At 68.5% G+C, this 56,600-nt stretch carries 52 protein-coding genes, 1 tRNA gene and 7 pseudogenes (1 of these 60 only partly in view); 26 read left to right on the forward strand and 34 right to left on the reverse strand.

Annotated features, from left to right (window positions below):
• Positions 1-231: 231 nt before the first annotated feature.
• The 3 genes from OG303_RS50120 to OG303_RS50130 all read left to right on the forward strand — a co-directional run bounded on the left by OG303_RS50120 (position 232) and on the right by OG303_RS50130 (position 2,285).
• Entirely contained in the window at positions 232-654 is a 423-nt protein-coding gene (locus tag OG303_RS50120; RefSeq protein WP_405876917.1) for an Hsp20/alpha crystallin family protein, read from the forward strand.
• Between the two features lie 152 nt (positions 655-806).
• Entirely contained in the window at positions 807-1,199 is a 393-nt protein-coding gene (locus OG303_RS50125; protein ID WP_405876919.1) for a DUF2267 domain-containing protein, read from the forward strand.
• Between the two features lie 528 nt (positions 1,200-1,727).
• A complete protein-coding gene (locus OG303_RS50130; protein WP_405876921.1) occupies positions 1,728-2,285 on the forward strand; it encodes a DoxX family protein in 558 nt (185 codons plus the stop codon).
• Positions 2,286-2,659: 374 nt separating this feature from the next.
• On the opposite strand, the gene OG303_RS50135 is transcribed toward OG303_RS50130, so the two are convergent.
• Positions 2,660-2,977, reverse strand: coding sequence for a hypothetical protein (locus OG303_RS50135; RefSeq protein ID WP_405876923.1), 318 nt, complete (start codon positions 2,975-2,977; stop codon positions 2,660-2,662).
• Positions 2,978-3,033: 56 nt separating this feature from the next.
• On the opposite strand from OG303_RS50135, the gene OG303_RS50140 reads away from it, so the two are divergent.
• Positions 3,034-3,276 carry a hypothetical protein gene (locus OG303_RS50140; RefSeq protein WP_405876925.1) on the forward strand — a complete coding sequence of 81 codons (243 nt, stop codon included), beginning with the start codon at positions 3,034-3,036 and terminating at the stop codon, positions 3,274-3,276.
• A 109-nt stretch (positions 3,277-3,385) separates the two neighbouring features.
• Here the strand turns inward: OG303_RS50140 and OG303_RS50145 are convergent, their stop codons facing one another.
• Both OG303_RS50145 and OG303_RS50150 read right to left on the reverse strand, forming a co-directional pair.
• A complete protein-coding gene (locus OG303_RS50145) occupies positions 3,386-3,646 on the reverse strand; it encodes a hypothetical protein (RefSeq protein ID WP_405876927.1) in 261 nt (86 codons plus the stop codon).
• 39 nt (positions 3,647-3,685) lie between these two features.
• Complete coding sequence (locus OG303_RS50150) at positions 3,686-4,159, reverse strand: RICIN domain-containing protein (RefSeq protein WP_405876929.1); 474 nt, start codon at positions 4,157-4,159, stop codon at positions 3,686-3,688.
• A 42-nt stretch (positions 4,160-4,201) separates the two neighbouring features.
• Between OG303_RS50150 and OG303_RS50155 the strand changes: the two are divergent.
• Positions 4,202-4,558: pseudogene (locus tag OG303_RS50155) on the forward strand (transposase); the annotation flags it as partial.
• 149 nt (positions 4,559-4,707) lie between these two features.
• On the opposite strand, the gene OG303_RS50160 reads toward OG303_RS50155, so the two are convergent.
• Positions 4,708-5,655 (reverse strand): LysR family transcriptional regulator, encoded by a 948-nt coding sequence (locus tag OG303_RS50160; protein WP_405876931.1) that lies wholly within the window; start codon positions 5,653-5,655, stop codon positions 4,708-4,710.
• A 135-nt stretch (positions 5,656-5,790) separates the two neighbouring features.
• On the opposite strand from OG303_RS50160, the gene OG303_RS50165 reads away from it, so the two are divergent.
• Together OG303_RS50165 and OG303_RS50170 are read left to right on the forward strand one after the other, a co-directional pair.
• Positions 5,791-7,080, forward strand: a complete 1,290-nt coding sequence (locus tag OG303_RS50165) for an MFS transporter (RefSeq protein ID WP_405876933.1) — start codon at positions 5,791-5,793, stop codon at positions 7,078-7,080.
• A 125-nt stretch (positions 7,081-7,205) separates the two neighbouring features.
• The gene (locus tag OG303_RS50170; RefSeq protein ID WP_405876935.1) at positions 7,206-7,445 is read left to right on the forward strand and encodes a helix-turn-helix domain-containing protein; all 240 of its coding nucleotides are present in this window, start codon (positions 7,206-7,208) and stop codon (positions 7,443-7,445) included.
• 76 nt (positions 7,446-7,521) lie between these two features.
• Here the strand turns inward: OG303_RS50170 and OG303_RS50175 are convergent, their stop codons facing one another.
• Complete coding sequence (locus OG303_RS50175) at positions 7,522-7,740, reverse strand: hypothetical protein (protein WP_405876937.1); 219 nt, start codon at positions 7,738-7,740, stop codon at positions 7,522-7,524.
• 243 nt (positions 7,741-7,983) lie between these two features.
• Complete coding sequence (tnpA, locus tag OG303_RS50180) at positions 7,984-8,412, reverse strand: IS200/IS605 family transposase (protein ID WP_405876939.1); 429 nt, start codon at positions 8,410-8,412, stop codon at positions 7,984-7,986.
• 50 nt (positions 8,413-8,462) lie between these two features.
• On the opposite strand from tnpA, the pseudogene OG303_RS50185 reads away from it, so the two are divergent.
• Positions 8,463-9,676, forward strand: a pseudogene (locus OG303_RS50185) (RNA-guided endonuclease InsQ/TnpB family protein).
• Positions 9,677-10,239: 563 nt separating this feature from the next.
• Here OG303_RS50185 and OG303_RS50190 read toward each other — a convergent pair.
• On the reverse strand, positions 10,240-10,644 hold the full coding sequence (locus OG303_RS50190) for a type II toxin-antitoxin system PemK/MazF family toxin (RefSeq protein WP_405876941.1): 405 nt from the start codon (positions 10,642-10,644) through the stop codon (positions 10,240-10,242).
• Positions 10,645-10,753: 109 nt separating this feature from the next.
• Between OG303_RS50190 and OG303_RS50195 the strand changes: the two are divergent.
• Positions 10,754-10,894: pseudogene (locus tag OG303_RS50195) on the forward strand (IS701 family transposase); the annotation flags it as partial.
• Here the strand turns inward: OG303_RS50195 and OG303_RS50200 are convergent.
• The 6 genes and pseudogenes from OG303_RS50200 to OG303_RS50225 form a co-directional block, all read right to left on the reverse strand.
• Positions 10,890-11,040, reverse strand: a pseudogene (locus OG303_RS50200) (winged helix-turn-helix domain-containing protein); the annotation flags it as partial. The pseudogenes OG303_RS50195 and OG303_RS50200 overlap by 5 nt on opposite strands.
• Positions 11,029-11,178, reverse strand: a pseudogene (locus OG303_RS50205) (histidine kinase); the annotation flags it as partial. The pseudogenes OG303_RS50200 and OG303_RS50205, both read right to left, overlap by 12 nt.
• A 7-nt stretch (positions 11,179-11,185) precedes the next feature.
• Positions 11,186-11,503, reverse strand: coding sequence for a PadR family transcriptional regulator (locus OG303_RS50210; RefSeq protein WP_405876943.1), 318 nt, complete (start codon positions 11,501-11,503; stop codon positions 11,186-11,188).
• A 910-nt stretch (positions 11,504-12,413) separates the two neighbouring features.
• Complete coding sequence (locus OG303_RS50215) at positions 12,414-12,656, reverse strand: hypothetical protein (RefSeq protein WP_405876945.1); 243 nt, start codon at positions 12,654-12,656, stop codon at positions 12,414-12,416.
• 108 nt (positions 12,657-12,764) lie between these two features.
• Positions 12,765-13,088 carry a hypothetical protein gene (locus OG303_RS50220; protein WP_405876947.1) on the reverse strand — a complete coding sequence of 108 codons (324 nt, stop codon included), beginning with the start codon at positions 13,086-13,088 and terminating at the stop codon, positions 12,765-12,767.
• 237 nt (positions 13,089-13,325) lie between these two features.
• On the reverse strand, positions 13,326-16,517 hold the full coding sequence (locus tag OG303_RS50225; protein WP_405876949.1) for a patatin-like protein: 3,192 nt from the start codon (positions 16,515-16,517) through the stop codon (positions 13,326-13,328).
• A 227-nt stretch (positions 16,518-16,744) separates the two neighbouring features.
• Between OG303_RS50225 and OG303_RS50230 the strand changes: the two genes are divergently transcribed.
• The 5 genes from OG303_RS50230 (at position 16,745) to OG303_RS50250 (ending at position 20,631) form a co-directional block, all read left to right on the forward strand.
• Positions 16,745-17,389 carry a LysE family translocator gene (locus OG303_RS50230; RefSeq protein ID WP_405877879.1) on the forward strand — a complete coding sequence of 215 codons (645 nt, stop codon included), beginning with the start codon at positions 16,745-16,747 and terminating at the stop codon, positions 17,387-17,389.
• 68 nt (positions 17,390-17,457) lie between these two features.
• Positions 17,458-17,835, forward strand: coding sequence for an NUDIX hydrolase (locus tag OG303_RS50235; protein WP_405876951.1), 378 nt, complete (start codon positions 17,458-17,460; stop codon positions 17,833-17,835).
• Positions 17,836-18,587: 752 nt separating this feature from the next.
• Positions 18,588-18,854, forward strand: coding sequence for an inner-membrane translocator (locus OG303_RS50240; RefSeq protein WP_405876953.1), 267 nt, complete (start codon positions 18,588-18,590; stop codon positions 18,852-18,854).
• Positions 18,855-19,643: 789 nt separating this feature from the next.
• Positions 19,644-20,051: a hypothetical protein gene (locus OG303_RS50245; protein WP_405876955.1), complete on the forward strand. Its 408-nt coding sequence runs from the start codon at positions 19,644-19,646 to the stop codon at positions 20,049-20,051.
• Between the two features lie 506 nt (positions 20,052-20,557).
• Positions 20,558-20,631, forward strand: a tRNA-Met gene (locus OG303_RS50250).
• Here OG303_RS50250 and OG303_RS50255 read toward each other — a convergent pair.
• Positions 20,613-20,996, reverse strand: a complete 384-nt coding sequence (locus tag OG303_RS50255; RefSeq protein ID WP_405876957.1) for a hypothetical protein — start codon at positions 20,994-20,996, stop codon at positions 20,613-20,615. The genes OG303_RS50250 and OG303_RS50255 overlap by 19 nt on opposite strands.
• 223 nt (positions 20,997-21,219) lie before the next feature.
• Between OG303_RS50255 and OG303_RS50260 the strand changes: the two genes are divergently transcribed.
• Positions 21,220-23,268 carry an NACHT domain-containing protein gene (locus OG303_RS50260; protein WP_405876959.1) on the forward strand — a complete coding sequence of 683 codons (2,049 nt, stop codon included), beginning with the start codon at positions 21,220-21,222 and terminating at the stop codon, positions 23,266-23,268.
• 278 nt (positions 23,269-23,546) lie between these two features.
• On the opposite strand, the gene OG303_RS50265 is transcribed toward OG303_RS50260, so the two are convergent.
• Positions 23,547-24,557, reverse strand: a complete 1,011-nt coding sequence (locus OG303_RS50265) for a hypothetical protein (protein WP_405876961.1) — start codon at positions 24,555-24,557, stop codon at positions 23,547-23,549.
• Positions 24,558-25,005: 448 nt separating this feature from the next.
• On the opposite strand from OG303_RS50265, the gene OG303_RS50270 reads away from it, so the two are divergent.
• Positions 25,006-25,311, forward strand: coding sequence for a hypothetical protein (locus tag OG303_RS50270; protein ID WP_405876963.1), 306 nt, complete (start codon positions 25,006-25,008; stop codon positions 25,309-25,311).
• 476 nt (positions 25,312-25,787) lie between these two features.
• On the opposite strand, the gene OG303_RS50275 is transcribed toward OG303_RS50270, so the two are convergent.
• A complete protein-coding gene (locus OG303_RS50275; RefSeq protein WP_405876965.1) occupies positions 25,788-26,327 on the reverse strand; it encodes a GNAT family N-acetyltransferase in 540 nt (179 codons plus the stop codon).
• A complete protein-coding gene (locus OG303_RS50280) occupies positions 26,324-27,607 on the reverse strand; it encodes an XRE family transcriptional regulator (protein WP_405876967.1) in 1,284 nt (427 codons plus the stop codon). The genes OG303_RS50275 and OG303_RS50280 overlap by 4 nt, the downstream gene beginning before the upstream one ends.
• A gap of 241 nt (positions 27,608-27,848) precedes the next feature.
• On the opposite strand from OG303_RS50280, the gene OG303_RS50285 reads away from it, so the two are divergent.
• The 7 genes from OG303_RS50285 (at position 27,849) to OG303_RS50315 (ending at position 36,851) form a co-directional block, all read left to right on the forward strand.
• On the forward strand, positions 27,849-28,295 hold the full coding sequence (locus tag OG303_RS50285; protein WP_405876969.1) for an ATP-binding protein: 447 nt from the start codon (positions 27,849-27,851) through the stop codon (positions 28,293-28,295).
• Positions 28,296-28,524: 229 nt separating this feature from the next.
• Positions 28,525-28,713 (forward strand): hypothetical protein, encoded by a 189-nt coding sequence (locus OG303_RS50290; protein ID WP_405876971.1) that lies wholly within the window; start codon positions 28,525-28,527, stop codon positions 28,711-28,713.
• Positions 28,714-28,903: 190 nt separating this feature from the next.
• A complete protein-coding gene (locus OG303_RS50295; RefSeq protein WP_016825826.1) occupies positions 28,904-29,083 on the forward strand; it encodes an FxLD family lanthipeptide in 180 nt (59 codons plus the stop codon).
• A gap of 217 nt (positions 29,084-29,300) precedes the next feature.
• Positions 29,301-32,255, forward strand: coding sequence for a lantibiotic dehydratase (locus tag OG303_RS50300; RefSeq protein WP_405876973.1), 2,955 nt, complete (start codon positions 29,301-29,303; stop codon positions 32,253-32,255).
• Positions 32,252-33,526 (forward strand): lanthionine synthetase C family protein, encoded by a 1,275-nt coding sequence (locus tag OG303_RS50305; RefSeq protein WP_405876975.1) that lies wholly within the window; start codon positions 32,252-32,254, stop codon positions 33,524-33,526. Before OG303_RS50300 ends, OG303_RS50305 begins: the two co-directional genes overlap by 4 nt.
• A 21-nt stretch (positions 33,527-33,547) precedes the next feature.
• Positions 33,548-35,629, forward strand: coding sequence for a methyltransferase, FxLD system (fxlM, locus tag OG303_RS50310; RefSeq protein WP_405876977.1), 2,082 nt, complete (start codon positions 33,548-33,550; stop codon positions 35,627-35,629).
• 88 nt (positions 35,630-35,717) lie between these two features.
• Positions 35,718-36,851, forward strand: coding sequence for a hypothetical protein (locus OG303_RS50315; RefSeq protein WP_405876979.1), 1,134 nt, complete (start codon positions 35,718-35,720; stop codon positions 36,849-36,851).
• A 95-nt stretch (positions 36,852-36,946) separates the two neighbouring features.
• Here OG303_RS50315 and OG303_RS50320 read toward each other — a convergent pair whose 3' ends face one another.
• The 9 genes and pseudogenes from OG303_RS50320 to OG303_RS50360 form a co-directional block, all read right to left on the reverse strand.
• On the reverse strand, positions 36,947-37,093 hold the full coding sequence (locus OG303_RS50320; protein ID WP_405876981.1) for a hypothetical protein: 147 nt from the start codon (positions 37,091-37,093) through the stop codon (positions 36,947-36,949).
• Positions 37,094-37,625: 532 nt separating this feature from the next.
• Positions 37,626-39,155 (reverse strand): Hsp70 family protein, encoded by a 1,530-nt coding sequence (locus tag OG303_RS50325; RefSeq protein ID WP_405877881.1) that lies wholly within the window; start codon positions 39,153-39,155, stop codon positions 37,626-37,628.
• Positions 39,156-39,542: 387 nt separating this feature from the next.
• A pseudogene (locus OG303_RS50330) lies at positions 39,543-40,133 on the reverse strand (caspase domain-containing protein); the annotation flags it as partial.
• Positions 40,120-40,509: a hypothetical protein gene (locus tag OG303_RS50335; protein ID WP_405876983.1), complete on the reverse strand. Its 390-nt coding sequence runs from the start codon at positions 40,507-40,509 to the stop codon at positions 40,120-40,122. The gene OG303_RS50335 and the pseudogene OG303_RS50330, both read right to left, overlap by 14 nt.
• Positions 40,510-40,851: 342 nt before the next feature.
• A complete protein-coding gene (locus OG303_RS50340) occupies positions 40,852-41,013 on the reverse strand; it encodes a hypothetical protein (protein WP_405876985.1) in 162 nt (53 codons plus the stop codon).
• Between the two features lie 7 nt (positions 41,014-41,020).
• On the reverse strand, positions 41,021-41,821 hold the full coding sequence (locus OG303_RS50345; protein WP_405876987.1) for an IS5 family transposase: 801 nt from the start codon (positions 41,819-41,821) through the stop codon (positions 41,021-41,023).
• Between the two features lie 1,423 nt (positions 41,822-43,244).
• Positions 43,245-44,531, reverse strand: a complete 1,287-nt coding sequence (locus tag OG303_RS50350; RefSeq protein ID WP_405876989.1) for an MFS transporter — start codon at positions 44,529-44,531, stop codon at positions 43,245-43,247.
• Positions 44,528-45,064 (reverse strand): ArsR/SmtB family transcription factor, encoded by a 537-nt coding sequence (locus OG303_RS50355; protein WP_405876991.1) that lies wholly within the window; start codon positions 45,062-45,064, stop codon positions 44,528-44,530. The genes OG303_RS50350 and OG303_RS50355 overlap by 4 nt, the downstream gene beginning before the upstream one ends.
• Before the next feature lie 490 nt (positions 45,065-45,554).
• Entirely contained in the window at positions 45,555-46,013 is a 459-nt protein-coding gene (locus OG303_RS50360; RefSeq protein ID WP_405876993.1) for an Lrp/AsnC family transcriptional regulator, read from the reverse strand.
• A 77-nt stretch (positions 46,014-46,090) separates the two neighbouring features.
• Here OG303_RS50360 and OG303_RS50365 point away from each other — a divergent pair, with 77 nt between their 5' ends.
• From OG303_RS50365 to OG303_RS50375, 3 genes are all read left to right on the forward strand, one after another.
• Positions 46,091-47,272, forward strand: a complete 1,182-nt coding sequence (locus tag OG303_RS50365; RefSeq protein ID WP_405876995.1) for a Glu/Leu/Phe/Val dehydrogenase dimerization domain-containing protein — start codon at positions 46,091-46,093, stop codon at positions 47,270-47,272.
• Positions 47,269-47,622 carry a VOC family protein gene (locus OG303_RS50370; protein WP_405876997.1) on the forward strand — a complete coding sequence of 118 codons (354 nt, stop codon included), beginning with the start codon at positions 47,269-47,271 and terminating at the stop codon, positions 47,620-47,622. Before OG303_RS50365 ends, OG303_RS50370 begins: the two co-directional genes overlap by 4 nt.
• Positions 47,623-47,763: 141 nt before the next feature.
• Entirely contained in the window at positions 47,764-49,209 is a 1,446-nt protein-coding gene (locus OG303_RS50375; protein ID WP_405876999.1) for an NF041680 family putative transposase, read from the forward strand.
• Positions 49,210-49,217: 8 nt separating this feature from the next.
• On the opposite strand, the gene OG303_RS50380 is transcribed toward OG303_RS50375, so the two are convergent.
• From OG303_RS50380 to OG303_RS50415, 8 genes and pseudogenes are all read right to left on the reverse strand, one after another.
• Positions 49,218-49,391 carry a hypothetical protein gene (locus tag OG303_RS50380; protein ID WP_405877001.1) on the reverse strand — a complete coding sequence of 58 codons (174 nt, stop codon included), beginning with the start codon at positions 49,389-49,391 and terminating at the stop codon, positions 49,218-49,220.
• 288 nt (positions 49,392-49,679) lie between these two features.
• Entirely contained in the window at positions 49,680-50,177 is a 498-nt protein-coding gene (locus tag OG303_RS50385; RefSeq protein ID WP_405877003.1) for a DUF6415 family natural product biosynthesis protein, read from the reverse strand.
• A 408-nt stretch (positions 50,178-50,585) separates the two neighbouring features.
• Positions 50,586-51,773, reverse strand: coding sequence for a helix-turn-helix domain-containing protein (locus tag OG303_RS50390; RefSeq protein ID WP_405877005.1), 1,188 nt, complete (start codon positions 51,771-51,773; stop codon positions 50,586-50,588).
• 102 nt (positions 51,774-51,875) lie between these two features.
• A complete protein-coding gene (locus OG303_RS50395) occupies positions 51,876-52,517 on the reverse strand; it encodes an HAD family hydrolase (protein ID WP_405877007.1) in 642 nt (213 codons plus the stop codon).
• A 317-nt stretch (positions 52,518-52,834) separates the two neighbouring features.
• Positions 52,835-53,479 (reverse strand): adenylate kinase, encoded by a 645-nt coding sequence (locus tag OG303_RS50400; protein WP_405877009.1) that lies wholly within the window; start codon positions 53,477-53,479, stop codon positions 52,835-52,837.
• A 1,153-nt stretch (positions 53,480-54,632) separates the two neighbouring features.
• Positions 54,633-55,245: pseudogene (locus tag OG303_RS50405) on the reverse strand (DUF2637 domain-containing protein); the annotation flags it as partial.
• 106 nt (positions 55,246-55,351) lie between these two features.
• Positions 55,352-56,593, reverse strand: coding sequence for a hypothetical protein (locus OG303_RS50410; RefSeq protein WP_405863445.1), 1,242 nt, complete (start codon positions 56,591-56,593; stop codon positions 55,352-55,354).
• Positions 56,566-56,600 carry the final stretch of a P-loop NTPase fold protein gene (locus tag OG303_RS50415; protein WP_405863443.1) on the reverse strand. It continues 1,015 nt past the right edge of the window, so 35 of the gene's 1,050 nt are visible here — the last part of the coding sequence; its start codon lies off the right edge, out of view — the gene reads right to left on this strand; it ends in the stop codon at positions 56,566-56,568. Before OG303_RS50415 ends, OG303_RS50410 begins: the two co-directional genes overlap by 28 nt.

Below are 56,600 nucleotides of genomic sequence, written 5' to 3' on the forward strand. Positions count from 1 at the left end.
ACCGTCCCGGCCAGCCTGCGCCGGTTCGTCGACGGCGCCGACCGCGTTCTTACGGCCGCTGCCGCCGGACCTCCACGCCGTCACAGTATCCAGGGCGGCGGCACGGCAAGCCGCCCCTGAACTGGGCTTTCAGGGAAATGTGAGCCCGCACTTGTCAAGTTTTCTTCTCTGAGCTATATGAATGGTGTACGGGCATCGCAGACCGGATCCGTCGAAAGGAGATGACCAGTGATGCTCATGCGCACCGACCCGTTCCGTGAACTGGATCGACTCACCCAGCAGGCGCTCGGTACTAGGTCCTGGACCACCGCCATGCCGATGGAGGCATACCGCGCGGATGACGAATTCGTGGTCCACTTCGACATCCCGGGTGTCGACCCCGAGACCATCGACCTCGACGTCGACCGGAACGTCCTCACCGTCCGCGCCGACCGCCGCTCGCCGGCACCCGATGGTGCACAGTTGACCGCGGCCGAGCGCCCGACCGGGACGTGCAGCCGCCAGCTGTTCCTCGGCGACAGCCTCGACACCGAGCGGATCGACGCCTCGTACGACGCCGGGGTCCTCACGCTCCGCATCCCGGTGGCCGAGCAGGCCAAGCCGCGGAAGATCCAGATCTCGGGCGGCGAGCCTCCGAAGCAGATCGGCGCCTGAACCGGGCTGCACCCGGCTCCCGGCAGGAACCCTCGCTTTGCACTGCCGGGGGCCGGCAGCCGGCCCATCTCGTCCACACACCGTCTGACATCTTCGCCGGCGCCATTCGCCCGGAGCTCGGCGAACAGAACGAAAGGGAAGGGATACCAGAGATGCGATGGAGCGAACTCGTGGAGGAAGTGCGCGAGCGCGGGGAGTACCCCACCACCAAGGAGGCCGAGCGGATCACAAAGATCGTGCTCTCCACACTGGGCGGGCACCTGACCGGTCCAGCGAAGGACGATCTGGTCAAGCGGCTGCCTGTCGAGGCCGCCACGGTCATTACCGAGCAGGTACCCGTCATCAAGCCGCTGACCGGTACGCAGTTCGTCGACAGTGTGGCGGCCCGGATCGATGGAGCCACTCCCACGACTGCTCGCTGGGACGTCAGCTCGGTCCTGAGCGCGGTGGCGGACGCTGCGGGTGACGAGCTCACGGAGCGCATCATCCGTCTACTCCCGCCCGGATACGCCCTGCTGTTCGGCCGGGTCCAGCTTGCGGCCTGATCGCCCGCCGCCCAGCCCCTCCGAACTGCGGAAACTGCCCGCACGTGAGGAGTGCTGGTGCAGAGCAAGGACCAGTGGATGTGGGTGACCTGGCCTGCCACCGCCCCACGGGGCGCATCATCCCCACGAGCCTTGCGGTTGTACATTTCCTCGTCCTTGAGATGGACATTCCTCTCCGAGAGGGGTGATGGCGATGTTCCTGTCCATAGCGTCATCGGCCCTCAAGAGGTGCTGGCAAGCCCTGTTGAGGTGCAGGCAGATCCTCGACTGGTGGAGGGACGCCTTCGAGAGGTCCGGGAAGGTCCGGACCACATTGGATGACCTGATCACGGACGTGATCCTGCGGCCCCTGCGAGGAAGCCCCGCCCCAGTCAGCACAGTTGGCTCCGCGGGAGCGGCACCAAACGCCGACACCAGAGCCACGCATGTCCGGACCGGCGCAGGTCTGAGGACCTGACAGGCCCGACGTGCGTGACGTTCGCATCCCGCAATCAGGGAATCATTGGACGAGGCGAAGGAGGGGAAAGGATGGCTGTCGGACTCTTCCTTATCCGTGTCATCGTCGGAATGCTGCTCATCGGCCACGCCGCCCAGAAGCTCTTCGGCTGGTTCGGCGGGCACGGGCTCGCCGGCACGGGCACCTTCTTTGACAGCATCGGATACCGGCCAGGACGTCGCATGGCTCTGCTGGCCGGCCTCGCCGAGCTGACCGGTGGCCTGCTACTGACGCTGGGCCTGCTGACCCCGCTCGCCGCCGCCATCATCGTCGGCACGATGATCGCCGCGGCCACCACGCACATGCGAAACGGCCTGTGGGTGCAGAACGGCGGCTACGAGACCCCGCTGCTCTACGCGGTCACGGCGCTCGGAGTCGCGTTCACCGGACCCAGCGGCGTATCGCTCGACCGTCTGTTCGGGCTGAACTGGCCGTGGCCGTATGGCCTCTACGCCGCGGCGCTCGGCCTGCTCGCAGCCCTGCCGTTCGTCATGATGCGCCGACGGCGGCTGGCGAAGGAGCCGGATCAGCCGCAGCGGAACGATGTGCGGCATCCGAAGCAGCGGCTGAAGATCCGTATTCCAGTCTGACCACGACCGGGCCCCGGTGCCGTTGGAGCGCGGACGCCCCGGCACCGGGGCCTGAGTCGCGCCGGAGTTCGCCGTGTGCGTGGCCTGTGAGACTCTCCCGTACCTTCTCCTTGACGGTCCGCGGGTGTCGCGGGCTCGCGGTTGATGGTGAAGCTGCCGACGAGCCTTTCCCGCAACGGGCGGGGAGGAGGCCGGCGAAGGCTGGTACCTCATAAGAGTGGCCGGCGACGAGCACGTCGAAGTTCCGGTACCGGAACAACTTCCGGACCTCGGTGACCAGTCGCCGGTAGTGTCGTTTGCTGAGCTCGTCGGCGTTGTTGGGGATCCGGTACTCGGCCAGCCCCGCGGCGTAGTTGGGCTTACGCAGGGTCTGGTCACGGCCGCCTCTGGCTCCGGGCCTGGTCGAGGTGGTACTCCGAGACCTGGCCGCACTCCTTGCCCATCATGACCGCACAGGTGCGGCAGTACTCGTCGAGCACGCTCAGCATCGGACGCCCGTAGGGATCGGCGTCCTCGACGCGTCCGCGGGTATGCCTCGGCAGTTGCACTTCCTCGTAGACATGGTTGTCGCTGCAGGAGAAGACGGCGGCGGCACCCGGTTCACGCAGTTCCTCCCCCAGGGGACTCCTCGATCCTAGCGATGTTTCGCGGAGCGAGAGGCGTGCGGCGCGATCGAGGCAGCTGTCCTCCACGAGCGGGCCGGATACAACTGGAGGGCCGTGGCCGTTCCGTCGCGAACGTCACCGACGTGGACATCGCCGTCGTGGTCGGCATCCCACCGCAGCGGCTGGAGGTCGTCCTGGCTGACCGTTCCTCGATCCGTTCCGGCAGCGCCCGACTCATTCCCCTGCTTGCCTGCGTCGACCCCGACCTCGACAGCACCCACCGACGCATCAGCCCTCTCCCCAACCCGTTCAGCGTCCCCGGCCTCGCCGGCTACCGCCTCGTCGCCACGGCCATGCGCCTGCGGTTCGAACTGCCGCCGGGCTGACCGGAACCATGACCGTAGGCGGACGAAGTCGATCTGCGCCCATGCCAGCTCATCCCTGGCGGAAACGGCAAATGAGACGTGTGACACGGCAGTTGGGCCAGCCAAGTGATTACCGTGCCTCGGTGTTGGGCGAGGTGAGGTTGGGTGGGTAGCCCTTGGCGCGGAGCCAGGTGTCGAGGGCGAGGGCGACGATGTCGCCGTGGGGCACATCGTGGTCGGCGTTGTAGCGGCGGATGCGTTTTTGGAGCTGAAGCACATCAGGGACGGCGTAGTTGAGCTGTCCGCGCTGGGTGCGGCGATTGCTGATGATCTCCAGCGTGATCGGGTGAGGTGTGAATGGGTTTTCGGCGGGCTGGGACTGCGCTTCCAATGTGTCGGTCCCGCATTTTGAAGCGGTCGAGAGATCCGTTCAGCCGATGGTAAAGCGCTGGTTCTGGGCGCCTCGGTCGCAGCGGGCAGTGCGGTAGTAGCCGTTGTCCTGCTGGTAGAGGCAGCGGTCCGTGCCGACGCTTTGGAGCATGATGGCGCTGCGGGCGGCGGGCTGGACGGTGCGCCACTTCTGGTATGAGCCGCCGTTACAGCGCAGGGGGTAGACGTCGCCCCGGTCATTGCTGTCGAGGCAGCGGCCCCAGAAGTTGTTCTTAAGAGTGGTGCTGGTGTTGAGGCGGCCGTTCCACTGCCACAGGAGGCTGCCGCGTCCGGTGGTGCAGCGGTCGCCCTTGAGGCCGGTTTCGGAGGTCTCGCGCAGGCAGTCACCGTAGCGGTAGTTCGCGAAGCGGCTGGTGGCGGTGGCAGCCGAGGCGGGTGTGGGGGTGAGGAGGGGGAGGGCGAGGCCGGCTGCGGCGATGAGGGCGGCGAAGGCTTTCCGGGTCGGGCGGCGCACTGGGGGTCTCCTTACAGTGGTTTTCAGAGGTACATCGACAGGATCCCCGAACACCACCGCCTACGCCTGAAAAATGGGGAAAACCCCCGGATCGAGCCGCTCATGCCGGCCGATCCGGTCCGGGGACGGCGCTGGGCCGATCACCGCGGTACGTTCGAGGCCATCGCGTGGAAGTACTGCACCAACTTGCCCTGGCGGGACCTCCCCGAGGAGCTCGGCTCGTTCCAGACGGCCCATAAGTGGCTGATCAGGTGGGCCGTCGACGGCACGTGGGAGAAGATCTTCGCCGCCGTCCTCGCCGCAGCGGATGCCGTCGACGACATCGGCTGGACCGTAGTGATCACTAATCGGACAGACACATCCGATCAACTGACCAACCCATCAAAGAGACACGCTCTAGTTGTGCCGTCTCATGAGGTTGGTACCACGGTCGCGATCACAGCCTGATCGGGCCCGCCTCCTCGCGTGCAGCTGATGCCGGACGGGCGGGGAGGTTGTTGGTGTCGCCGACCAGCCGGTGCAGGAAGCCGATGATGTGCGCGTCTCGCTTATGGCCTCGAGGCTGCCCGTTGTTCCCATTTCGGTATCCAGACGTTGGTATCGGGTGAGTCTGTTCGTCTGGAGTCGAGGTAGCTGCGAAGTTCGATGAGCGCGGGATGGGGGTTGTCGTCGCGCCAGATCAGTGACATCGGGTAGACCGGTGTCGGGTCACATATCGGTATGCGCCGCAGGTCATAGCTGTCCGGCCACAGATACCGCGAGCCTTCGCCGACCAAGGTCGCCAGGTCGGAGGAGTCGGCGATCTCAGCCAGCAGTGCCTCATTCCCGAAGACGGGTCCAACCACGTCGATCGTGACGCCGAAGGTAGTGGCGAGTTCGTCGTAGTAGGCGGCCACCTCGCCGCGGGCGTCCAGGCCGGGCATCCAGATTCGGTGTCCGGCGAGTTGCCCGGGCGTGACGGCGCGGGCGCTGGCGAGCGGGTGGCGGGGTCCGACGAGGAGCTGGTGCGTCTCGTCGATCACGCGGACAGCCTTGATCCTCTCGGGCAGATGCTGCTGCGCGGGAACGCCGTGGAAGGTGGCGTCGATCGTCCCAGCTTCGACAGCGGCGATCGCTCCATCGACGTCGGCGTCCAGGGTCACGACATCCAGTTCGATCTCGGGATGCATGCGGTAGAAGTCCTGGAGAAGCCCCGCTGTCACGATCCGCCGGTTGACGACATCGACGCGTAGAGCGCGCCGGCCAGGACGGACGGACGCATCAGCCCGCTCTGCCACCCGGAGAAGTTCACGGGCGTGGGGCAGGAATGCCTGGCCGTCGATGGTGAGCTGGGCGCCGCGGGCGGTGCGGGTGAACAGGCGTACATCCAGGTCTTTCTCCAGCGCGGCGATGCGCTTGGAGACGGCCTGTTGGGTGATCGACAGCGCGGCGGCGGCTTGCTGGAACTGGCCGGCGTCCGCAGCGGCGACGAAGGTGTGCACGGCGTCGAGGTCCACGCACGTGACTCTACTGGGACAACAAAGGGTTGTGGCTCGCCGCCGGGTCGGTTGTTTGATCCCCCCTCGCCGCCATTGATTTGATTCGCAGCGATCCAACGGCGAGTTGTGTCATGCGAAAGGAAGGTGCGGAGCTTGGTGGCGAGACGATCCCTGGGGCGGCAGTTCGGCTGGCTGTGGGCGGCATATGCGGTGAGCGCCTATGGATCCGGGCTGGGGTTCGGAGCATTCCCGCTGATCGCCGTGCTGGCGTTGCATGCCGGCCCCACTGAAGTGTCCGCGCTGTCCGCGGTGGGGCCCGCGGTGGGCGCGCTGATCGCGGTGCCACTCGCGCCGTGGGTGGAGTTTCGGCGTAGGCGCCCGGTCATGATCGCGATGGACCTGACCCGGTTTGCGGTCATGGCGACGATCCCGGTCGCCTACGCCTTCGGTCGGCTCAGTTTCGTCCAGCTGCTCGTGATCTCGGCCGTGGTCGCCGCAGCCAAGATCGCTTTCAACGCGGCCAGCGGCGCCTACCTCAAGGCCCTCGTCCGGCCAGATGACCTGCTCGTGGCCAACGCGCGGTTCGAGTCCACGAACTGGAGTTCCATCGCGGTGGGGCCACCGCTGGGCGGGGCGGCGATCGGCCTGTTCGGGCCGGTCACCACCGTGGTGGCCGACGCGCTCAGCTACCTGCTCTCCGCGCTGGGCATCACCGCGATCCGCGGCCAGGAAGAAGCGCCGCGAACGACCGACAAGAGCCCGCTCCGGGCGGGCGCACTGCTCGACGGCTGGCGGCACATCATGGGGCACCACGGTTTGCGGGCGCTCTACCTCAACAACATGCTCGTCGGCGGTCTGATCATGGCCACCGAGCCGCTGCTGGCCGTGCTCCTGCTTCGCCAGCTCGGGTTCCCACCCTGGCAGTACGGCCTCGCCTTCGCCGCTCCCTGTGTCGGCGGACTCATCGGCTCGCGGCTGGCCCGCCGTGTCGTGGCCCGCTACGGCCAGCACGCGGTCTTCCGGACCGTCGGCACCCTGCGCGCCATCTGGCTGATCGGCCTGGCCTTCGTCCGTCCCGGCGTCGTCGGCCTCGTCACCGTGATAGCTGTCGAGCTGGCGATCATCATCAACATGAGCCTGTACACCCCGGTGCTCGCCACCTACCGGCTCGAACGCACCCCCAAGCAGCTCGTCGCCCGCACCCTGTCGGCCTGGTCGATCGGTCAGCAGGCGTCCATCGCCATCCTCACTGCGCTCGCCGGACTGCTCGCCGACGTCACCAGCCCACGCACCGCCCTCACGGTCGCGGGACTGCTCATCCTCACCAGCCCGCTGCTACTGCCCCGCCGCCGGCATCCCGCGCCCATAGACGACCGTGAACTGGCCACATCCGGCTCAGGCCCTCAACAACCGATCCCAGGCAGTACGCCAGAACAGCCATGACCGCAAGATCGCCAAGCTCGTCGGCGCAGCACCAGCACGTGTCAGATGCGCATGGTGCAGCACGGCAGCGGCCGTGAAGGCCCCGGGACAGCCCGGTCCGGCATGTCCAGCCAGTACGGGGGAACATGGCCGGCCACCCCAACGCTCCGCTGACCCCGGAGGGACGGCTACGCCTGTGCCTGCGCATCGACACCGGGCGGCCGATCGCGCACGTCGCCGTCGAAGCCGGGATCTCCCGACGCTGCCTGGCCAAGTGGTACGCCCGCCGGCGAGCCCACGGAGAGGAGGGGCATCGGCCGCCGGAACCGATCGACACGTTCCCGCAGCAGCTCACGATCGAGGATCTCGCGGAACCAACCTCATGAGACATCACACCTAGTCGCCCAGCGAAACCGCGGCCAGCCCGCTTGCCCCTCCCGAAAGCGCGAAAGGGACACCAACTTACGTATCGCCTCTCAGCTCCTGAGCTGCATCGATCACGCTGTCCACCACCTCGGTCACCGGCTTGGACGCATCGATGATCGTCGCGCCACGGCTTTCGTAGATCGCTCGCATCCGAGGATTCCACTTCAAGGCCGCTGCGAGCTCTTCGGGATGTTGACCGAATGCGTTCGTAGTGCGGGTCGCGAGCCGGTGGCGGAGGGTGTCCTCGTCGATCACCAGGCACACGATGACGTCGAAAAGGTCGCGGACGTCTGCCTCGTTCTCCGCCGACCCGCACAAGAACGCGATTTGGAAACGAGACTCCGCGACGAGAGTCTCAACGCGCTCGCGGACAATCGCCCACCCGTATCGATCAAGCCAGCCCCCGGGAACCGGATACGGAGGATCCATCCCTCTCTTCGGAGGGAATCCCTGCCTTTAGGCGGGGAGGGAATCCGATCTCAGGACTGCTCTGACAGGTTACGAAGGACGTTTTTGCTGCTCGATGTACTGACGGACGATCGACAGCGGAGCCCCGCCACATGATCCGGCGAAGTAGGAGCCAGACCAGAACCGGCCGTGCAGGATGAAGCGGTTGACGCGGCCGGTGAACTCTTGGCGCAGGTAGCGCGAGGAGACGCCCTTGAGCGAGTTGACCAGGTTCGAGAGGGCGACCTTGGGCGGGTAGTGCACCAGGAGGTGCACATGGTCGCCCTCCCCGTTGAACTCGGTCAGGTCCGCGCCGAAGTCGGTGCACACGTTCCGCATGATCTCTTCGCAGCGCGTCAGCATGTCGTCGTTGAAGACTTCACGCCGGTACTTGGTCACGAAAACCAAGTGGACATGAAGGTTGTAGACGACGTGACGGCCCCGGCGGATATCGGTGTTTGGTTCCCAGCGCGGTGACATGAACCAAGCGTAGTATGATCGACGGACTCGACCGGAAGGGGGTGGGCTGGATGATCCGCGCGTACACGTTCCTCATGCGGCCCACCGTGGGCCAGGCCGCTGCGCTCGCCGTGATGCTGGCCGATCACTGCTCCCTCTACAACGGAGCCTTGCAAGAACGTCGCGACGCCTACCGACACGCCTCGAAGACGAGCGTGAAGTACGGGCAGCAGTCCGGACAGCTCAAGGACATCCGGGCTTTCGACCCGGAGCGTCAGGGCCGGTGGTCGTTCTCCAGCCAGCAGGCGACACTTCGCCGTCTGGACAAGGCGTTCGCCGCGTTCTTCCGCCGTATCAAGTCCGGTGATACGCCCGGCTACCCGCGCTTTCGCGGGGTGAACTGGTTCGACACGGTGGACTTCCCCAAGGACGGGGACGGCTGCCGCTGGGACTCCACCCCGCACGATCCCGTGCCCGCGTCCGGCTCCAGGGTGTCGGGCACGTCAAGGTCAACCAGCACCGGCCGGTGGTCGGCAAGGTCAAGACCGTGTCCGTCAAGCGTGAGGGCCGCAGGTGGTACGTCGTCATCACCGCCGAGCAGCCCCGGCCCGAGCCGCTGCCCAAGACCGGCAGCGTGGTCGGCATCGACCTCGGCATCGCCTCGTTCCTGACCACATCCAACGGCGTACACGTCGCCAACCCGCGCCACGCCCGCAAGGCTGCCGCCAAGCTGGAGGCCGCACAGTGGGCACTGTCCCGGTATCCGAGCCGCAAGGCGAAGAACCGCACCAACAACCACCAGCGGGCCGTAGAGCGCGTCGCGGCCCTGCACGGCAAGGTGCGACGTCAGCGCCTCGACCACGCGCACAAGACCGCGCACGCCCTGGTCGCCGAGCACGATTTTATCGCGCACGAAGACCTCAAGATCCGCAACATGAGCAAGACCGTCACACCGAAGCCCGACCCCGACAAGCCGGGCGCGTTCCTGCCCAACGGGGCCGCCGCCAAGACAGGTCTGAACCGCTCGATCGCTGATGCCGGTTGGGGGGTGTTCCTGACGATCCTGCACGCCAAGGCTGAAAGCGCCGGGCGGGAAGTGATCGCCGTGGACCCCCGTAACACCTCCCGCCAGTGCCCCGAATGCGGGCACACCGCGAAGGAGAACCGGCCCACACAGGAGAAGTTCCACTGCATCTCGTGCGACCACCGGGCGCACGCCGACGTCGTGGGAGCAACCAACGTTCTACGGGCCGGGCTGGTCCGTCGCGACGCCAACCCGGCATAGCGAGAAGCCACCCCGTTTACGGGGTGGAGGAGTCACAACGACCTCGCCCTCAGCTCGAGCTCGGTCGATCCAGCGACTGAAGCCGTCCTCGTCGGCGTCGAGCGCGACGTAGCCACGCGCCCGCAACACCCCGCAGACCGTGGACTTACTAGTCCCTGAATTGCCCGTCACCCACACCAATGCCACGCCGCCAGCGTAGACATGCCCACCCCGGGCCAGCGGCGCTATCGCCGCGACCAGGCAAGGTGCAGATTCGACCGAGTAGTTGCTCCGGCACAGCCGGTGGACGGTCAAAGCCCCAGCTCAGCTACCCTGCCACGTGCGTCAAGCACGCCATCGCGACCGGTCACTCAGCCGAAGCTACACCCAGGCTGAAACAGACAGTGACTCACATACCGCCCTCTCAGAACATCCAGCAGGGCACCCGACATCGGCGCGGCGGGTTAGTACTCCAGCCGTAGTTCGTGATCTCGATGGTGAGGAGGGCCGAGGAGACAGCTGGTCAGTGTCGATCATCTGGACGAGACCGGCCACGCCATCAGGAACGTCCGTTCCTTCTCCGCCTACCCGAATCCACCGAGACGGAGGGCGTCCCTTATCTCGCTGAGCTTCGCGATCGTCGCCGGGGTCCACTCCTTCGCCTGTCCACCGAGGCGGAGGGCGTCCTCAATCTCGCTGAGCTTCGCGGGGGAGAGGGCGCCTGCCCGCTCGATTAGGTCGTCCCGGGACACGGTGGTCAGCCACGTGCAGGGGGTAAAGCCCGGACGCGGGAACGCGAACCGCAGCACGCCTTCAAAGGGCAGCCCTTCCACGGCGCCTACTGCCACTTCGACGCCCATGCCGCTGATGTCGACGCCCGCCGGAGCGACGATCTGCATCACCCGGATCCCGGACGCGTCGTCTCCCGACAGCAGTACGACCAGCCGCCGCTCGTCGAACTCGGCCCACCAGACTTCGCCACGTTGCACATGTCCTCCTGACACAGGACGGCAGACGGTCGCCGCACGACCCTGACGCGCTGTGGAGACGGGTACGGCCACCGTTGATCATCGGTGTGTGAAGACTGAAGATCATGCGGTGGCCGCAGGTCACAGCGTAGACCCTGCCCGCTGGCAGGAGGAGTTCGAGGGTTTGATGAGCCGGATCGCAGGCCGGTTCACCCGGGTCGAACCCCGGCGGCGGGTCCGGCGGTTGGTACTCGGTCTGCTGTCGGAGGTGGGTCCGGTCCCCTCCCAACTGGTGCGCCACACCTTGCTGATGATCTGCTCCCGGCGGAAGACGACTCCGGGGCGCTGCGCCAGCAGGGCGAGAAGGTCGAACTCCTTGCGAGTCAGTTGGACAACCGAAACGTCCACGCTGATGCGCAGCACCAGCGCGGCAAGCAGGTTGCGCAGTTGGTGCGAGGCGTCGGCGACGAAGGCGCGCTGCTGCTCCAGGACGGCCTCGACGTTGTCCGCCATTTCGTTGAACGCCCGCGCCAGGCGCCTGAGTTCCGGCGGTCGCGCCCGGCTACAAGCCCCGGGGTTTCCAGCCCCGTTCGTCGCGAATCGAGTCACGCGCCGACAGAACATTGGCCGCCTCCTGGTTGCCCACTTCTGTGAGTTCGTAGAAGCGGCGCACGGGGCCACGATGGTTCGGGGCGGTTTCCTCCTGGCTGGTGACCCAGCCATGTTCGGTGAGCCGTTTGAGGATGGGGTAGACGGTGCCGGGGCCGAGGTCGGCCTCGCGGCAGATCTCGAGGCCCCAGGTCGGTACTTCTTCCTTCTTCGCTGCTAGCAGGACCCTCATGACAGCGATCATCGGCGCGGTGAGTCGGAAGGGCGTCATGCCCTTCACTATATATCGAGTACGAATATATCGAGTACGAAAAAATCTGCCTGTGAACCGCGGACAGAGCGGCGGCGACATGGTTGTCGTCCTCGACGAGGAGCAGTCTCATCCGGACCTCCTCCGGCTCATCAGCCGCATGGTCAGGATGGATACAGAACGCCTGCTCGCGCGCGTGCACCAGTGCAGTCACGCTGGTGAACGACGGCGCCGTCAAGTGGGTTCCGGCTTGAGTTACCCGGCCCCATACACGGCCGCGCGCAGCCGCTACGGCACGTGTCGGATGGCCACCGGATCGTGATGCTCAAATTCCCCTCAGATGTAATGACGCAGGTCATTGGGTGTTACTACTGTCCTCCGCACCGAGAAGGACTGGGATCCCAACCCGTCGGCTCATCGAGCAAGATCGCGAAAGGAGTTGGGGCAACGTGAACTTAAACGAGTCCGGGTCGCAGACGCCGAGGGGAAGGTGCGGGTGGGGCAAGCGGGCTGCACGGTGGTTCCACCGTCGTCGGCACCTGATGGCTCTCAACGCGCTCCGCGGAGCCTCGTACGGGGTAGGGACCAGCGTCGTCGGGCTAATTGTGTGGTGGATCGAGTCCCGCTACTGAAGCAGAGTCACGACGGCGGGCCGCCCGCCTCAAAGAGGCAGGCCCGCCGTCGTGGACGCAGACCGGGAGGCGAAACGACTGAACCTGCTCCATCAGCAGGCAGACTGCCCATCGATGGGCCCACCGGCTCTCCAGCACGGGCACACCTTGCCAGGCAGGCACGACACCGAAGGCGCCATCGGCCCCTTCCGGCACGGCAGCCATCCATCGGCGCGGGCCGCGCACCCGGCTTCCACTGCGCCGAAGGCTGTGAGGTCCATGAGGCTCACAGCCTGTTCCCGCAGGAAAACGGGGTGAGTTTATGAGGTCTGTGAGGGTGTGAGGTGGAGCTCGCGCCCATGCTTCCGTACGCCCCGGCCCGGCCCGCCGGCCCGGAGGACGATGGGGACATGGGCACCCGCGACCAGGACCAGGACGACGTCGCCGAACCTGTCCTCGCCGCCCTGCGCGCCCTCGTCGACGACCTCGCCGCCAGAAGGCACGCGATCGGCGAGCTGAGAAGGTGTGTTGCCGTTGCCACTGCTGGCAGATGTCCACGACATCCCAAGTTCTGACGTGCAGGGGGTCGGCGACCCGCTGGGCGAGCGGGGGTGCGGGACCTTCGAGCTGCCGTACGGAGGCCTCACCGACTCTCCGGCTACCTCACGGCCCTACCGCCCCAAGCGGACCCGACCCGCGCTGCTGCCCGGCTTCTCCGGCACCACTACCTCCGCCCGATGCTCCTGGCACGGGTAGTAGTCGTACGTCTCGGCCGCTGCCGGGTGCTCCTCGAGCACTGCATTGTCCAGGGCCGAGCGCGCTGCATCCAACGCGTCGATCGCCACCTGCAGTTGCTTCGCCGGAAGCGCCCTCGGTCCGGTCTGCGGGTACGCCTTCGCCAACGCGGTCTGCTCGTCCACCAAGTGGGTCCGCACGCCGGAGAGGACCTGGCCCAGGCGCAGGTGCTCGGGGTGGGGGAGACCGCGCTTCGTCATCGTGCTGTTCCTCGGTTCGGGGTTGGGCGCAGCGTGCGCCGTACTGCGGTGCGGAGTTCAGATCAGCCGGGCGTTCCGACTGCTCGGCATCGATCCATCTTGTGCGCGAGACACCGGCCCGGCTGCAAGCCGCTCAGGGGCATCGCTGGGCCGCTACCGCGTCGGGCGCCGACGTCTGTCGATGCTTGAATGCGCGGAAGTCCGGGGGTGCCGTCTGTGGATTGCGGGGCTTTGCTGTCATGTCGCTGATCCTCGTTTGGATGGGCGTGAGGCGCGGGCGATCCACCAGCCGAGCAGGATGACGAGGATGACGACAGCAGCTTTGATTAGGAAGCCGAGCAGGTTGTCTGGGCCGTGGTCGCGTACCTGCCATGTCAGGTAGGCGGCGAGGACGGCGAGTATCAGCAGGGCGAGCGGGAGCAGACGCCATCCGACGGGCCGTGTGTATGCGGTGAGCAGGGCGGCCGTCGACCAGCCGGCGGTGAGGAGCAGGGCTCCCGCCAGGGGAACCACCAGCGGCACGGCGGGCACGACGAGCGAGACGCCGAGCAGGGCTCCACCGACGGCGAGAACGAGATGCACGGTGTTGCGGCCGATGTTGCTGCCGCGGGTCAGGAAGGCCACCATGGCCCAGACGGCCAGGGTGTATCCGCGGAAGGCATCGAGCACGGTGCCGATGGGTTTGATTTTGTTGAGGAATCCGGATGAGGTGGCCGTGCGTGCCACGTTGGCGGTGACGGCGGCGGCCTGGGCTACGGTGCGGGCGAAGTAGTCGCTGCCGTGGTCGTCCCGGATCGTCTGCCGGCCGATGTCCGCTGCCAGGCTCCACTGGTCCCATAGGTCCTGCGGTGACAAGGGTGTTCGCTTGGCGTCGTAGCAGGCCAGCCACTCCCGTCCTGCTCGTGTGATGCTTCTGACGTCGGTCTTATTTTCACCCTCTCCGTCACTTTTTGTCTGAGCCTCATCCTTTTCAGTTTTCGCTTCTTCTGCGATGCCGGCTGTTTCACGGCGGAGCGCGGCGGCGAGGGAGCCCAGGTCCTCGCGCAGGATGCGTAGTTGGAGCGATTGGGTGATGGCCTCGATGCACGTGTTCAGCCGGGGATCGGGCGAGGCCGGATCCAAGCCGGCGGCAGCGGCCGGAGGGACGAGGTGGTCTGTGACATAGCCGTGGACCTGCTCCTCCACGCGCTGCCAATGCTGCTTCAGCCATTCCCGGTCGCCACGATTGTCGGCCGCCACGGCACAGGCACGAAGATCTCGCACCATCTCCTGTGGTGAGCCGTACACGGTACCGAGCTGGCGCAGCCGTTCCGGCGACATCAGCATCCGTACGATGTGGGCGGCGCCGTCCAAACGACCGTGGATCCAGTCGTTGACCCGCCAGGACGACCGCCAGAAGGCACCGAAGTGGTGCAGCTGCCTGCCGGTGATCAGGGTGGGATTTTTGGCGGAGAACTGGATCAGCTCGACCTCTTGCTCGACGTCCGGGGCTGCTCCCGAGAAGGCGAGCTGGACCACCTCCAGCCGGAGCATGCGGCCCAGCACGATCTCAGGGGAGGCGGCCTTGTTGTGGTGCGGGGCAAGCAAGCAGTCGTAGAGGGCTTGGAGACGACCCTGCTCAGATCCGTCCGGGTCGAGGGTGGCGTTGCCGCTCCCAACGATCTCGCCGAGGGAGTCGGCGCAGTCCGCGAGATGACGGGCGAGGTCTGCGGCCTGGCCGTACTGTCGGCGATGACGCTCGGCTACGCCGACAGGTTGTTGCTCGTCCCAGGCGGTCAGTGCGGTGCGCAGCCACCCACGGAGTTGCGCTGTGTTGCTTGCCCGCCCCAGGGCGTCGGTGGCGCGGGCCGGAATCGGGTCCGCAAGGCGGGCGGCAGCGGCTGCCCAATAGGTCTCGAGATTGAGCCCGTCGGCCTTGACGTCTTTGAAGACGTCGCTGATCCGGGCGCGGGCCGTCACGATGCCGGCTCTCCCGGTCGACTTCAGGGGGGCCAGCCACACCGCACGCTTGAGCACGTCGACGGCCATGTCACGAAGCCGCAGGACCGTGCTCTGGCCCCAGTCCCAGGCCGCTTCAGCGCGCTCTACAGCCTCCCCCAGCCCGGGCTGGGGGATGAAGGACACGGCTGCTTCCTGCTCGTCCTCCTCGAGGAGCGAGCGGATCTGGGCGACCAGGTCCGTCTCGCTCCAACGGCCCGCTCCCTCACAGTGTTGGCCGACGGCCAGGAGCCGGCCGATGGTACGCGCGGCGTTGTCAATGCGGACCTCGATATACGCGGGCCATGCGGCCGTGGCCAAGGATCCGGCATCCTGCACCAGCGCGGTGGCGAACCGGTCGCGGGCTCGGCGGCGGATGTGCGCCGCAGCGTTGCGGCGGCGGATCTCCTCCAGCTCGCGCGAGACGGAGTCCGTGGCACGCAGCCGGGTGAGCACGCCCAGCAGTACCTGCGGAGCAGTTGGCCCGGGCGGAGGGGACGTCACACCCTCGGGGTTGGGCAGTGCGGCGGACTGCTCCTGTGGCGGCTGCTCTCCCGGATCGGGGACGACATACGCCAGCACGCGCCGCACCTGCAGCTGGGCAGGCTGGCGATAGACGGCTTCCAGGGCCGGCCGGACAGGCTTGTTGAGCAGCAGGCCGCCGTCGACGACGTACTGCGAGTCACGAAAGTTGACCGCACCGGCTTGTGACCGCCAGGAGCCCTCGCCGCCCCCATGGTCGGACGACACCTGAACCCAGTGCGGCTCGAACGCGCCGGGGAAGGAGGAAGTGCAGCGGGCCGCTGCAGCCAGCTCGTCCACCGCACTCTCGGCATTCAGGTCGCAAACCGTGCCATCGGGTGAACCGTCGGCCCGCCAGCCGAAACAAAACCGTGCATCGCGATCCACCTCGGTGATGCGCACGCCCATGTCGTCGCTGAACGAGGTCTGGCGGCCGCGCCACAGGGTGCCGGTCAAAATCAGCTCCACCGACGTGGGCCCCTGACAGGCATCCACGGCGGCCGCGTCCCCTTCCGCAATGTTGCGCAGTGCCCGGGTGACCTGCGGGAGGAAATAGGCGTCGCCCTTGAGTACAGACGGCGGGTGCTTCTCGAAAGCGTCGCGCAGGAGCCTGCCGATGGCGGCCTCGTCACGCCACAGATCCCGCATCGCCTCAATACCGGTGCGGCGGGCGAGTCCCAGGGCCAGGAAGGCGCCGTTGATACCGCCGGCCGACGTGCCGGCCACCACATCCACACTGGCCTTGGCCTGCAGCATCTTGAGCAGCGGCAGGTAAGCACGGCAGGTCCCGTACCGGGCTGTTGCCAGCCTGTGCAGTTCCAAGGTGACCCCGCTGATCCACACAGCGAGGCTGACTCCGCCGTTCATCACCACGGCCAGACGGATGTCCTGGACGTCGGCATCCTTCACACCGTCAACCGGATCGGGCATCCGAACCCCCTCATAATGGGCGGGACACCATGATCGAGGCGTTCAACCGTGCTGACCATACGTCAGGTGGGTGACATATTGATCAGAAACTCATGGGGTTCTCGTTCAGGAGATAGCGGACATGTGGGCTGCCTCGGCTGCCGTGGGTGCGCGCCCCCACCTGGAGCACCGCCGACCGGATGCCGGGTGACGCCTGTTGCGCCGCGTCTGACATGGTGACATGTGTGATGATCTCATCGGCGGCAGCCGGCGGAATGGCCCTGGTCGAACTAGGAATGGCACTGACGCCGGGCCCGAACATGGTGTATCTGGTGTCTCGGAGCGTCAGCCAGGGCCGCGTGGCGGGGCTTGTCTCGCTGGTTGGGACTGCAGTGGGCTTCCTCGTGTACATGACTTTGGCCAACGTGGGGTTGGCGGTGGTCTTCGTTGCCGTCCCATGGTTGTACATCGGTTTTAAAGCTGTCGGCGCGGCCTACCTCGCATTCCTGGCCTGGCAGGTGCTCAGGCAGGGAGGCCGCGGGTTGTTCGAGCCACGCAGCCTCCAGCGCGACTCGCACTGGAGGCTGCTGCGGATGGGGCTGATCACCAACCTGCTCAACCCGAAGGTCGCCATCCTGTACCTCGCGCTCATCCCGCAGTTCATCGATCCCGCACGCGGCCACACCACGGCCCAAGGGTTCACTCTCGGCGCTGTGCAGATCGCGGTAGGCCTCACCGTGAACGCGCTGATCGTGCTCGCGGCTGGATCAATCGCCAGCCTGCTCAAGAGCCGCCCGTCATGGGCCAAGTGGCAACGCTGGACCACTGGGAGCCTCCTCGGTGCCGTCGCGATCGCTCTTGCCCGGGAGGTACCCGCCCGCGCACGGGCTTGACCTCTGTCCACAAAGCTTCTTCGCACTACAACCTCGCCGTCAGTTTCGGGACCTCCGGTGCGGCATGGATGGCGCGCTTTCCGGATCACCGTGTTCACCTTTTTGACGATGCGTCGCGTGCCCGTCTTCTGGGGCTGGTGGGTGCCGTGGTTCGTGAATGCCGTGAGGAGTTGGGCATCGAGGCTGTGGCATCGCCGGTCACCGGCGAGCGTCCCCTTTTCCTGACCGTCACCCGGACCCGGGGCCAGCGCGCCGACACCGACGTCTCACTCTGGTACCTCCTGGACGCCGATGCCCGCACCATCACCAGCTACGACCGGGGCGAGTTCGATGCACTGCGGTGGCTGACGGAGGAGGAGGTGCTCGAGGAGTCCGGCGAACTGCTCGATCCCCACATCCACCGCTTCATCCGCAAGCTGCAGCACGCGGCCCGTGAAGCCGGGTAGGGACGCATTCGTGCGGTCGCGGGGCCGGGTGCGCGGGGTGGGGGCGGTCGGCGGCCTGTCTGCGTCATCGGGTGGTGGCTGGGCCGCGCGTAGCGGTCACGGGATGACGGCTGCGCATGCCGGGTGCGCAGCTTCTGCGCGCTCGGTGTGCAGTGCTGCGGTCGGGCCCATGGTCGCCCCGACCGGTGGGGCTGTGCGCGCATGTGGCCGGCGGGGTTGCGCACGGGTACGGCGGTGGTGGTGCGCACCCGGGCGGTGGGCGGGTTGCGCAGGCGGGACGGCGGGGTTGGAGGCTGCGTAGACCCTGCGCGAACTGGCTGCGTCGTGTTGTGTGCAGTGGTTGCGCACTGCTGTGGCCTGCGTGGTCGGGTTTGTGGTCGGGGGCCGGGTGGCTGCGGTCGGGTTCGGTGGCTGGGCTCTGGTGGCCGTGGTCGGGTCTGTGCAAGGGGGTATTGCGCAGGTGTGTGGGTGGAGTGGCTGCGCCAGGGGATCGGTTGTGGGGAGTTGCGGTTTGCGGGAAGTGCCGCCTGATGTTGATCGTCGGCTGTGTGAGGGTTTGTGTGGCCCCTCACCGTCCGGGGCCGGGCGGGGCCGGGCGGGATTGTGAAGCCTGGGGTACGCCTGGGTTGCTGGTCGGCGACGTCCCGTGTGGAGGGGTGAGTTCCGTACGACGGTAGGGATTGTCCCCTCCTGCTGACAGGCGGTTCTCCAGCTGGGCGGATGCCCTTACAGGGGGTTGCCTGCTGCTGCTCGTGCTGGTGGCGGACGCGGCGGCCGCCTTGTTGGTCGTCATCGTGCTCGCGGTGCGGGGGCTGGGCCGGATGGATGCCGGTGCAGGGCAGCGTATGGCCGGGCAGCCGCCCGTGGACTGGATGCCGGTGTGGTGTTTCGGTGTTCTGGCGCTGGCGGTCGGTGTCACGGGCGTGGTGCTGCTGCGGCTGGGTTGCCGGGTTGTCGGGGTGGTCCAGCTGGCGCTCTGCGTCGTCCTGGCGGGTGGCGCGCTGTGGGCCTGGCCCTGACCCCGAAAGCGGGAGTGCGGTCGCGGTTGCGGGTGCGCACGGGTGGTGGATCGCTTGCCGCCGGCGGGGGAGTGGCTGGGGGTCAGGTCTGGTGGGCGGGTGCGGGTTTGCCCGAGTGGCGGGGCCGCTACCTCGGTCGTCCGTATCGGGGACAGCGTCCGTGACCGGGCCGGTTGGTGCGGCCCGTCCCTGCCGGGGCCGGTTCCGAGTCGGGGGTGTCTCGGCTTTGGCTGCGTCCGGCAGGGACGGGGGCTGGATGGGGTGGTGGGGGAGAGCCTCGGGGCGGCCGGGGCTGGTTGCGCCTGGTGGATAGTCAAAGCTGTTCGGGTGATGGGGTGTTGGCGTTGTCCGGCGTGGTTGTGCGGAGGTGGCGGCGTGCGGTGAGGATGAGGTCGAAGACGGCGTCGTATGGGCACAGGTCGCCTCGGTGGCGGGGTGGGGTGACCCAGAAGGTTCCGGGCGGTGCGGTGTGTTCGAGGGTGGGGATGCCGAGGTAGGTGTCGGGCCCGAGTAACGGGGTGTCGTTGGCGCCCAGCCAGGGGATGCCGCGGCTGTAGGGGACGAGGGCGTAGTAGGTGGGCGCCCGGTGCTGAGGTGGTCGACACGCTCGGTGTCTGATCTTCGGGAAGATCGAAGGGGGCCCGAGAGGGGACCAGTACTGCCTCAGCGCCAGAATGGCAGGTCAGGCTGTCTGCGCGGTCCGGCCAAGCACCCGCGCAGTAGCAGGTCCCCGAGGGGGCGAATAGGCTGGTCGCAGGGGTCGAAATGGTTCGATCCGAGGAGCCTTTCATGAGGAAGAGCAGAAACGGCGCCTGGCGCGCGACGGGAGTTGTCACCGCACTCGCCGTGGCCGCCGCGATCGCCTCCGTCGCTCCGGTTCAGGCTCAGTCCACCGCTCAACTGTCCGCGTACGTCAGCGACGGCTGGGGCGGCGGAACGATCACCAGCCAGCCCGCCGGGATCAACTGCCACCAGTCGGCGTGGGATCCGTACGCAACGGGCGAACCGCAGCCGAACCCGACCGGCACCTGCACCGCGAGCTTCGAGGTCGCAACGACGGTCACCTTCACCGCCACACCCGACCCGGGGTCCTCCATCAACGACGGCCCCACGCCGAATCCCGTGACCGTAGGTACCGGCTACAACTTCACGTGGGTCATGTTCTGCCCGAGTGACGGCCTCTGCTCCGCAGGCTAGCCGCCCGCCGGCCGCCCGCGCCCTTGAGGGCCCGGGCGGCCCGTGACGATGGCCTCGGCCCAGGATGAGCATCGCGGTGAGGCTGGCGTCCTGGCCGGAGCGCAGTCGGACGCGGATGCTGTGGCGCGCGGAGGGCCGGCTGACCACGACGTGGCCCATGCGCTGTGAGGTCGCGGCGTCCATGGCCAACTCGTAGGCCAGGGCACGGATGTGGTCCACCTCGATCAGGTCGTCCGACAGTCCGGGCAGGTTAAGGGACGCGACTTTGGCGCGCGTCGGGCGGCGTCCGCCTCGCCATTCGCGCTCTCGGCGACCTCGCGGGCCCGCTCTGCGGCGTCGTAGGTGTGTACGGGATCACCGACGTGCCCGCTGCCGCAGGGCTGAAGACTGGGCGGACAAGGCGTAGCAGGGTGCCGGCCGTTGTCGGCTTCGCTGCCGCGTGGCAGCCCTGCGGGCAGGAGGTGGTCTGCGGCGCTGCTGTGATGGCGTACGGTAGGGATCACCGACGCGGGGTGGAGCAGCTCGGTAGCTCGCTGGGCTCATAACCCAGAGGTCGCAGGTTCAAATCCTGTCCCCGCTACTGCTGAAGAAGGCCCGGATCCAGCTGGATCCGGGCCTTCTCGCATTACTGCGGTGCATCGGGCGCGGCGTCAACCGCAACACCTTCGCCTGCGCCCAGTCAGCGGCTCGCTCGCACCGGGCCCCCTGGGCCAGCAAGGCCCGCACCTGACCGGCCTCGGCGGCCCGCCGGCCCAGGCGATCAGCCCACTGCAGGCGGTAGCGGGCCCGGGCCGCGCGGGCCAGGCCGTCGAGGTCGTCCGGGCGGGCAAGGTGCTGCCCGGCAGCTTCCCAGAACGAGGCCGGCGGACACAGCCTGCGGCGCGTGGCCCGGCCGTGCTGCTCCAGGTAGTCGGCGAGTTGGGAGAGGGCCGGTGCGCTCGCCACCGGGCCGTCGGCCGACGCCGGGGCGAGGCGGTGGTGCCGCAGCCAGCGGGCTCAGCGACCTGCCTCCGGTCCTGCCGTGGTGGGGCGAGCGCCGCCGAGGGTGACCTCACGCTGCGTAAAGGAAGTGGCCGCGAGCGGGGAATTCTAACGGGCCGCCGACGCAAGCGGCGCGGAGTTGTCCAATCCCTGCCGCCGGCCCCGCTCACGGTCCATCATGACGGGCATGCGGATCGGGGGGCGTCGGCAACGGCGGATATGGCAGGTCGTCACCGTGCTCGGCGGGCTCAGCGTCACGGTGTGCGGGATCTGGGTCGGCAACTCGCTTGCGCACGGAGGCCTGAGTCCAGCCGACAAAGCTGGTGTGCTCGGGCTCATCGCCGGCGTCGCCGCGCTGTGGGTGTCACTGGTTGCCCTGCGTCAGTCCCCCTGGAGCCGGCCCGATCTCACCGCAACAGCCGCCGCCCTGGCGCTCGAAGTAACCCGTCGGGAGGGCACGGCGCTGCGTCAGATGCGCGGCGATGACTTCCCGGCCATCGACGTCAGGTTCACCCTGCACCCCCAGTACCGCTCAGCCGAAGTGCGTGACGCCTCCGGAGCGCTGCACGCGGGCCGGCTCAGTGAAGTAGTGGCCTTCTTCCACGGAGCCCGCCCCCGGCGCCTCGTCATTACCGGAGAGGCCGGTGCAGGCAAAACCGTCCTGGCGACCGAACTGCTCCTGGCACTGCTGGAGATGAGGCAGGACACAGATCCGGTGCCGGTGCGCCTGTCCTTGGCCTCGTGGGACACCACGCGCAGCCTGGACGAATGGATGGTGGAGCAACTGGTTGAAGACCCCGTCTACGACCTGCACCCCGACGTCGCCCGCGCCCTGGTCGAGCACCACCGTGTGCTGCCGGTCCTCGACGGCCTCGACGAGATGGACGCCGAGCCCACACCTCTCCAGCGCTCCCGGGCCCGTGCGGCGCTGGCAATGCTCAACGCGCGCACCCACGGACGCACTCCCGCCGCCGCCGTCGTGACCTGCCGGCACGACCGCTACGCCGCGCTGGCGTCCCAGAACCTCCAACTCAGGGACGCAGCCTGGATCGCCCTGCAGCCCGTCGGGGCCACCGCTGCCGCGGACTACCTCGGTCGGCGCGATCCCGACGGCCGTTGGCAGCCGGTGGTGACGGAACTGACAGCGGGTCACGCCCCCGCGCTCGAGCAGGCGCTGACGACGCCATGGCGCCTCACGCTGGCCGTCACTGCCTACGTCGAGGCGGGCGATCCCGCAGACTTGCTCACCTTGGCCACGCCCGCGGACGTCGACGCGTACTTGCTGCCCAAACTCGTGCCTGCTGTCACCGAGCTTCACCCACCGCCGAACGGCCGGTTCAGCGCCAGCCAGGTGCATCGGTGGCTGCACGAACTCGCCGCCTATCTCACCAATCCGCCTGCGTGGGCCGGGACACCCGGCACCGATCTCGTCCTGCACCGGCTGTGGCCGATCGCGGGCCCGCGCAAAGTACGTTACGTCCATGCCGCGGTCGCGGCCTGCATCGTCATGTCCGCCGCTGCCGCGCTGTCCCTGCTGTCGCCGACCACGCTTCCCGTCTCCTTCGTCGGTGCTGTGGGGGCGATTGTGGTGCTTTTCAGGCTTCGGCAGTGGACCCATCGGTGGCCGCGCCCCAACCGGCCAGTCGGCCTGCGGGCCTTGAGAACTGTCGCGGCCGCGAAGCAAGCCGTGACATCTTTTCTCGCGGCCGGATGGTCACTGATGATCACATCGATAGCCGCCAGTGCTGCTGCCCAGGTGGCCCTGCCCCGGACTGGAATCGGATTCGTGCTGCCCGTGGTGCTGGTGTCGGGCACTGTTTTGGCCCTGGCAGTACTCGCCTGCGCGCGGGCATTTGGGCGGTGGCTGGGCGAGCCGGCCGACACCTCCCCGCACCGCGTCACCACCCCCCGCAGGGCCCTTCGCGGCGACCTGCTGGCCGGGCTGTTCTCCTCCCTCGGGTTCGCGGTCGTGGCGGGGATCGCTGCAGGCGCCACCCTGGGGATGCGGTTCGGTCTCGGGCTGGCCACGGCGGCACTGGCTGCCGTAGTGGTCGTTGCCGACGCCTGGATGCGCTACATCGCTACGCTGCTGTGTACCCGCGGCCGTCTACCGTGGCAGCTGGCCACGTTCACGGACTGGGCCTGCGAGGCAGGCCTCCTGCGCATCTCGGGCACCGCCTATCAGTTTCGCCACCGAGAACTCCAGGAGTGGTTCGCAGCGAACACCACGCCGTGACCGCAGCGCGCACTGTGCAAAGGACATCGATCAGTGTGACGCTATTGCCGGCCTCGGGGTTCTCCTGGCGCAACGGGTGCCTGCCAGAGCAGTGGGGACTGGCAGCCAGTACGAGGGTGTTGTCCGTTGGTGGACAGGAGAGCCGAGCGAGTCCTGGTAGGGCCGTCCCGTCTCGTCGAAGAACGGCATCAGGCGACCGGGCCAGACGGAGAAAGCATCAGGTCCTTGGCAGCGTCCTGTCCGGGTGAGGTGGTTCGCCGCGTCGAGTTGACGCATGTCTAGGGGCGCTGCGGAATGTCTGGTTGCATCCATTCCAGGCGCCGGTGGGCCTCGACGAACTTGGACGCCCCGCCCAGGCTGCGGGGATGCGATCCCGCGGCCTGCCATCGGGCAACGCCCCAGCCGGCGAAAGACAGCAATGCGGCCCCTGCGCCGAGGACCGGCAGCGCCGTGGCACAGGCCAGACCGGCCGTGCCGGCCGCGGCCAGCGTGGTGCAGCCGATCTCGACTCGTGTCCACACCCTCGTCTTGTCCGCCTTGCGCACGATCTTTTGCTCCCTCGCCCACAGTGTGCGCAGCTCCTCCTCGGCGATCCTGACCGAACCGGGGTCTAGTCGCAGGTCTGTCAGCGACTCGTGCGCAGGGGTCCGCAACCGTGCCACCCGGTCGCGGAACCAGTCGAAGTAGGCTGCCCGCATAGCCGCGTACTCCTCATCCATGGCGAGATCGACCGCGCGGCGCAGCACATCCAACTCGTCTCCGCCCGGCTCCGGCAGCAACAGGGGGCGGGGCACCGCGACCAGTGCCTCGGCGGCCGACACGGTATGCGGCTCCTCCATCGTGGGGCGTACTTCCTGACGCCACTGCGCCTGCGTCGGATAGGCGGCCACCGCCTCCACGATGCCGGGGATCTCGCTTCCGGGCACGAGATGCAGGCCTTTGCTGGTGTCCACGAAGTGATTGCCCGTCAACGCGTGCGCGGTATCCAGCCGCGACTGCAGCTCCTGCCACGTCTGCGGGCCCCATCGCACGAGCTTGGCCAGACGCGCACCGTTGTAACCAGCAGACTCTTGCGTTCCCAGGATGCCCAGCAAGACGTCCAGACGCTCCGGATCCCAGGTCTCCGAGGCGTCGGCTGGATTGGGGCGCCGCCACCGCTCCCGCTCACCCTCGATGAGGGGATCGGGATACGGAATGGCGAGGCGGTCGAACAGTAGGACTTCGCGAAGATATGCCTCGCGCAGGCAGTGATCCCGCACCGAGAAGGTCCCCCACACAGGCGCTCCCATGCGCCGAACGTACTGACCGGCGCCCCAACCGGCCACCTCCCGGGGTGCTCGGTACGTGCTCCCGGCCTCGGAATTGCCCAGTGCCGGGGGCGTGGTGCTGCTACCGACACGGGACCAGTGATGGGCCTCAGCCGACGGCGCGTTGCGCTCGATGTGTCGACCCCGTCGCGGCTTGTTGGACCGGGTGGGACGAGCGGTGCGATGACCGAGGCCCTCGAGCGGGATGCCGGCGTGCTTCTGGCGCAGTACGACGACCAGAGCTGGCGCCTGGTGGGCGGTGGGTTCGTGCTCGCCGGGACCTGGCCCAGGCGCACGGGATCGGGTCCGTCGCCCGGGCGACGGACTGCCGTGACAGTCCACCACGAACGAGTCGACTCGCATCATCTGCCGGCCGTCACCGCGAAGGCGCCGAGAGCGGCGGCTCCGGTCGTGAAGACCATCACCGGGCGTGACGACCACCGCGATGACCGATGCCGTCGAGCGAGACGCCCGCGTGCTTCTGGCGCAGTACGACGACGGGAGCTGGTGCCCGGCGGACGGCGAGTTCGCCCTCGCCGGGGATCTCGCCCGGGCGCACTGGAGCGGGTCCGCCTTCCGGGCCGCGCTGCGCGAGCTGCCGCCCTCCGTCCGATCCGGGCGCCTGATCGACGTCCTCAATCCGGCGGCGAAGATCCTGGAACTGGTGGACGCCTCCGGTGCACGCGACGCGCTGCGTGCGCTGCGGCAGCTGGCGGACGCCCTCGCCGCCGACTGAGCCCGTACACACCGAAAGAGCCGGTACCGCGCTGCGGTTACCGGCTCTCGGCGGTCTCGAAGAACCCTCGCGAGCGCCAACAGTGGCGAGGAGACCGTGCGACTGTGGACTTGGCGTTAACCTCCGCCGCCTCACCCTGTTCTGGCGCCCCGACCGGTGGGGTTGTGCGTGTATGTGGTCGGTGGGGTTGCGCAGGGGTAGGGCGGTGGTGGTGTGCATCCGGGCGGTGGGCGGGCCCTGCACGCGAGACGGCGGGGTTGGAGGCTGTGCAGAGCCTGCACGGACTGGCTGCGTCGTGTTGTGCGCAGTGGTTGCGCACTGCTGTGGCCTGCCTGGTCGGGTTTGTGGTCGCTGGCCGGGTAGCTGTGGTCGGGTCCGTGGTGGGGTGGTGTGCAGGAGGCGGTGGGTGGGCGTCGCGAGCTGTCCCCTTCGAGCGGTTGCGCCGTTCGAAGACGGCGGGGCGCCGCAGGCGTCGATCAGCTGATGGCGCGGATCATCACGGTGAGCACTGGCGAGGCTGGTGACGGCTGGCTCTGTCCGATGTCCTCGTAGCCCCACACCTTGTATAGCGCGTGGATCTTTCCGTCCCCGGCGGCCGGGTTGACCATGAGCGTGACGAAGGACTCGTCGCGTGTGGCGAGGAGGGCGTCGTGCATACGTCGGGCGGTGCCGGTCTTCCGCCAGGTCGGTCGGACGCCGATCTCCTTCAGGGCCACGGCCGGACGCTCGGTGTACTTCTCCGCCGGTGTCGGGCTGGTGCGTTGCCAGTACCGGTCGCCGTGCTCGATGGTGTTGCCGTAGGCGTAGCCGACCGGATGCCCGTCGGCGTACGCGAGGACGGCCGTGAACCCCGGCTCGGTGCCGTGCCGGTCCAGGCGCTCGCCGAAGGCGGTGACGGCGTAGTTCGGCAGGTGGAGGAGCGGGGCGCGTACGTCGGCGTACACGTCGAGGAGGTCGCCGCGGGCGGTGTCGATGGTGGCGAAGGTGCGCAGTTCGATGGCGGGCGCCGTGGTCATGCGGCCATCCTCCAGGTGGCGGTGTGCTCCGTCCAGGTCTGCACGGTGGAGCTGCCTGGCGCAGTGGCGCGCAGCGCGGCTCCGAACTCCTGCAGCATGCGTGTGACCCGGGCGTGCTGGGTGGCGGCTTCGGCGGGGACCTTCATTGCGGTGGCCGTGGCGGCGTCGGGGGCGCCCTGTGCGAGCTGGGCGTGTGCGAGCCGGGTGGTGGTGATGGCCCGTGACCGGATCATGTGGGGCCGGAGGGCCGACAGGCAGCGGTGGGCGTAGTACTCGGCGGACGAGTGGTCGCCCAGCGCCAAGTACGCGGACAGTGCCAAGTGGTCCAGTTCGGCCTGGTCGTAGAAGGCGAGCATCCAGACCGGCCGGTAGTCGGCAGGGTCGGCGCGCAGCATGGCGTCCTGGGCCTGATCGAATGCGCGGCGGGTGCCGGTGGGGTCCTGGGCCGCGCCGTGGATGGCGCCCTGGCGGGCCAGGCCGAGGGAGGCGAACAGGGGGTCTCGGCGGGTGAGGTGCAGGTTGCGGGCGACGTCGTTGGCGGCGAACGCGTCCGCCGGTCGGCCCATGTGGCGGTACATGGTGCCCGCGTGACTCCAGATGCGGAACTTGATCGCCTGATCGCCGGACATCTCGGCGAGCGCCTGGGCCTCGCGCATGTGCACCTTGGCGACGTCGTAGCGCCGGCCGTCGATGGCGGCCCACATCGCGGAGGAGCGGAAGGCGGCTGCGGAGGCGTAGAGGTTGCTTCGTACTCGCTGGGTGGCGCTGCTGGCGTTCTGGAGATTGAGCGCCTCGTCGGCGAGGGCGGCGGCCCGCTGTTCGATGCCGAGTTGTCCGCCGTGGCGGTGGTCGCTGGCGATGATCTCGGCGAAGCGCTTGTTCAGGCGGTTGACGTCGCTCATGCCGATACGGCGCGGCGATGCGGTGCCGGGCGCGGCTGCTGCGGCGGCAGCCGCCGCGATGCTGCCGACGAGGGTGCGGCGCTTCATGTCGGGGTCCTCCTGCTGCGGTGGGGCCGGGGTGGACGAAGGCCGGCTTCGTGGCACGAACCCTAAAGCGACGGCGGGTAGTCCGGTGACGTCCTCAAGTGCCTTGCGGGCGGCTGACTTTGGCCACGTGACCCGGCCCGCTTTCCATGCCCGGACCGATGAGCCGTCGAGTCCTCCAGGGCGCCCGGTCAACCGTTCAATGGCCCTGTTCACGGCCTCGGCGAGGCTGTTGGAGCTGTAGCCGTGTTCGGTCATCCACGCCTCAAGAACGGTGTTGCGGGTGGTGTCCATGCGGGCACGGTAGTCCGCGCGATCCCTACCCGCCAGGTAAAGGATGGGTCAAAACGTCCTAGGCGAGTCCGTCGGCTGAGTGCCTGAACGTCCTAACCAACGTCCTGGGAAAGGGAGTTGTCTGGGTGCTGGTCGCCCGCCGCGCCCCACCGTGCGGGCGGCTGTTGACGGCCCGGCCCGCCTCCGAGGTTCCCCCGCGGGGGCGGGCCGGGCGCCGAGACGACACGAAGGCTCCACCCCAATGACGAGTCTGAGAACACCAGTTGAGGCCCTCTCCGTCGGCCACCCCACGTACACCCAGACCTTCCCGTGCGAGCCGTCCACGGCTGAGATCGGCCGTGAACTCGTCCGAGACGTCCTCGGTGTGTGGCACCTCGACGGCCTCGCCGACCGTGCCGCGCTGATCGTCACGGAGCTGATCGCGAACGCCTCCAGGCACACTCCGTGTCCCGAGATTCGCCTCACGGTTGGGCGGCCGACCGCGACACGACTGCGTGTCGGGGTCGTGGACCGGGAACCAACGCGTCTGCCCATACTCAGCCAGGTGGCTGACGACGACGAGTCGGGGCGCGGGCTGCTCCTCGTCGATGCTGTCGCCGACCGCTGGGGCTACGACCTGCACGGCTCGGGCAGATGCCCCTGGGGCAAAGAGGTCTGGGCGGAACTCCGTACCGGGGGCGGCAAGTGAGCATCCTGGCCACGGCACCCTCGCCCCTTCCGGGCCTCGCCCGACTCCGGCCCCGCCAGCAGATGGCCAGGGACTGCGCCCTCTGCGCCCGGCCGCTGGGAGCGAGCGGTCGACGGCTGGGCGAGATACGCCACCGGGGCCTGCCGTTCCAGCTCTGGGCCTGCGCTCCCAACTGCCAGGCCGCCAGATCGCGACCATCCCCGCCAGCTGAGAAAGGGGACGTCCTTCCATGGAGTGGCCATGGATCACCGGCGATTGCTGGCTCGGCTGCAGGCGTAGCGGAGTGCTGGTGATCTGGCTCGGTCCGGTGCAGTGGGACGGGCAGCACGCCCCTTTCTACGCGCGCGAGCCGTGCCTCGCTCGCCTCAAGGCCCAGGCGCTCGCCTACTTCATGGAGCGGCGGCCGACGTCCGCTTGATCAGACTCCCGGCACACGACTTCCCGGCGTGAGGCAGGCAACCCCGCGAGGACTTCCTACGCGGAGCATGTCCCCTCGTGCCGGGCAGCCAGGAGCCGTCCGGGGAGCAGCCGTCTGGCAACGCTCCCGTGACGGCACCTGGTGGGCGCCCCAGCCCAGTAACACCACAACGATTCCAAGGAGTTGAAGCATGACACGCAGCACCGTAGTTCCCAGCCGCACCGAAGTACGCCCGCAGATCCCGGGGGCATCGGACGGTTTCGACCTGGACGTCTCCCTCGTCGAGATCGCCGACCCGGCGGGCCTGGTCAACCTGACCGACGACAACTGCGGGTCCACCTGCGGCGCCTGCACCACCAACGTCGCCTGACCCGGCCCCCAGGTCACCCCGGTCTGGTGCCGCCGCGTCTCCGCGCGGCGGCACCAGCCGCCCGCCCCCTCACCTACGGAGGTACTTGGTGGTTGCTCCGCCCGCAGCGTTCCGCACCGGTTCCACTGTTCTCGTGCGCGCCGTGGCCCGGCCCTCGCTGCCGATTCCTCCATGCCCTGACCTCGATGACCGCTCGCCCAGTGGTTCGTCTGCCCGTGTGGCGTGGCTACGCGCGGTCTGGGCGAACAAGGACGTCGCCGAGGCACTCCAGCACTCCAGCCCGGCCCTGGCCGCGCAGGTACGGGCCCTGTGGACGGCCGAGCATCCCGCCCTCCGGGATGTGCAGCGCGCGGCGCTGTCCGTGGCCCGCTACCTGCTGCGGGCCCTGCACCGGGCTACGCCTTTCGGTCTGTTCGCCGGCGTGGCCAGTGCGGAGTTCGGGCCGCAGGCGTGGGCCGCCTGGGGCGAGGAGCACGTGGCTGTCGGCCGCGCGGCGGCAGAGTGGCTGGCGGCTCTGGTCGCACGGTTGGAGTCATGCCCGGACCTCCTCGAACGGCTGCCCGTCGTCATCAACAACACCGTGACGTATCGGGGAGACCGGCTCGTCGTGCCGTTCCAGCCCGACGTCCAGGAGGAGCGAACGCGTGCGGTCGAGGCGTCTCTGGCTCTGACCGGACCGGTGCGCGCGGTCCTTGCCGCGACCCGGGTGCCGATCCGGTTCGGCACCCTCGTGGCGAAGCTCCAGGCGGAGTTCCCCGAGGCCGGTCCCGAGAAGGCGCGTCAACTGCTGGCGGAGCTGATCCGGCGGCGGGTGCTGATCACGGGCTTGCACGCTCCGAGCACTGAGACCGATGCTCTCGGGTATCTGGTGGGCCAACTCGACGCGATCGACGCCGGAAGCCTCGCCCCGGTCGCGGAGACGGTGCGCGAGCTGCACGCGGTCCGGGCGGGCCTGGAGGAGTGCGCCACGCAGGGCGGCCGGGACAGCGTCGCGGCGCGGATGCGAGACCTCGTCCCTGGCCTGCGTCGCCACCCCGTCGCGCTCGACCTCCGCCTGGACGCGCAGATCGTTCTGCCGGAAGCGGTCGGCCGAGAGATCGAGCGCGCCGCTCTCATCCTGACCCGCTTGAGCATCCGCCCGTACGGGACCGCCGCCTGGAACGAGTACCACCAGCGGTTCTACGAGCGGTACGGCATCGGCACGATGGTGCCGCTCGCGGAGGCCGTGGCGGACAGCGGCACCGGCTATCCCGACGGCTACCCGGGCGCTCCGGCCGGCGCACGCAGGCCCCGCGTCTCCGCGCGGGATGACGCCCTCGTACGGCTGGCTCAGGCCGCCGCGCTCGACGGCCGTGACGAAGTGATCCTCACGGACGAACAGATTGAGGCCCTGGACGTGGGTCCCGACGAGCCTCGGCTGCCGCCGCACTTGGAGATCGGGGTGCGGGTGCACGCGGCCGGCCTGGAGGAGTTGCAGCGCGGGCGGTTCCGGCTGGAGGCCGTGAGCGTGTCCCGTGGCGCCGGCGTCTCCACGGGCCGATTCCTCAGCGTGCTGGCCCCCGCCGACCGCGAGGCCCTGGCCGCCGAACTCGCCGACCTCCCGGCCGCGGACGGCAACACCGTGCCCGCGCAGCTCTCTTTCCCGCCCCTGCTCCCCGAGAGTGCCCACGTCATCCGCTCCCCACAGGTCCTGCCTACTGTGATCAGTCTTCAGGAGCACCGCGCTCCGCAGGACGCCGACCTCACCCCGGAGGACTTGGCGGTGGGGTGCGACGGTCGCCGCATGTACCTCGCCGCCCCCGAGCGCGGACACCGCGTCGAGGCCGTCGGGATGCACGCCCTGAACCTGCGCACCCACACCCCGCCACTGGTGCGGTTCCTCACCGAACTGTCCCGCGCCCAGTGCGCGCAGGTCACCGTCTTCGACTGGGGCGCCGCCGCGGCCATGCCGTTCCTTCCACGTCTGCGGTACGGCCGCATCGTGCTGGCCCCGGCCCGCTGGCGACTGGAAGCGCCCGAACTGCCCGGCCGCGTCCGCCCTCGGGAGGAGTGGGATGCTGCGCTTGCCTCCTGGCGTGCCCGGCGGAGGCTGCCGCGCCGCGTCCATCTCGCTGAGGACGACCGACGTCTCTTCCTCGACCTCGACGAAGCCGGCCACCGGACGCTCCTGCGTCGCCACCTCGACCGCACGCGCCTGGCCGTGCTGGTCGAGGCCCCGGAACCGGAAGCGTACGGTTGGTGCGGCGGGCGAGCCCACGAGATCGTAGTTCCGCTCAAGGCAACCCGACCGCCGACGTGGCCACCGCTGCCCGCCCCCAGTCGGGCCCGTGTCCTGTCTGCGGCCCAACTGCAGACACCCGCCTCTTCCTCGGTTCTTCTGGCCGCCCTGTACGGTGACCCCCGCCGCCAAGACGTCTTGCTCTCCCGGCACTTGCCCGGCCTCCTCGAACAACTCGGCAACCCGCCATGGTGGTTCATCCGCTTCCGCGACCCGGATCAACACCTCCGCGTACGCATTACCCTTCCCGACCCGGAAGCCTTCGCCGACACGGCCCGAACGGTGAGCGCCTGGGCCGACGAGCTACGAAGCATCGGCCTGCTGGCCGACCTGCGCTATCCCACCTCCTACCGTGAGATGGGCCGCTGGGGATCCGGCACCGCATGGGAGGCGGCCGAAGAGGTGTTCCGGGCGGACTCGCGCGCCATCCTGGCCCAGCTTGCGCAGCCACAGCGTCCCGGACAGCGCACGCTGGTGGCAGCCCACACGGTCGCCATCATCTCTGCGTTCCTCGGCACCACCGCGGCCGGAATGCACTGGCTGATCGACCACATACCGCCGACAGCCCCCAAACCGGTTCCGCGCCCGCAGTTCACCGACGCCGTACGGCTCGCCGACCCGTGTGACGACTGGGCGGCGCTGCGCCGTGTCCCGGGCGGGGACGCCATCGTGTCGGGATGGGCTGACCGGGATACGGCGCTCGCCACGTACCGGCCGCACCTGCCCGGCCCGGACACCCAGGGCATCGCCGTCGATGACGTCTTGACCTCCCTGCTGCACGTCCACTTCGTCCGCCACGTCGCCGTGAACTTCCCGGAGGAAGAGGTGTGCCTCTACCTGGCGCGCGCCGCCGCCCTGGCCTGGACCGCCCGCACCAGGGGGAGGTCCTCGTGACTGCCCACCCCGCGCTCGGCCTGGTCGACGCCATCGCCGCCCAGCTCGCCGACCCCGACACCGTGCCCCTCGGCTCCAGGAGGCTGTCCTCGGACCGGCAGCACCTTGCTTACGGCCCGACCGGAATCGCGCTCCTGCACATCGAGCTGGCCGCGAACGGCCTCGGCCCGTGGCAGCGCGCCCACGACTGGCTCGCCGCAGCCTCCCGGCAGCCGCTCACCAGCGGCCCGGACAGCCACCCGTTCTACGGAGTACCCGCTTTCGCGCACGCCCTGACCTGTGCGGCCGATCACCTTCCCGACTCCTACCAGCGCGCCCTCGACGCGATGGACGGACAGATCGCAGTCGCCGTCAGACGCCGTCTCGACGCCGCACACCGCCGCATCGACGCCGGACGCCTACCCCAGCTCGCCGAGTTCGACGCCATCCGGGGCCTCACCGGATACGGCGCCTACCTACTGCGACGAAACCCCGGCAGCTCCACGACGCGCGCCGTTCTCGACTACTGCGTGCGCCTCACCGAACCGATAACTCACCGCGGCGTGACCCTGCCGGGCTGGTGGGCGGAGACCGGGCCCTCGGGCAGCCCGGACGACCGATTCCCCGGCGGGCACGCCAACACCGGTATGGCGCACGGCATCGGCGGCGTGCTCGCGCTCCTGGCCCTCGCCGCTCGGAACGGCTCTGTCACCGATGGGCACCACGCAGCACTGCACACCATCCTGGCCTGGCTGGACCGCTGGAAGGAGAAGGTCGGCGGCGGACCGGTCTGGCCGTACTGGGTCGCTCAGGGCGAGCTGCGCAGGGGGCGTCTCTGCTCGTCAGCCCCCAGGCGGCCGTCCTGGTGCTACGGCACCGCCGGCCTCGCCCGCGCCCAGCAACTAGCCGCGCTTGCCCTCGGCGATGTCAGCCGCCAGATTGACGCCGAGAACGCGGTCGTGGCCGCCCTCACCAATCCTGAGCAGCTGAAGGCCACGACGGACAACGGCCTCTGCCACGGGTTCGCTGGCCTCGCCCACACTGCCGCTCGTACGGCCGACGACGCCCACCCCTCGACCGCGGAGAAACTCCGAGCCGCGATCCCGGCCCTCCTGGCTGCGGTCATCCCACTGGGCACTGACCCCGAACTCATGGCCACGGCGCTCATTCAGGACGAGGAAGGCGACCTCGGCCTCCTCGACGGCGCCGCCGGCATAGCCCTGGCCCTCCTGGCGCCCAGCACCGCCGCACCACCCCGATCCGCCTGGGAGGCATGCCTCCTCATCGCTTGATCCACCGATCGAAGGACCTCTATGCCTCCCGACCGCTGGCAGCAGCACAACATCACCTTCGTCGACGGCGAGATTGCCCGGCGCACCATCGCCGAACGCCTCGGCCCCGCCCTGATCGAGGCCGAGGCCGACGGGCAGCTCACCGGCTGGTGGTTCATGAACAAGCAGCCCTGGCCGTTGCGTTACCTCGCGGACAAGCCCTCACCAGCCATCGAGTTACTCCTGAGCGATCTCATCGGCGACGGCGTGGCCGTGTCGTGCCTGCCCTGCGTCTACGAGCCCGAGACTGACGCATTCGGCGGACCCGAGGCTATGGACGCAGCCCACAAACTGTTCCACAGCGACTCCCGTCACCTGCTCACCTACCAGCCGAGCCCGATGCACTTGGGACGCCGGGAGACCGCCGTCCTGCTGGCGAGCGCCATGATGCGCGGCGCTGGACTCGACTGGTTCGAACAGGGCGACGTATGGGCGAAGGTTGCAGCTCTTCGACCGGCCACCAAGCCACCCCAACCCGAACGAGCCGCCGAACTGGCTCCGGCCATGCGGAAGCTCATGACCGCCGACGCCCACAGCCTCTGCCGCCGGGGTGGCCCACTCCACGCTCACGAGGCATGGGTGACCGCCTTCGAACGAGCCGGCGCCACGCTCGCTGACCTCGCAGGCCAGGGCGCTCTCACTCGCGGCCTGCGAGCTGTCATCGCCCACCACGTGATCTTCCACGCCAACCGCGCCGGTCTCCTCCGGGACGACCAGAGCGCCCTGTCCCACATCGCACGAGAGGTAGTCATGGGAACGAGTGACCACACCGCGTCGCCCACCGAGGCAACGGCCGACATCGATAGCGTCAGCGCGGTGAACACCGACACGATCACCAGCCCCACGGCGGACGCCGACCGCCTCCGCAACGCCCTGGTCGACCAGCTCCGCGCGGACGGACACGCCCGCACACCCGCCGTCGAAACCGCGTTGCGGACCGTGCCCCGCCATGTGTTCGTGCCCGAGGCGTCGCTCGAAGACGCCTATGCCAACGCACCGGTGCACATCAAGTACGACACCGACGGCACGTCCATCTCCTGCGCCTCCCAGCCGGGCGTCGTCGCCCTCATGCTGGACCAGCTCGAAGCCCAGCCCGGCGAGTGCATCCTCGAACTCGGCGCCGGCACCGGCTACAACGCCGGTCTCCTCGCCCACCTGGTCGGCGAGAGCGGACACGTGACCACCCTCGACGTCGACGACGACCTCGTGGAGGGTGCCCGCACGCACCTCGCCGCCGCCGGAACCACCAACGTCGAGGCCGTGACCCGCGACGGGGCACTCGGCTACGCCGAAGCAGCGCCGTACGTCCGAATCATCGCCACTGTGGGCGCGCACGGCGTGCCGCACGCCTGGCTGCAGCAGCTCGCCCCCGGCGGCCGGCTCCTCGTCCCCCAGCGCCTCAAGGGCACGGTGTCCCGCTCCATCGCCTACGAGCAGCGTGACGGCCGGTGGGTGTCCCTCGGCAGCGAGATGAACACCTTCATGCCGCTTCGGCGGGGCATCGCCGACGACGAGCGCCGAGTGATCCCGCTCAGTACGGACGGCGCCGTACGACTCCAGGCCCCCGCCGGGCTCAGCATCGACGCGGATGCCCTCGCAGGTGTACTTGACCAGCCGTGTACTGAGGAGTGGACCGGCATGACGGTCCGCGCCATGGAATCCCCGGAGTGGATGGAACTGTTCGTCACCTGCTCCCTGCCCTCCGGTCTGATCCGGATGCTGTTCCCCCAGAGTGCCAAGGGCACTTTGCTCACCGAGGACCCCTACCCCTCGTCGACCGTGATCGTCGACAAGGGTGCCGTCACCTACCTCGCCCGGCGTCTGTCGAAGAAGAAGACCCCCGCGGGCGACAAGCTCTGGGAGTTCGGCGTCATCGGCCACGGCCCCGGCAGCGACGAACTGGTCGCGAAGGTCGCCGACGCCATCCGTACCTGGGGCAGGGAGTACCGAGGCCGTGAGGCCACGTTCGAGATCCAGCCCCTCGACGCCCCCGCCATCGAGCAGCGCCCCGGTCTCTTCGCCGTCGACACCCCGCTGAACCGCATCGTCGTCGACTGGCCATAGCGCCCCACGCGTAGCGGACGGTGCCCGTCGGCACACGGCTGGCGGGCACCGTCGCCTCAGCAGTCCTCACTCTCGACCCGGGGGATCCATGGACCCGCACGGCCCCTTAGCCCAGCGCTTCCCGCTCGTCGCCCGATTCCGCCCCGCCTGCCTGCCCCTGCCTGAACGCGTACGTGCGCTCGTCGACCTGGCCGACACGGCGGTGAAACAGACCGACCAGGGGCTCGCATCGGCCGTCTACAACCAGGCTGCGCTGATCGCCTCCGACCTTGATCTCCCCGATCTCGCCCGCGAGATGTGTCACCAGCACGCCGCCGCCTACCTCCACGCCTGCCCCCTGCCCGGCATGAGCGCGATCCGAGGACTGGAACCGGTCGTCAATCTCGCTCGCCTCCAGATCCGCGCCGGTCGTGCCGATGAGGGTCGTCAGCGACTCCTCAACCTGTACAAGGCCGTCGAGACGGGCACAACCGCCCGATTCGAGGGCGTGACCGTACCTGTGGACCTCACTGCGACCGGCGAAGACCGCCAGGAGGTTCGCGCGTGGCTGTGGCGCGTCCTCCTCGCAGACGGCACGCGCACCCTCACCACCGAGGGGCGATGGGCCGAGGCGCTGGCGCACATCGAAGCCCACCATGGCATCGGAGAGCGGATGCTCGACGGTCGGCAGGTCGCCGTACTCGCCGCCCTCGTTGCGAACGACACGGCAGGGGCTGCTGGTCTCCTCGCCGACACGATGCCCGGCGACCCATGGGAACAAGCCGTCACGGCATGCCTGACCGTTCTATGCCGCCGCGACGCCGGGCAGCCGATCGAGGGCCACTTGGCCGACCTGGTGACGGCCCACTCCGGACGGAAGGCCGAACCCGGGATGACCGTCTTCGACACCCGCCTCGGACTTACAGTTCTCGACGCGATCGGGTCCGCCGAGGCGCTCGCCGCGCACCGCATCGTCGAAGACCTCCACCGCAGGACGACGGACGCCGAGGACGGTTACGTGGCCCGCGAGAATTTGGCTCACCCTCTGTTCACCGAGATCGCCACGGACCGGCAAATGCAGGACTGTCGCGTGCTGGTGCACGCCTGCGCCCTCGGCGCAGGGATCCTCCCGGACGAACCGCGACGAGAACTGACAGCGGCTCTGCGCGCCAGCGACAGCGTGATCCGGAAAAGCCTCGTATGTTCCTCCGGTCCCGGAGGAACGCAACCCTTGCGGTTCTGACGGTATCTATCGTGCCGTGCGGGTGCTTGAAGCCTTCCCGGGCAAGTAGTTGGCCCTTCGTGTGCTGATCTGTCTGTTGTGGAGGCTGAGCACGGTCAGCCTCTTACGGGCTCGCGGTGGGAGCGAGGAGCGTCCAGGTGCCCTTCGCGGGCGTGGAACTGGCGGGCGGCCGCGAGGTTCAACTCGCGCTGCTCGGCACGGCTGAGCTTGCGCGGGGCCGGGGCGGGTGCGAAGCGGAGCATGCCGGTGAGTTCCACTGCTGAGTGATGGTCAGCTTGGTGAAGGCGTGGGCGGCCAGCCACTTGCCGATGTCCGCTCAGTCAACGACGAGTTCGCCGGCCTTCGTCGGGAGGGGAGTGGACATTGATGCTCCAGGGCGATGTCGGTAGGTACGAACCGAGACTAGCGTTTCCATTGGAAACGGCCGCTTGGGATTTGGCATTTATACTGGTTCGCACTGCTACGCCCCGGATCGCAGTGCGTGCGTGGCGGCAGCGTCCAACTCGAGCAGCGTTGACGTTCAGGGAGCAGGTCGCTCGGGGCGTCGAAGAGGTCACAGAGCATCTCGCCAGCGCGGTCGAGTGCCAGCCCGAACCCTGTCTCTGTGAGCGCGGGCAGCATCGCGGCGAGTATCCGTCTGACCAACTGGCGTAGAGCCGGAACGGGTGCGCTTTGAGGTTCTGCCAGTCGTCGCTCCGGTGCTGACGGTGAGCGCACGCAACCAGGTCTGCCCGTATCGCATTCGCGGCAGGACCGACATGCTCGTGCCTCAACTCACTTCCCCTGACCCGCGTTCGCCGGTCCCGGTGGGGGATTGGGCGGAGGAGGGGGAGGAGAGGTCAGGAGTTTGGACTCGTGCCTTTGCCAGGCCGTGTCGCTGGCGTCCGCGGTTACCTGATGTGTACGTCCCGTGCCGAGGTCTTTGGCCGTGACGTGGATGCTGCCTCCGGGTTCGATGTCGAAGGCGACCTCGATCTGCGGGACGCCGCGCGGCGCAGGCGGTAGATCGGTCAGCTCCAACAGGCCGAGCCTCTTGTTGTAAGCCGCGATCTCGCGCTCGCCCTGGTAGACGGGAATCTCCACGGACGACTGGTTGTCCTCGATCGTGGTGAAGATCTCGGAACGCCTGGTCGGGATCGTGGTGTTGCGCTCGATCACCTTGGTCATGATGCCGCCCTTGGTTTCGATGCCGAGGGACAGTGGTGCCACGTCCAAGAGCAGGACGTTCTTGACGTGGCCTTTGGTGATGCCGGCCCGAAGCGCCGCGCCAAAGGCGGGGGCCAACTCGGTGTTGAGCATTCTGCGCGGAACCTTGCCGCCAGTCAGCTCCTCGATGAGCTCGGCGACGGCGGGCATACGGGTGGAGCCACCGATGAGGAGGACGTGGTCGATTTCTTCGATGCGGAGGCCGACGTCCTTGAGGACGTTGTGGAATGGCGTCTTGCAGCGCTCCAGGAGGTCCGCGGTCAGCTGCTGGAGCGCGGCCCGGGTGAGCTTCTCATCCAGGTGCAGCGGGCCCTCCGCGGACGCGGTGACGTAGGGCAGGTTGATCGAGGTCTCGGTGGCCCAGGACAGCTCGATCTTGGCCTTCTCGGCGGCCTCGCGCAAACGCTGTAGAACCATCTTGTCCTTGGCAAGGTCCACGCCATGGCGAGACTGGAACTGCGTGACGAGGTGATCGACGATGCGCTGGTCCCAGTCGTCACCACCGAGGTGGGCGTCGCCGTTTACGGCCTTCACCTCGACGACGCCGTCGCCGATCTCCAGGAGGGACACGTCGAAGGTGCCGCCACCGAGGTCGAACACGAGGATCGTCTGGTCGTCCTTGTCGAGGCCGTACTGAAGCGCGGCCGCAACGGGAGCTGCGACCAGATACATCACGGTCAACCCTGCCAGTTCGGCTGCTTTTTCAACCGTGCGCCGTCCACCCTCATCCAGGACGGCCGGCACCGTGATCACGACGTCCTGCACGGTTGCATCGAGGAAATTCTCGGCTTCCCGTTTCAGCTTGCGCAGGATGTGGGCCGTCACCTCGGCGGCCGTGTAGGAGTGGCCCCCCACGTGGATGTTCCAGTCACCGCCCAGCTGGCGGGCGGGGAAACGGAAGGTGCGCTCGACGTTGGTGATCGCTTGCCGGGCTGCCCGCGCGCCCACGAGAATCTTGCCCTCATCGGACCAGGCAACGACGGAGGGAGTCGTCTCCGATCCTTCCGAGTTGATGACGGCCTCGGGCTCCCCGCCAACCAATGTGCTGATCACCGCACGAGTCCTTCCCAGATCGATGCCAACCCCCGCGTCGGTAATGGTGGTTCGAGATGGTGCGGCTGTGGCGGCATACTCTGCCCAGTACACGCGACTAGCCTCGGCCGCTTGGACAGCGGCAAAGTCGGCCCCGCAGACCCGTACGAGAACGGCGGCGATGTCTGCGTACCGTCTGGCCGCTTCGAGGGGATCGCCGCCGTGTCCGACACGCTCTTCCTCGTCGAGGAGGAGCCGTGACGAGTTCTGGCCCGTCCTGCCACTCAGGGACGGGGGCTGGTAGCCGATGTTCCGGGCAATCGGCAGATCTCCGGTGGTGTCTCCGGTCTGACGGCGCGGCTTGGGAAGTCCGCGGCCGCGCAGGTTCTGGAGCAGGAACCTGTACACGTCGTCCAGTGTCAGCAGCTTTGCCGGTGCCTCCGGGTCACCCTCTCTGAGTAGGCGGAGTAATTCGCCGGTGAACGCGGTATGGCGTTCGTTTTCAGGCGCCAGTGCGGTCTTGTCCGCTGCGGTGGCTGTGAGGATGTAGCTGCCGGAAATGGCGGTTTGGCCCTTCACGAGATGGTCGGTCGGGGCCATCAGGTTGAGAGCGCGGCCTGAGAAGCAGCAGTCGAGGATGACGACGCGGTTTCGTGCCGCGCTGTCGACGACGATGTCTCTCACGCCGCTGTAGGGCATGGCCGTATACGGCAGCAGGGCACCGCGCCGGGTCTTCGAGAGGGCGAGATGAAGGTTTCCCCGATCGTCGAGCAGCCCATGACCCGCGAAGTAGATCAATAGCAGATCCTCGGCCTCGTGAGCGAGGTCGTCGAGTTGGCTTGCCAGTTCGTGCGGAGTGCTGGGGTTGTCAATGACCGAACAGGTGCGAGGGGTGAACCAGCCGTGGACGGGCTCACCGAGAGCCGCAGCCACGTCGATTAGGTTGTTGTGCACGGACGGCAGATCGGGAAGCTCCGGGTCGACAAGATGGCTTGACGTGCCGATCAGGACGACGCGAGAGCGATCGCCGTTAGGCAGTCTCATCGCGGTCGGCGACCGGTTGCCCGGCGTCGAGGAACGTGCGGAGCTGCGTGATCACGCTCTCTGGATCTGCAACGCGCCGCAGATCGAACTCGAAGCTTTCTCCTGTGGGCCTCACTGCTTTGACAGTGACATCGCTCTTGCACTGCTTGACCCACTCGACGACGGCGCGTGCGAGGACACTCGCTGCTCCGCCGGCGGAAAGCGCCACGACGAGCGCCTCCGGGAGGCCGCCCATCGTCCCGGTCGTGATCTTGCCGTGGACCAGCCGGGTCCGTCCTCGGAGGTCCTCCTCGTACCGCAACCATTCTGCTAACGAGGTGAAGAGTCGTGCGGTTTCGTCGGGCCTGTCGCCCACAACGATCAGTCTGGATTCCATAGCCATAGCCATCGCCCCCCGTTCCCCCCTCATGATGCAGCGACTTCCACCCCGTGCCTACTCGCTGGCGCCGGGCCTATCCAACTGCCGCCGCCCCACAGCCCCGGTGAGGAAGGCGCGCGCGAGAGCACCACCCAGGCCGTCAGCAAACGGTCGAACTCGACTCCCCAATTGGGGAGTCGAACTCACAGGCCATGTGCCACAAGGTGCCAACGGGTCGAGCCACAGCCGGAATGAACGCCTGCTTCCTCTTCCCCGAGGTCGGCGCTGCACAGCTCTCCCAGTTCTACGCTGATTACGCAGGCACGGATGGGGGGCGGCGTGATGCCTACCGGTAGTTCGTTACGTCCGGCGGTAGAGGTCAAGTCGGTGTCCGGTGGTGACCGCGTCGATCAGGGCCTGGAGCTCGGAGGGCGGGTCCTTGTCCGTCCAGGCCCGCCACCAGCGGTTGAGGGTGATGGCGGGGGTGAGCCAGGACCGGATGGCGCGTAAGTGCCCGTCCATGAACTGATCATTTCGGGGTTGGCGGGGCGGTGGCGCGGGCGGCACGGCGTCGCATCAGGATGATCATCGACCAGTGGACCATGGCCTCGTGGTGCTCAGGTAAGCGCTCGTAGTCGCGGACGCACCGGCGGCGCTGGCAGATCCACGACAGGCTGCGCTCGACCACCCAGCGCCTCGGGAGCACCACGAAGCCCTTCGCATCGTCACTGCGTTTGACAATCTCCAGGGTGATCTGGACTTTGTCCTTGGCCCAGTCCACGAGCCTGCCCGCGTAGCCGCCGTCGGCCCACACCAGGACGATCCGCTCGTAGAGGTCGCGGAGTAACTCCAGCGCCGGGCGGGCGCCGTCGCGATCCTGCACGTTCGCGGCGGTCACCAGCACGACCAGGACCATGCCGATGGTGTCCACGATGACGTGACGCTTGCGGCCGCCGACCTTCTTGCCTGCATCCCATCCCCGGGTCTCGGCGCCGACCGTCTCCGCGGCGCGCACGGACTGCGAATCGATGACCGCCGCGGACGGTTCCCGCTCCCGCCCTTCAGCCTCGCGGACCTTCTCGCGCAGGTCGTTGTGGAGGGCGAGGGTGAAGCCGTCCCGGCTCCACTGGGTGAAGATCGCGTGCAGGGTCTTCCAGTGAATGCCGTAGTCGGCGGGCAGGTTGCGCCACTTGTTGCCGTTGTCGGCGACATAGCAGATGGCGTCGATGACCAGGCGTCGACAGTACTCCTCCGGGCGCCCGCCGTTGCCGTCCAGCCAGGTCGGCCAGGGCAGCAGCGGCGCGACGGCCTGCCACTCCGCGTGGGTCATGTCCGTGGTGTAGCGGCGCGGGCGGGCGGCGCGGCCAGCTCCGTGGCCGAACCGGCATGCGGCGCAGGAGCAGCCGGCTTCCTCGACTGCGGAGACAGGGGACGGGGCGGTGGCGTACAACGGCATGACAGGACCTCTTGGTGCAACGGCCGGCTTCGACACCGCTGTTGCTACCAAGAGGTCCTGGTCGTCCGGACGACTTCACCGATTCCGTTCCGCCGCCCCGACGATCAGTTCATGGACGGACACTCAGAGGTCAGCATCTGGAATGCCAGCGCGAGTCCGGTCCTCGAAGTGGAGATCCGATCCGTAACAGCCGTGGACCGACGAACAGGCCAACGGATGCTTGCTACTCGCGTCACTGCTGCGGGATTGGGAACGGGCGTCGAGTTGCCGGGCCTCATTGCGAGGGTGCTGGGCGAGGTCCAGGTAGTTCGTCCGGAGGTGTGGGTGAGCGAGGGCACAGAAGAGATCGATGATGGGTGGTCGCCCACGGGCGGTTGGTCTGAGGTCGAGATTGAATTCGAGTGCATCTACCGCTATACGGACACTGCTGGGCTCCGTTGGGAGAGGTTTAACAGGCAGTCTCCACAGCGAGTCCTTCAGGTGCCCGTGGTCTAGCCCATAGCCCCCGCCGGGGGCCTGGCAACCTCCTCCCGCATGAAGGTCGCGACCGAATCGGCGTCACCACCACCGTCGTGAGCATCCTGGACGTGATCGTCAAGGACGGCCGGGGAGGCGATAGCGGCCCTGATCACCTTGTTGAACGGCGTTGTTGGACGCGCCGGGCCTCTTCCACGATCGAGTTGCGGCCCGTGCCCATCAACCGATCGGTTGATGGACAGGGCGCTGTCAGAGCCGGATGACGGGCATCAGGCAGCGGTGCGCGGGCACGACGCGTCATGCGCGCTGAGCGAGGCACCATCAATCGGGGGATGACCAAGGCGCGCCCAACTACGGGTGTGAGTAGTTGCGGTACAGAAAGTGCCGCTGAGATTGATCATGGCCATCCAGCACACGGGGTGCGGCTGCTGCTGGGGTTCGCGGAAAGGTCGTCGGGCGGGCGTCGGCGCTGGCTACGGTCCGCCTCGTGCCGGTGGAGTTTCTGACTGGTGAGCAGGCCGAGGCGTACGGGACGTTCACCGAGGCGCCCACGCGTCCGGGCCCGCCTCTCCCCGCTCAAGGACCGGCACATCAACTTCCTGGGCCGCTATCTGTTCAACATCAAGGCCAGCGGACCCGGTCAGGGCCTGCGCCCCTTCCGGGACCTGGAGGCTGTCGAGGACGACGAGGATGGACGGCGGTGTACCCGGCCCGCTGGGCCACTCGTTGCATCCCGTGGAGGCCCGGCGCCCGAGGCTCCGGGGCCGAGGCGGGGAACGCCGAGCTGGGCTTAGCACTGGCGCAACGACCTCGCCGAGCCCTAAATGGCACGCTCCTGAACGGGGTCCCGGGATTCCGGGTGATCTGGATCATCGGCCGGGGCGGCGGCACGCAGCGCCGCCTCGACCCGACGGTTGCTGGTCATGGTCGCGGTGATGGTGGTCATGGTGAGGAGGAGGCCGGCGGCGGTGTAGAGCGGGGTGCGTACGTCGTAGGTGGTGGCCAGCCAGCCGCCGAGGAAGGCGCCGAACGGGGCGGCGCACATGGCGAGCATGCGGGAGATGGAGGCGACTCGGCCCATCAGGTGGGCGGGGACGATCGCCTGTCGGAGGGAGGGGCCGAGCACCATCGTGGCGCCCATGCCCGCACCGCAGACGGCGAGCGCGAGGCCGGCGACATACGGGTTCGGGGCGACGGCAAGGCCCAGAATGGCGAGTCCCTCGACTGCGGCCGTGCAGGTAAGCGCGGTGCCGGTGCCGAGTCGTCGGCCAAGGTGGGAGGCGATGCCTGCGCCGAGCAGACCGCCGGTGGCCTCCGCCGTCAGGAGCAGGCCGAAGCCGAAGGTGTCGATGCCGAGACGATCGTGCGCGAAGAGGGCGAGTACGGTCTCCACGGCGAGGAAGGCGATGTTCCCGACCGCCGGACGCAGCGCGAGCCCGAGCAGCAACTGATCCCGGAATACGTACGAGGCGCCGGCCCGCGCCTGCCGCAGCAGCGACTCACGGGCCTGCGGTACGGGCCGGGGTGCGGCGGGCAGCGACCGTACGAGCAGTGCGGAGAGCGCGAACGACACCGCGTCGGCGAGCAGCGGAACCGCCCGCCCGAGCGCGAGCAGGGCACTGCCCGCAGGCGGCCCCGCGAAGCCGGACGCGGCGGTCTGGGTGCCGCGCAGGCGGGAGTTCGCGCGCTCCAGGAGTGCGGGGTCGCGGCCGAGCAGATCCGGCAGATAGGCCGTGGCGGCCGTGTCGAAGAAGAGTCCGCCGAGGCCGAGCAGGAAGGCGACGGCCGCGAGCAGTGGAATGCTCAGCACGTCGAGCGCGGCCGCTGCCGCCGGTATCGCGAGCAGCACCGCACGCGCCGCGTCCGTGACCCACATCGTGCGCCGGCGGTCCCAGCGGTCCACCAGCGCACCGCCGAGCACCCCGAAGAGCAGCCACGGCAGGGTTCCGGCGGCCGTGACGACGGCGAGCGCCATCGGATCCCGCGTCAATGTCAACGCGAGCAGCGGCAGCGCGGCATGCGTCACCCCGTCACCGAGCGAGGACACCGTCTGTGCGGTCCACAGCCGTCCGAACCCGGTCGGCAACTTCCGAACGTCTGAAGTCACTTGGCACCCCCCTCGGCCTGCTCGCGCGATGCCGGGTGGAACAGTGCGAAGACGAGTGACGCATCCGGCAGCGACGGATCGGACAGCTCCCGGTACTCGTCCGCCAGTGCCTGCAGCCGCGCCCCCAGCTGCGCGAACTGCTCCTCGGTGAGACGCAGATGCGCCATCCGCACATGCCTCTCATCCACCGGCGCTGCCTCCAGGTCCGCCACCGCATGGCGCATCAGCACATCCGGCCCTCCCTCGCCCGGATCCGGCAGCACGATCGCCCGCGCGGCCATTGCGTAGTACCGCTCGGTGACACCCCGCACCTTCCGCGTTCGCACCACCTTCACCAGGCCGGCCCGTTCGAGCAGCCGTACGTGGTAGCTGGAACTCCCCTTCGCAAGACCCACTCGCGCGGCGATCTGCGTGATCGTCGCGGGCTCGAAGCGGAGCACGGCCATGATCCGGTGACGCGTGAGATTGGAGACGGCGCGCAGCTGCTCGTCAGTGGTGACGTGAAACGTCTCGGGAAGATCATCGGTAGGCATGCGAGCAATGGTCAACGATTCTTGACCATTGCGCAAGGGGATTGCGCGCGGACTGCCAGAATCTGCTGTCCGGCGCGCGAGACCTTCTATCGATGCCTCCCACCCGCTGCCGATCCGGGGAGCTGTCAAAGGACCATCGTCTTTTGAAGATCGCAGGTCAGGAGGCCGGATGGCCCCGCAGAGCCTTCAGAAAACCCTTCAGAAACCTGGGTGATTCAAGAACTCCGGACCATCGTCTTCCGACATGATCCGGGGTCATGAGTGACCTTCCGGGGCCGCCCGGCCACCCCGAACTCCTCGTCGCCGAACCTCTCGTCCGCACAGAGATCAAGATCGGGTACGCGCGGGTAACCTGCGACCTCTACGCGACCCGGACGCGGTCGAGCTCGACAATGAGGACGCGGGCGCCGACGAGTGAGCCGAGCTGTCCACCGGCACGAATCATCAGCACCGTGGGCTGGCGAACGGGCGCAGGAGCGCGCCTGGCGGGTCAAGGTGTGAGGGGGGCGAGCACCTGATTGTGGGCGTGTTGGTAGATCACAGAGGTACGGAATCCAACGACTTCGCGGCGCTCGGTGAACTTGTCCATGAGGAAGCCATGGAGGTAGTCCACGCTGGGCACGGAGACGTGCACGATCATGTCGTCGCCGCCGGTGACGACATAGACCGTGCTGACCTCGGGCAGGCCGGCCGCATAGGTCTTGAACGCCTCGATGACCGCCCGGCTGAGGGGGCGAATCTGGAAGTGGATGAGCGCTTGGACGTGGCGGTTCAGGGCGGCCGGGTCGACCGCGGCGTGGTAGCCGATGATGACCCCGCGGGCGCGCAGTGCGCGGATGCGTTCGAGGCAGGTCGACGGGGCGATGCCGAGGGTGCGGGCGAGGTCGCGGTTGGTCTGCCGCGCATCGAGCTGCAGATGCCGGACGATCGCCGAATCAAGTTCGTCCACGCAGCGATTATGGCCTGCGTACCGATTTATATTCGGTCAGTAGTCGTAACCTTTGCCGGAACGGCTAGCTTCACGCCATGACAGCCGCACTTGAGGAAGCTCTGACCCCCCAGGTCCCGGATCCTTCACATGAGTTGGTGCAGGTCGTGCGCGGCCGCCGCAGTGGCCTCGCGATCACCATCGCGATCCACTCGACCGCGCTCGGCCCGGCCGCCGGCGGGTGCCGGATCGCGCACTACCCCGGCCCCGCCGCCGCGATCGCGGACGCACTGCGGTTGGCGGCGGCGATGACCGAGAAGAATGCGCTGGCCGACCTGGGCCACGGCGGCGCGAAGGCGGTCGTCGCCCTCCCCACCACAACTCGGCTCACCGGCGCGGAGCGTACGGCGATGCTCCACGACCTCGGCGACGCGATCGAATCGCTCGGCGGCCGCTACATCGCAGGCCCGGACGTGGGAAGCAGCCCGGTCGACATGTCCGTGATCGGCGAACGCACCACGCATGTCGTCTGCCGGCCCGTCGAGGACGGCGGCAGCGGCGACTCCTCCCTCCACACCGCGCGCGGGACCCTCGCGGCGCTGGGCGCGGTGGCCGACGAAGCCTTCGGCTCACCGGAGCTCGCCGGCCGGACCTTCGGGGTCATCGGCCTCGGTGCGGTCGGCGCCCACGTGGCCCGGCTCCTGGACCGGGCCGGCGCGCGGCTCGTCGTGACGGACATCAACCCGGCCACACGCAGCCTGGCCGAGGAGCTGGGCGCGACCTGGGTGGATCCGGAAGACGCCCTCGCGACGGAGGTCGACATCCTCGTGCCGGCCGCGCTCGGCGGCCTGCTGACCGCGCGCACGGTGCCGCTGCTGCGGTGTGCCGCCGTCGCCGGCCCGGCCAACAATCAACTCGACGAACCGGCCACCGCCAGCCTTCTCGCCGCACGCGGAATCCTCTGGGCACCGGACGTGGTCGTCAGTGCGGGAGGAGTCATCCATGCCACCGGTGTCGAACTGCGCCGGGAATCTCCGGGACAGCTGACCGAGCGTCTCTGCGGCATCGCGGCCACTCTCCGGCACGTCTTCCACACGGCCCGGACCTGCCCGACCACACCCGCGGACGCGGCCGCGGAACTCGCCCGGCAACGAGTTCGCCAGGGAGCCTCGCACCCGGATCACGGTGCAGTGCTGCCCCTGGGCTCATGGGCTGCAGGGCCGAGCAAGCCCGAGCCGCCGACATTCCACCCGACAACACAGGAGAAGCTGACGACATGACGAACCGCTGGGTCGGAGTGACCATCGACTGCGTCGACGTGGAACGGATCGCGGGCTTCTGGAGCGCACTGCTGGACCGCCCCCAACTGCCCTCCCGGCCCGGATGGGTCTACCTCGGCCATCCCGGCGACCCGCAGCCCCGCCTTAACTTCCAGCCCGTGACCGAGCCGAACCACGGCAAGGTACGCCTGCACCTCGACGTCGCCGTCGACGACATCGACCAGGGCATCGCCGAGGTCATCGCCCTCGGCGGCCGGTTCACCGACGAACGGCACGACTACGACGAAGGCGTGGTCGTCGTGATGGCCGATCCCGAAGAGCACGAATTCTGCCTGGTCCAGTACTACTGAGCTTGTTCTTTATGGTCCGACCTCGAACGATGTCCCGAACGTGATCGCTCGTACGAGGATTCTGGGGACGTGAACACGGCCTCCGTCTGATCATGTGCTCCGACCAAAGAGGCACTTGACCAGTACGAAGGCCGTGGGGGAATGAGTCTGCTGGATCACGATGTCCGGCGGGAAGCGTTCGCGGTGGCGTCACACTTCCGGGACGACTTCTTCGACTGCCTGACCGCGCGCGGGGACACGCTGTTCGAGCTGACCGACGCCCTGTTGTGTGCGGACGGGCCGGTGAAGACGCCGGTCGACCTCACACTGACCGCCGAACACCGGCGCGGGCACGGCGCGATGTACGAAGCCTTGAACGGCGGGAACGTCGATGTACCACGGCTGCGGCAGGTGCTGGCCGGGCTGCCGCAGCCCGAGGCCGCCGACGGGCGCCTGGTCCTGGCCGTGGATGTCACCCACTGGCTGCGGCCGGACGCGCCGACCAGTGCGGACCGCTTGTTCTGTCACGTCTACGGCCGCAGCGGACGCTCCTCGGACCAGTTCGTGCCCGGCTGGCCCTACTCGTTCGTCGCCGCGCTGGAGTCGGGCCGGACCTCGTGGTGTCAGATCCTGGACGCCCTGCGGCTGGGGCCGACCGACGATGTCGCCGAGGTCACCGCCGCCCAGGTCCGCCGGGTGGTCACCGACCTCATCGAGATGGGGCGTTGGAAGCCGGGTGACCGCGACATCCTGGTTGTCTTCGATGCCGGATACGACGCTCCGCGCATGGCCCATCTCCTGGCCGGACTACCGGTGGAGGTCCTGGGGCGGATGCGCACGGACCGTGTGATGCGCAAGCCGGTTCCGGTCCCTTGGATCTCTCCGCCGCAGGGCGGGCGCCCGCCAAAGCACGGCAAGGAGTTCCGCTTCGCCAAGCCGGATACCTGGGGCGATCCGGACGTGGAGACCGTGCAGGTCACCGACCGCTACGGCACCGCTCGCGTGATGGCCTGGGACCGCATTCACCCGAGGCTGACCACGCGCTCGGCATGGATCGACCACACCGGCGAACTCCCGGTCATCGAAGGCACGTTGATCCGTCTGGAGGTCGACCGTCTGCCCGGCGGTCACGATCCACTGCCGGTCTGGCTGTGGTCGTCGGCCGCCGGCCTGTCGGGTGAGGACGTCGATCTGCGCTGGCAGGCGTTCTTGCGCAGGTTCGATCTCGAGCACACCTTCCGGATGATCAAGCAGACGCTGGGCTGGACCCGCCCGAAGCTCCGCACGCCCGCGGCGGCGGACCGGTGGACCTGGCTGGTCATCGCCGCCCACACCCAACTCCGCCTCGCCCGGCCCCTGGTCGCCGACCTCCGTCGTCCGTGGGAGAAGCCGGCCGAGCCCGGCCGGCTCACCCCGGCCCGGGTCCGCCGGGGGTTCAGGCACCTCCGCCCGAACCTGCCCTGTCCGGCCCGTGCGCCAAAACCCAACCGGCCCGGCCCCGGCAAGCCGCCCGGCTCGAAGAACCGTCACCCGGCCACCCGCCACGACGTCGGCAAGACCACCAGACGCCCCGAAAGCATCACCGAACGCGACCAGCTCAGACGCTGAACACGGCTTCAGAAGGGAACGACCAGCCCGGCTTCTCGCAATCCAACCAATGCCCTGCCCCGGCGGGGGATGGGGTGGGCAGTGGCGAGCCAGTGGGTGATGACGTCGGGGGGATCCGGGGGCCGGTCGCTGCGCTGGGGCAGGCCCGGCTGGGCGAGGGGGTGGTGGGTGTCGGGGGTCATGGATGGTGGTCTCCAAAGAGGCGGGGCGCCGGTAAGTGGTGGCGGCCCCGCGGTGGGATCGTGGGACGTGCCTGTCCCAGGGATGGCCGGTGAGGGCAGCAGCCCTGTGCTCTATGTGCCGGTTCCGAGCCAGGGAGTCGGGTCTTTAGGCTGTTGGCTGAGCTGAGGGGGCCCGCCCCGAGGCTCGACCTGTCCAGGGCTGGGGCTCGGGGCGGGTGATCGAGGTGGCATGGCCGGGTGCTGGACCGCGGTTGCTGCACTGCCCGGTTCACCGCCGTGGGCAATGGGTCAGTGGTGGCGGTAGGTGTGGGCGCAGCTGGCGTGGATCCGGCCGACCCGGACGATGGGGCCGCTGGGGCTGATGTGGTCGTAGGGCAGGGTGTCCTCGCCCTGGCGCAGGGGCTGGTCGCAGGTCAGACACATCATCACGCCGGTCAAAGCCTCGTAGTGGTCACACAGCGCCGCCAGGCGACGGGCGAGTCTGCGCGTATCCGCGAGGGTGCCGTGTTCGCCCGCACGCGGCGCGGCGCACAGCTTGGTGCGGGCTTCGCCGATACAGGCGAGGGCGACGTAGCGGGGCACGTCGTTCGCATCCCGCTCAAGGGCGGCTTGTTCGACTTCGGGGATGAGTAGCTGCATGTGCCCGCGCAGCAGACCCTGCAGCATGGCCAGCCCCTCGCCCCCGGTCGGCTGCGTATCCGGGCCGAGCAGCCTGCTGATGCTGTGGCGCATCGTGTCGATGTCCACCGGCGCGGTGGCAGGCGTGGCGGTCAGGGTGCCGCTCATTGCGCAACTCCTGCCCGGGTGTGCGCAGTACCACGGTGGAGGAGCGCCAAGTGGACCGGTGCTGATGCTGCGGGTGCGCAGCTGAGTGGTGGGAGGACGGGTGCTGGTGGAGTGTGACCGCCCCGCCGGTTGTGCTGTCGGCAGCGCAGACGCCTGCAGGACGCAGCACGGCGGCGTTGGGATACCGGATGAGGGTGCGGCCCTGTGGGAGAGGGCATCAAGCAGCCTGCGGCGTTGGGCCTGCAGTGGGTGCCCAGGCCGGTGTTGAGGGCGGTGGGTGTGCGGGGGAGTGCGCCGGGCATTGCTGTTCCCATCTGCCGGTTGTTGTGCGCGTGGGACAGATGGTGGGGGTGGGCGAGGGCCACAAGTACCCCGGCGAGGGGTAGCTGACGGCGGGACGGCTGGTGGTCAGGTGGCGGCGCACCACTGGGTGAAGGTGGTCAACGCTTCTGCGTCCGCCCGCTTCAACCGCCGGAGTGTGGCGGCGTCCTCGCGCACCCAGGGGTGTTCACGGGTGTGCTGCGGTGCGATGGCGCGGGCGGTCTTGAGGGAGGTGAAGGCGTCATCGGTGTGTCCGGACCACAGTTGGGCGCGGGCCAGTTCGATGTAGTAGCCGCTGTGGCGTTCGGCAGGAAGACCAGCGGGCGGCTTCCATCCGCGGGCAAGGTGAAGGGCGCGGTGGACGTGGTCGTTTCCGAGGCTGACAGCAACGGACACGTCATGGATGCGCACCGAGTCGGGGCCGAAGGCCGTGCCTCCGTAGACGCCTTCGGGTACCTGGTCGGCGAGGGTGGCCGCCTGGTCGAGGTGGGCGGTCGCCGCCGCGGTGTTGCGGGCGCGGCCGGCGATGACGGCCGCCCGCATGTGCAGCGCACCGCGCGCGGCGATCGTCGGCGTGCCGGCGGGGGCGGGTGCCGTGTCGAGGGCCTGTTCCAGGGCGCGCAGCCCGGCGGCGTGCGCCCGGGCGGCGAAGAATGTCTCGGTGCGCACGTAGGCGACGGACATCGCCAGCAGCGGGTCACCGGTGTCGACAACAGCCCAGCGCATCAGGTCGATCAGACGCGCGGACAGATCATGGGCCCCGTACTTGAAGGCGACGGCATCGGCGGTGCGGTAGGCCGCGACCAGCAGACCGGCGAGGTGCGGCCGTTCGCCGGGGCCGGCGGTGTGGAAGGCACGGGCGAGTTCGGCCAGCAGGTCGGGCAGGGTCCGCGCGATGCGCGTGTACTGCGCGGACAGCCGCCACCCGGCGGCCTCGCCGACAGCCGCCCGCAGTTCAGCAAGCGGACGGGTGGGGCCGTCGTCGGGCAGGTCGTAGGCAGCGATGGCAGCAGACAGCCTCGGCAGTGCGTCATGCACCCGCGTATGCGCGGCGCCGCGGTCGGTACGCAACCGGCTGGGGTCGACCCCCAGCGCCTCCGCAATCGCCTCGAGCGTTACATCGCTGACGCCGCGTTCCCCGCGCTCGATCTTGCGGATGGCCCCCAGCGACAGGCACGCGGCATCGGCGAGCTGCTGCTGCGTCATCTGCGGGTGCACGACGCTGCGGTAGTAGGCGATCCGCCTGCCCACCCCGCCGCCTGCATGTGCGGGCATACAGGCCCCCGTTCGCTGTCAGTGCCTGTCCGAACCGTACCCGCGCGCCCAGCCCGCGCACCGGCGATTTGGCTGCCGCCTTGGCCGAAGGGAGCGGTGGGTTCACCTGCCGATGAGCGTGGGCAGTTGGGTGAGGCTGCCGATGCGCCAGTCCGCGGCTGCCTTCACGTCAGCATCGTCGGCCCACAGATACCCCCACGGTCCGCGCCGCAGGTGGGCGGTACGCAGTCCTGCGGCCTTCGCCGGGAAGATGTCGTTGGCCGGGTGGTCACCGACGTAGAGCGTGGCACTCGGGGTCGCCTGCGCCACCTCCACCACCCGCTGGAAGAACTCCGGCTGCGGCTTGGCCACCCCCCACTCTCCCGACGTAGCGATCACATCCACCGGCAGATCCAGGCCGCGCAGCAACGTACCGACACGGGCGCTCTGGTTACCTGCGATGACGACGCGCACGCCGAGCCGGCGCAGCTCCAACAGGGCCGGACGGACATCCTCGTACAGGTCGCTTTCCTCCAGGCACTCACCCAGGCCGGCTGCCTCACGCGCGCGGTACTCGCAGGCAACATCGATACCGGGATGGATGAGACGCAGAGCCTCGGCGTTGTCGTGACCCTGGGCCACGACGGCCCCGACGAGCGCGGACAGGGTATGCCGGGGGATCTTCAGCCAGTCGGCCCACGCAGCCCAATAGCGGTCGTCCCGGGCGATCGTCTCACCGACATCCAGCACAATCGTCTCAATCACCCTCGGAGCCTACGGCGCGCACATCTGAAACAGAGAACGGCGCAAGGGCACGGCGCCTGCAGGGGACCGGTCATGGCGAGGTCGAGCAGGCCGCTGCGACGGCAGACCGCGCCCTCGACCTGTGCACCGAGGTGGCCTCGGTGCGGCCGCGTGAACGCCTGGCCCCGGTGGTGAACCGCCTACGCGAGCACCACGCACTGCCGACAGGGGCCCACGTACTGGAGAAGACTCGGCCCTGATTACCTATGCGGACAGCAGCCCCGCACCTTCCCAGCGGAGGGGTCAACAGTTCGACGCGCCGGAGGCATCGACCTGGTCTATCCGATCGCGACCAGCGCGCGGTCCAGGACCTCCTGGACCTGGCCGAGGGCCGAGATCGTGGTCACCAGGCCCTGAGCTTGGTAGTGGTCGACGACCGGCGCCGTCTCGCTGCGATAAACCTCCAGTCGCTTACGAACGGTCCTCTCGCGGTCGTCATCGCGCTGGTACAGCTCACCGCCGCAGACGTCGCAGGCTCCTGCTACTTCAGGCGGGCTGTAGTCGACGTGGAAGATGTGTTCGCGGTCCTGACGGCACAACCGTCGTCCAGCGATCCGCCTGACCACCTGGGCCTCGGGAATCTCCAGGTCGAGCACGGCATCCAGCCTTGACTTCGAGTCGGCCAGGATGCCGTCCAGCGCCTGCGCCTGGGCAAGATTGCGGGGGAAGCCGTCCAGCAGGAATCCGCGTTCGGTGTCCGGGCGGGCAAGGCGCTCTTTGATCACCCCGATCGTGACCTCGTCCGGTATCAGAAGGCCGGCGCGTATGTGCGTGTGGGCGTTCTGCCCGAGCTCGGTGCCCTGGTCGATGTGCTCGCGGAACAGGTCACCGGTGGAGATGTGCTGGATCGACAGATGCGCGGCAAGGCGCACTGCCTGCGTGCCCTTGCCAGCTCCGGGCGGCCCGATCAGGAGGACGCGCATCGATGAGGTGTCCCTTCGTCATGCGTGGCCATCAAGTCGTCTCTGGGACACACGATCGCCGCGCAAAGGTGTCATTGCCCATCCGGTAAGCCACCCCTTGGCGGTGGGGATAACCACACCATGGGACATTGCCGCGTTGAGGTTGATGCTCCTCCAGTCTCGGTCCCTGATCGTTCGGACAGAGCCGCGGGCGTCGGACTGTGGTGGTTGAGGGTGTGCCAGCGTCGTTCGAAGTCATCGGCTTCGTGGGTGAGGTGGTGGGTGGTGAGGGGTTTGTTGTATTGGGCGGTGATGCCGTGGGCTGCGCATTGCTGGGCGATGGTGTCGAGCGGGGGCTGGGGGCCGTGTACCCGGTGCTGGGCCCAGATGGTGTAGAGGCGGTAGGACAGGAGGTAGCGGCGCAGGTTAGCGGGGCTGAGCGGCTTCCGGCCGCGGCCGTACAGGCCCTTCGCGGCGAGAGCGGCGGACAGTTGCTCGGCCGTGGGCTCGTGGCCCTGCCGGGCCTGGTACTCCATCCACGCGAGGTAGTAGCGGTCGACGGTGGTAAGGGCAGTTCGTTTCGTGGCTACGTCGTCGTGGCCTGGCAGCGGAGCATCGAGAGGGGTGTGCACCTGTGGGCCGCGTCGCTCCGTGGCGGCTTGCGCGCCCGTGCCGGCGGGTGTCGCCTCGGGATGCTCCTCCTGCGGGGGTTGGTCGGCGGCCTGCCCACTGGGATCGGCCCCAGCCTCATCGGCCGGTGATTGGATGCTGGCGAACTCGCGCTCCTTGACGCCCGTGCCGAAGTCTGCCTGTGGTTCTTCAGAGGCGGCGATTTCATCGGTGTGAGGGGTGGAGCGCCTCGGGGGTACCTGGAGGAGGGGCTGTAGCTGTTCTTCGGGGAGCGGGTCGCCGGCCCCGGTGGGGATGTCGTTGGTGTCGCGGAGTCGGCGGGCCGATTGCGTGGTGGTTGGCTCCGCGTCACGTTGTGCGAGGAGAGTGTGATAGGCCTCGGCGTACCGCTCGAGGGCCTCTTCGGTCGCTGCCAGTGGGCCAGGTGACCGTGTGGCCAAGGACGTTGGGAGTGGCGGCGACTGTGGCGTCTTTGGCTTCGACATCTGCTGCTCGTGAGCTACTGATGTCTCCGGGACGGAGTGTTCCGGCAGGGCTGGGGCGCAGGACTGCTCGGCCGTAGGCAGGAGTGTCGCTTCGATGCCTGCTGCGGCCAGGCCTGCCGGGGCCGTTTGTGTCAGGGGGATCCCGTAGCGGGCCAGGCGCAGCGGGATGAGGGACTGTACTGGGGCTTTGCGCCGCCACGCGCGCCCGAAACGCGAGCGCAGGCGGGCTTGGTAGACGAGGCGTTCCTGCTCCCGTTTGATGGCCTGTTCGTAGGAGCGCAGTTCCCACAGTTTCATACGGCGCCACAGCAGAAGCGTGGGGAGGGGGGCCAGGAGCCAGCGGGTGAGGCGGACGCCCTCCATGTGGGTGTCGGCGGTGATGTCGGCGATGCGGCCAATCGCGTGGCGGGCGGCCTCGACGCAGACGACGAACAGGACCGGGATGACCGCGTGCATGCCCACGCCCAGCGGGTCGGGCCAGGCGGCCGCGCCGTTGAACGCGATCGTCGCGCTGGTGAGCAGCCAGGCCGTGGGGCGCAGCAGCGCCAGCGGGCTGCGGATCCAGGTGAGCAGGAGGTCGAGGGCGAGCAGGACACAGATGCCTGCGTCGATGCCGATCGGGAAGAGGTAACTGAAGCTTCCGAAGCCCTTGGTGCCGGCCAGTTTGCGGATTGCCGTGTACGTGTGAGTGGGCGTGTTGGTGGCATTGGGTGGGTGTCAGCAGGGCGGGGGTGCTGGGTGCCTGGTCCGGGGGGCTCGTGTGGGGGTGGGTTCGCTGTCATGGGGTGACCAAGCGGCTGCTGTTTTCTGACTTGTGTGGGGTGGGCCGGCTGTTGTGGGGGTGGCTGTTCCTTTGGGTGGGCGCGGGGTGCGGGGGTGGGTTCAGGAGGGGGTGTGGGTGGTGTCGGGGGTGGCTTGGGGTTGGTCGGGTCGGCGGTCGCGGAGTGCTTGAAGGATGTTGGTCTGGTGTTGGTCGGTGGGGGGGTGGGGTGTCGGGAGAGTTGTCGAGGAGCAGTGCGAGGCGGGTGTAGAGGTCGTCGTGGGTGAACAGGGCGTCGAGGCCGGCCCAGGTGTCGTTGTCGATGAGGGGGAAGGGGAACTGCTGGGGCGTGATGAGTGTGGCCAGGAGCGGGAGGAGTTCCCATCCGTGGTCGAGGCGGTCGTGTAGCCAGGTGCGGATGCTGGCGGGGTTGGTGTGGCGCCACATCCAGATCAGGGTGCTGTCCTGGTCGGTGAGGTCTGGGGCGGATCGTTGTGCGGCTGGTGCGAGGTGTTCGGCCAGACGGCCGGTGAGGGCGTCGCGGGCCTGGAGGGCCCATGGTTCGGTGGTCGTCGTGTGTTCGGAGGCGGTGTCGTCGGGGTTGGTGGCGCTGTGGAGGGTCCGGGTGGCCAGGACTGCTCCGTCAGGGGTGGTGGCCATGGCGGCCACGGCGGAGGGGCGCTCTTCAGGAGGCAGGTCGAGGAGGAGGCTGGGGGCGAAGGAACGCACCCGCCGGTCGGCGCCCAGCAGGCCCATCGCTTCGGGTTGCGCGGTCAGTTGGCCGTAGTTGTCGGCCATGGTCTGGAGCAGCGCGGCCGCGGGTACCGGGATACCGTCGGCGCGCAGTTGGTCGATGCGCCGGACGATGCGGTGGGTGTCTTCTCTGAGCCGGAGCAGCAACTGTGCGGCCTCATCGCCCTCAGCTCCTGATGCCAGTTGGGCGAGGGCCTGCTGGAAGACGGCTTCTGGGAGGTCGTCTTCGGGGACGGTGAAGACGATGTACCGGTCGAAGTAGTCCTGGCTGCCGATCCCGCGTCGGCGCGCCGCGGCACGGGGGTCGCCGCCGTTGCCGACGGCCTGCTGGACTGCGGGGAACAACAGGCCAAGCAGCCCGAGCATCCCGTCGATGTTGTCCGGGGCGACACCGGCCTGGCACAGGCGTTGTTTCCATCGCTCGGCGCGTTCACCGGGTCTGGAATCGCGGTGCAGCGCCGGGTCGATGCTGGTGCCGGTCAGTTCGGCGCGGTGGCGTCCCAGCATCCGGTAG

Source organism: Streptomyces sp. NBC_00005 (assembly GCF_045160215.1).
In the GTDB taxonomy this organism is placed as follows: Bacteria; Actinomycetota; Actinomycetes; order Streptomycetales; family Streptomycetaceae; genus Streptomyces.

What these genes read in the sequence shown, in the direction of transcription:
- OG303_RS50385 (WP_405877003.1), bottom strand. Translation starts at nt 50,177, where the DNA reads ATGAGCGGCACCCTGACCGCCACGCCTGCCACCGCGCCGGTGGACATC.
- OG303_RS50340 (WP_405876985.1), bottom strand. Translation starts at nt 41,013, where the DNA reads ATGGACGGGCACTTACGCGCCATCCGGTCCTGGCTCACCCCCGCCATC.
- OG303_RS50295 (WP_016825826.1), top strand. Translation starts at nt 28,904, where the DNA reads ATGACACGCAGCACCGTAGTTCCCAGCCGCACCGAAGTACGCCCGCAG.
- OG303_RS50230 (WP_405877879.1), top strand. Translation starts at nt 16,745, where the DNA reads ATGATCTCATCGGCGGCAGCCGGCGGAATGGCCCTGGTCGAACTAGGA.
- OG303_RS50345 (WP_405876987.1), bottom strand. Translation starts at nt 41,821, where the DNA reads ATGACCCACGCGGAGTGGCAGGCCGTCGCGCCGCTGCTGCCCTGGCCG.
- OG303_RS50275 (WP_405876965.1), bottom strand. Translation starts at nt 26,327, where the DNA reads ATGACCACGGCGCCCGCCATCGAACTGCGCACCTTCGCCACCATCGAC.
- OG303_RS50370 (WP_405876997.1), top strand. Translation starts at nt 47,269, where the DNA reads ATGACGAACCGCTGGGTCGGAGTGACCATCGACTGCGTCGACGTGGAA.
- OG303_RS50225 (WP_405876949.1), bottom strand. Translation starts at nt 16,517, where the DNA reads ATGCCCGATCCGGTTGACGGTGTGAAGGATGCCGACGTCCAGGACATC.
- OG303_RS50315 (WP_405876979.1), top strand. Translation starts at nt 35,718, where the DNA reads ATGGACCCGCACGGCCCCTTAGCCCAGCGCTTCCCGCTCGTCGCCCGA.
- fxlM (WP_405876977.1), top strand. Translation starts at nt 33,548, where the DNA reads ATGCCTCCCGACCGCTGGCAGCAGCACAACATCACCTTCGTCGACGGC.
- OG303_RS50280 (WP_405876967.1), bottom strand. Translation starts at nt 27,607, where the DNA reads ATGGACACCACCCGCAACACCGTTCTTGAGGCGTGGATGACCGAACAC.
- OG303_RS50125 (WP_405876919.1), top strand. Translation starts at nt 807, where the DNA reads ATGCGATGGAGCGAACTCGTGGAGGAAGTGCGCGAGCGCGGGGAGTAC.
- OG303_RS50390 (WP_405877005.1), bottom strand. Translation starts at nt 51,773, where the DNA reads ATGCCCGCACATGCAGGCGGCGGGGTGGGCAGGCGGATCGCCTACTAC.
- OG303_RS50120 (WP_405876917.1), top strand. Translation starts at nt 232, where the DNA reads ATGCTCATGCGCACCGACCCGTTCCGTGAACTGGATCGACTCACCCAG.
- OG303_RS50410 (WP_405863445.1), bottom strand. Translation starts at nt 56,593, where the DNA reads ATGCTGGGACGCCACCGCGCCGAACTGACCGGCACCAGCATCGACCCG.
- OG303_RS50335 (WP_405876983.1), bottom strand. Translation starts at nt 40,509, where the DNA reads ATGGAATCCAGACTGATCGTTGTGGGCGACAGGCCCGACGAAACCGCA.
- OG303_RS50400 (WP_405877009.1), bottom strand. Translation starts at nt 53,479, where the DNA reads ATGCGCGTCCTCCTGATCGGGCCGCCCGGAGCTGGCAAGGGCACGCAG.
- OG303_RS50220 (WP_405876947.1), bottom strand. Translation starts at nt 13,088, where the DNA reads ATGACGAAGCGCGGTCTCCCCCACCCCGAGCACCTGCGCCTGGGCCAG.
- OG303_RS50215 (WP_405876945.1), bottom strand. Translation starts at nt 12,656, where the DNA reads ATGTCGTGGACATCTGCCAGCAGTGGCAACGGCAACACACCTTCTCAG.
- OG303_RS50375 (WP_405876999.1), top strand. Translation starts at nt 47,764, where the DNA reads ATGAGTCTGCTGGATCACGATGTCCGGCGGGAAGCGTTCGCGGTGGCG.
- tnpA (WP_405876939.1), bottom strand. Translation starts at nt 8,412, where the DNA reads ATGTCACCGCGCTGGGAACCAAACACCGATATCCGCCGGGGCCGTCAC.
- OG303_RS50265 (WP_405876961.1), bottom strand. Translation starts at nt 24,557, where the DNA reads ATGGGAGCGCCTGTGTGGGGGACCTTCTCGGTGCGGGATCACTGCCTG.
- OG303_RS50210 (WP_405876943.1), bottom strand. Translation starts at nt 11,503, where the DNA reads ATGACGCCCTTCCGACTCACCGCGCCGATGATCGCTGTCATGAGGGTC.
- OG303_RS50365 (WP_405876995.1), top strand. Translation starts at nt 46,091, where the DNA reads ATGACAGCCGCACTTGAGGAAGCTCTGACCCCCCAGGTCCCGGATCCT.
- OG303_RS50285 (WP_405876969.1), top strand. Translation starts at nt 27,849, where the DNA reads ATGACGAGTCTGAGAACACCAGTTGAGGCCCTCTCCGTCGGCCACCCC.
- OG303_RS50170 (WP_405876935.1), top strand. Translation starts at nt 7,206, where the DNA reads ATGGCCGGCCACCCCAACGCTCCGCTGACCCCGGAGGGACGGCTACGC.
- OG303_RS50130 (WP_405876921.1), top strand. Translation starts at nt 1,728, where the DNA reads ATGGCTGTCGGACTCTTCCTTATCCGTGTCATCGTCGGAATGCTGCTC.
- OG303_RS50320 (WP_405876981.1), bottom strand. Translation starts at nt 37,093, where the DNA reads ATGCTCCGCTTCGCACCCGCCCCGGCCCCGCGCAAGCTCAGCCGTGCC.
- OG303_RS50380 (WP_405877001.1), bottom strand. Translation starts at nt 49,391, where the DNA reads ATGACCCCCGACACCCACCACCCCCTCGCCCAGCCGGGCCTGCCCCAG.
- OG303_RS50245 (WP_405876955.1), top strand. Translation starts at nt 19,644, where the DNA reads ATGAGGAAGAGCAGAAACGGCGCCTGGCGCGCGACGGGAGTTGTCACC.
- OG303_RS50260 (WP_405876959.1), top strand. Translation starts at nt 21,220, where the DNA reads ATGCGGATCGGGGGGCGTCGGCAACGGCGGATATGGCAGGTCGTCACC.
- OG303_RS50290 (WP_405876971.1), top strand. Translation starts at nt 28,525, where the DNA reads ATGGAGTGGCCATGGATCACCGGCGATTGCTGGCTCGGCTGCAGGCGT.
- OG303_RS50235 (WP_405876951.1), top strand. Translation starts at nt 17,458, where the DNA reads ATGGCGCGCTTTCCGGATCACCGTGTTCACCTTTTTGACGATGCGTCG.
- OG303_RS50355 (WP_405876991.1), bottom strand. Translation starts at nt 45,064, where the DNA reads ATGCCTACCGATGATCTTCCCGAGACGTTTCACGTCACCACTGACGAG.